This window comes from Streptomyces sp. NPDC002520 (genome assembly GCF_053595235.1).
Window position 1 is genome coordinate 111,961 of the sequence record NZ_JBSFXG010000018.1, and the last position, 57,671, is coordinate 169,631.

Annotated in this window: 48 protein-coding genes and 2 pseudogenes (1 of these 50 running past the window's edge); 37 read left to right on the forward strand and 13 right to left on the reverse strand. The window is 71.1% G+C overall.

The genetic code is table 11. The annotated features are described in order from the left end of the window. Positions 1-431: the 5' portion of an IclR family transcriptional regulator gene (locus ACWD5D_RS24740; protein WP_451374921.1), read on the reverse strand. Its footprint begins 346 nt before the window's first position; only the first 431 of its 777 coding nucleotides appear in the window; it begins with the start codon at positions 429-431; its stop codon lies beyond the left edge, outside the window. A 318-nt stretch (positions 432-749) separates the two neighbouring features. Here ACWD5D_RS24740 and metH point away from each other — a divergent pair, with 318 nt between their 5' ends. The 4 genes from metH to ACWD5D_RS24760 all read left to right on the forward strand — a co-directional run bounded on the left by metH (position 750) and on the right by ACWD5D_RS24760 (position 8,971). Beyond that, entirely contained in the window at positions 750-4,265 is a 3,516-nt protein-coding gene (gene metH, locus ACWD5D_RS24745) for a methionine synthase (protein ID WP_451374922.1), read from the forward strand. Between the two features lie 248 nt (positions 4,266-4,513). Then, the gene (locus tag ACWD5D_RS24750) at positions 4,514-5,215 is read left to right on the forward strand and encodes an HAD family hydrolase (protein ID WP_451374923.1); all 702 of its coding nucleotides are present in this window, start codon (positions 4,514-4,516) and stop codon (positions 5,213-5,215) included. Positions 5,216-5,717: 502 nt separating this feature from the next. After that, positions 5,718-7,322 (forward strand): ABC transporter substrate-binding protein, encoded by a 1,605-nt coding sequence (locus ACWD5D_RS24755; protein ID WP_451374924.1) that lies wholly within the window; start codon positions 5,718-5,720, stop codon positions 7,320-7,322. Between the two features lie 68 nt (positions 7,323-7,390). Further along, complete coding sequence (locus tag ACWD5D_RS24760; RefSeq protein WP_451374925.1) at positions 7,391-8,971, forward strand: ABC transporter substrate-binding protein; 1,581 nt, start codon at positions 7,391-7,393, stop codon at positions 8,969-8,971. A 95-nt stretch (positions 8,972-9,066) separates the two neighbouring features. On the opposite strand, the gene ACWD5D_RS24765 is transcribed toward ACWD5D_RS24760, so the two are convergent. Together ACWD5D_RS24765 and ACWD5D_RS24770 are read right to left on the reverse strand one after the other, a co-directional pair. After that, complete coding sequence (locus tag ACWD5D_RS24765) at positions 9,067-9,738, reverse strand: response regulator (protein WP_205383608.1); 672 nt, start codon at positions 9,736-9,738, stop codon at positions 9,067-9,069. Positions 9,739-9,753: 15 nt separating this feature from the next. Then, positions 9,754-10,740 (reverse strand): RecB family exonuclease, encoded by a 987-nt coding sequence (locus tag ACWD5D_RS24770; RefSeq protein ID WP_451374926.1) that lies wholly within the window; start codon positions 10,738-10,740, stop codon positions 9,754-9,756. Positions 10,741-10,918: 178 nt separating this feature from the next. On the opposite strand from ACWD5D_RS24770, the gene ACWD5D_RS24775 reads away from it, so the two are divergent. From ACWD5D_RS24775 to ACWD5D_RS24785, 3 genes are all read left to right on the forward strand, one after another. Beyond that, positions 10,919-12,829: a site-2 protease family protein gene (locus tag ACWD5D_RS24775; RefSeq protein ID WP_451374927.1), complete on the forward strand. Its 1,911-nt coding sequence runs from the start codon at positions 10,919-10,921 to the stop codon at positions 12,827-12,829. Positions 12,830-12,882: 53 nt separating this feature from the next. After that, on the forward strand, positions 12,883-13,785 hold the full coding sequence (locus ACWD5D_RS24780; protein WP_031162116.1) for a tRNA (adenine-N1)-methyltransferase: 903 nt from the start codon (positions 12,883-12,885) through the stop codon (positions 13,783-13,785). Positions 13,786-14,030: 245 nt separating this feature from the next. Beyond that, positions 14,031-14,612 carry a hypothetical protein gene (locus tag ACWD5D_RS24785; protein WP_451374928.1) on the forward strand — a complete coding sequence of 194 codons (582 nt, stop codon included), beginning with the start codon at positions 14,031-14,033 and terminating at the stop codon, positions 14,610-14,612. A 21-nt stretch (positions 14,613-14,633) separates the two neighbouring features. Here ACWD5D_RS24785 and ACWD5D_RS24790 read toward each other — a convergent pair whose 3' ends face one another. Beyond that, complete coding sequence (locus ACWD5D_RS24790; RefSeq protein WP_451374929.1) at positions 14,634-14,936, reverse strand: ferredoxin; 303 nt, start codon at positions 14,934-14,936, stop codon at positions 14,634-14,636. Between the two features lie 521 nt (positions 14,937-15,457). Here ACWD5D_RS24790 and arc point away from each other — a divergent pair. The 6 genes from arc (at position 15,458) to prcA (ending at position 21,607) form a co-directional block, all read left to right on the forward strand. Next, a complete protein-coding gene (arc, locus tag ACWD5D_RS24795) occupies positions 15,458-17,224 on the forward strand; it encodes a proteasome ATPase (RefSeq protein ID WP_451374930.1) in 1,767 nt (588 codons plus the stop codon). Between the two features lie 232 nt (positions 17,225-17,456). After that, entirely contained in the window at positions 17,457-18,968 is a 1,512-nt protein-coding gene (gene dop / locus ACWD5D_RS24800; protein ID WP_451374931.1) for a depupylase/deamidase Dop, read from the forward strand. Between the two features lie 198 nt (positions 18,969-19,166). Then, positions 19,167-19,385: a ubiquitin-like protein Pup gene (locus tag ACWD5D_RS24805; protein ID WP_020939002.1), complete on the forward strand. Its 219-nt coding sequence runs from the start codon at positions 19,167-19,169 to the stop codon at positions 19,383-19,385. Between the two features lie 32 nt (positions 19,386-19,417). After that, positions 19,418-20,011, forward strand: a complete 594-nt coding sequence (locus tag ACWD5D_RS24810; RefSeq protein ID WP_451374932.1) for an endonuclease VII domain-containing protein — start codon at positions 19,418-19,420, stop codon at positions 20,009-20,011. Continuing rightward, positions 19,963-20,808 (forward strand): proteasome subunit beta, encoded by an 846-nt coding sequence (prcB, locus tag ACWD5D_RS24815; RefSeq protein ID WP_451374933.1) that lies wholly within the window; start codon positions 19,963-19,965, stop codon positions 20,806-20,808. The genes ACWD5D_RS24810 and prcB overlap by 49 nt, the downstream gene beginning before the upstream one ends. A gap of 61 nt (positions 20,809-20,869) precedes the next feature. Then, positions 20,870-21,607, forward strand: coding sequence for a proteasome subunit alpha (gene prcA, locus ACWD5D_RS24820; protein ID WP_451374934.1), 738 nt, complete (start codon positions 20,870-20,872; stop codon positions 21,605-21,607). Positions 21,608-21,662: 55 nt separating this feature from the next. On the opposite strand, the gene ACWD5D_RS24825 is transcribed toward prcA, so the two are convergent. Further along, the gene (locus ACWD5D_RS24825; protein ID WP_451374935.1) at positions 21,663-22,679 is read right to left on the reverse strand and encodes a LacI family DNA-binding transcriptional regulator; all 1,017 of its coding nucleotides are present in this window, start codon (positions 22,677-22,679) and stop codon (positions 21,663-21,665) included. A gap of 119 nt (positions 22,680-22,798) precedes the next feature. Here ACWD5D_RS24825 and ACWD5D_RS24830 point away from each other — a divergent pair, with 119 nt between their 5' ends. The 12 genes and pseudogenes from ACWD5D_RS24830 (at position 22,799) to ACWD5D_RS24885 (ending at position 34,848) form a co-directional block, all read left to right on the forward strand. Continuing rightward, complete coding sequence (locus ACWD5D_RS24830) at positions 22,799-24,058, forward strand: MFS transporter (RefSeq protein ID WP_451374936.1); 1,260 nt, start codon at positions 22,799-22,801, stop codon at positions 24,056-24,058. A 9-nt stretch (positions 24,059-24,067) separates the two neighbouring features. After that, positions 24,068-25,429, forward strand: coding sequence for a Pup--protein ligase (gene pafA / locus ACWD5D_RS24835; protein ID WP_451374937.1), 1,362 nt, complete (start codon positions 24,068-24,070; stop codon positions 25,427-25,429). Between the two features lie 143 nt (positions 25,430-25,572). Further along, on the forward strand, positions 25,573-26,583 hold the full coding sequence (locus ACWD5D_RS24840) for an FKBP-type peptidyl-prolyl cis-trans isomerase (RefSeq protein ID WP_451374938.1): 1,011 nt from the start codon (positions 25,573-25,575) through the stop codon (positions 26,581-26,583). 97 nt (positions 26,584-26,680) lie between these two features. Next, a complete protein-coding gene (locus tag ACWD5D_RS24845) occupies positions 26,681-27,061 on the forward strand; it encodes an FKBP-type peptidyl-prolyl cis-trans isomerase (RefSeq protein WP_451374939.1) in 381 nt (126 codons plus the stop codon). Between the two features lie 161 nt (positions 27,062-27,222). Beyond that, the gene (locus tag ACWD5D_RS24850) at positions 27,223-28,176 is read left to right on the forward strand and encodes a helix-turn-helix transcriptional regulator (RefSeq protein ID WP_451374940.1); all 954 of its coding nucleotides are present in this window, start codon (positions 27,223-27,225) and stop codon (positions 28,174-28,176) included. A gap of 17 nt (positions 28,177-28,193) precedes the next feature. After that, positions 28,194-29,234 (forward strand): helix-turn-helix transcriptional regulator, encoded by a 1,041-nt coding sequence (locus ACWD5D_RS24855; protein ID WP_451374941.1) that lies wholly within the window; start codon positions 28,194-28,196, stop codon positions 29,232-29,234. Between the two features lie 38 nt (positions 29,235-29,272). Next, on the forward strand, positions 29,273-29,533 hold the full coding sequence (locus tag ACWD5D_RS24860; protein WP_451374977.1) for a hypothetical protein: 261 nt from the start codon (positions 29,273-29,275) through the stop codon (positions 29,531-29,533). A 20-nt stretch (positions 29,534-29,553) separates the two neighbouring features. After that, complete coding sequence (locus tag ACWD5D_RS24865; RefSeq protein ID WP_451374942.1) at positions 29,554-29,748, forward strand: hypothetical protein; 195 nt, start codon at positions 29,554-29,556, stop codon at positions 29,746-29,748. Positions 29,749-30,005: 257 nt separating this feature from the next. Next, complete coding sequence (gene tatA, locus ACWD5D_RS24870; RefSeq protein WP_451374943.1) at positions 30,006-30,290, forward strand: Sec-independent protein translocase subunit TatA; 285 nt, start codon at positions 30,006-30,008, stop codon at positions 30,288-30,290. Between the two features lie 90 nt (positions 30,291-30,380). Further along, complete coding sequence (tatC, locus tag ACWD5D_RS24875; protein WP_451374978.1) at positions 30,381-31,286, forward strand: twin-arginine translocase subunit TatC; 906 nt, start codon at positions 30,381-30,383, stop codon at positions 31,284-31,286. A 107-nt stretch (positions 31,287-31,393) separates the two neighbouring features. After that, a pseudogene (locus tag ACWD5D_RS24880) lies at positions 31,394-34,245 on the forward strand (DEAD/DEAH box helicase). Positions 34,246-34,444: 199 nt separating this feature from the next. Beyond that, a pseudogene (locus tag ACWD5D_RS24885) lies at positions 34,445-34,848 on the forward strand (roadblock/LC7 domain-containing protein). Positions 34,849-35,193: 345 nt separating this feature from the next. On the opposite strand, the gene ACWD5D_RS24890 reads toward ACWD5D_RS24885, so the two are convergent. Next, on the reverse strand, positions 35,194-36,147 hold the full coding sequence (locus ACWD5D_RS24890) for an RluA family pseudouridine synthase (protein ID WP_451374944.1): 954 nt from the start codon (positions 36,145-36,147) through the stop codon (positions 35,194-35,196). 68 nt (positions 36,148-36,215) lie between these two features. Between ACWD5D_RS24890 and ACWD5D_RS24895 the strand changes: the two genes are divergently transcribed. Beyond that, positions 36,216-36,797: a GNAT family N-acetyltransferase gene (locus tag ACWD5D_RS24895; protein WP_451374945.1), complete on the forward strand. Its 582-nt coding sequence runs from the start codon at positions 36,216-36,218 to the stop codon at positions 36,795-36,797. Positions 36,798-36,830: 33 nt separating this feature from the next. On the opposite strand, the gene ACWD5D_RS24900 is transcribed toward ACWD5D_RS24895, so the two are convergent. Both ACWD5D_RS24900 and ACWD5D_RS24905 read right to left on the reverse strand, forming a co-directional pair. Continuing rightward, positions 36,831-37,694, reverse strand: coding sequence for a siderophore-interacting protein (locus ACWD5D_RS24900; protein ID WP_451374946.1), 864 nt, complete (start codon positions 37,692-37,694; stop codon positions 36,831-36,833). 165 nt (positions 37,695-37,859) lie between these two features. Beyond that, positions 37,860-38,780, reverse strand: coding sequence for a 5'-3' exonuclease (locus ACWD5D_RS24905; protein ID WP_451374947.1), 921 nt, complete (start codon positions 38,778-38,780; stop codon positions 37,860-37,862). Between the two features lie 210 nt (positions 38,781-38,990). Between ACWD5D_RS24905 and ACWD5D_RS24910 the strand changes: the two genes are divergently transcribed. From ACWD5D_RS24910 to ACWD5D_RS24925, 4 genes are all read left to right on the forward strand, one after another. Then, the gene (locus ACWD5D_RS24910; RefSeq protein WP_451374948.1) at positions 38,991-40,076 is read left to right on the forward strand and encodes a quaternary amine ABC transporter ATP-binding protein; all 1,086 of its coding nucleotides are present in this window, start codon (positions 38,991-38,993) and stop codon (positions 40,074-40,076) included. Beyond that, positions 40,069-41,883 (forward strand): ABC transporter permease/substrate binding protein, encoded by a 1,815-nt coding sequence (locus tag ACWD5D_RS24915; protein WP_451374949.1) that lies wholly within the window; start codon positions 40,069-40,071, stop codon positions 41,881-41,883. The genes ACWD5D_RS24910 and ACWD5D_RS24915 overlap by 8 nt, the downstream gene beginning before the upstream one ends. Positions 41,884-42,254: 371 nt before the next feature. Then, on the forward strand, positions 42,255-42,827 hold the full coding sequence (locus ACWD5D_RS24920) for a helix-turn-helix domain-containing protein (RefSeq protein ID WP_451374950.1): 573 nt from the start codon (positions 42,255-42,257) through the stop codon (positions 42,825-42,827). Between the two features lie 122 nt (positions 42,828-42,949). Continuing rightward, positions 42,950-43,669 carry a helical backbone metal receptor gene (locus ACWD5D_RS24925; RefSeq protein ID WP_451374951.1) on the forward strand — a complete coding sequence of 240 codons (720 nt, stop codon included), beginning with the start codon at positions 42,950-42,952 and terminating at the stop codon, positions 43,667-43,669. On the opposite strand, the gene ACWD5D_RS24930 is transcribed toward ACWD5D_RS24925, so the two are convergent. Then, positions 43,596-44,738, reverse strand: a complete 1,143-nt coding sequence (locus tag ACWD5D_RS24930) for a TDT family transporter (RefSeq protein WP_451374952.1) — start codon at positions 44,736-44,738, stop codon at positions 43,596-43,598. The genes ACWD5D_RS24925 and ACWD5D_RS24930 overlap by 74 nt on opposite strands. A 70-nt stretch (positions 44,739-44,808) precedes the next feature. On the opposite strand from ACWD5D_RS24930, the gene ACWD5D_RS24935 reads away from it, so the two are divergent. Then, a complete protein-coding gene (locus ACWD5D_RS24935; RefSeq protein ID WP_451374953.1) occupies positions 44,809-45,738 on the forward strand; it encodes a LysR family transcriptional regulator in 930 nt (309 codons plus the stop codon). 2 nt (positions 45,739-45,740) lie between these two features. On the opposite strand, the gene ACWD5D_RS24940 is transcribed toward ACWD5D_RS24935, so the two are convergent. Together ACWD5D_RS24940 and ACWD5D_RS24945 are read right to left on the reverse strand one after the other, a co-directional pair. Next, a complete protein-coding gene (locus ACWD5D_RS24940; protein ID WP_451374954.1) occupies positions 45,741-46,427 on the reverse strand; it encodes a gamma-glutamyl-gamma-aminobutyrate hydrolase family protein in 687 nt (228 codons plus the stop codon). 52 nt (positions 46,428-46,479) lie between these two features. After that, positions 46,480-47,244: a FadR/GntR family transcriptional regulator gene (locus ACWD5D_RS24945; protein WP_451374955.1), complete on the reverse strand. Its 765-nt coding sequence runs from the start codon at positions 47,242-47,244 to the stop codon at positions 46,480-46,482. A 94-nt stretch (positions 47,245-47,338) separates the two neighbouring features. Between ACWD5D_RS24945 and ACWD5D_RS24950 the strand changes: the two genes are divergently transcribed. From ACWD5D_RS24950 to ACWD5D_RS24960, 3 genes are all read left to right on the forward strand, one after another. Further along, positions 47,339-48,697, forward strand: a complete 1,359-nt coding sequence (locus ACWD5D_RS24950) for a glutamine synthetase family protein (protein WP_451374956.1) — start codon at positions 47,339-47,341, stop codon at positions 48,695-48,697. Positions 48,698-48,767: 70 nt separating this feature from the next. Continuing rightward, a complete protein-coding gene (locus ACWD5D_RS24955) occupies positions 48,768-50,141 on the forward strand; it encodes an aldehyde dehydrogenase family protein (protein ID WP_451374957.1) in 1,374 nt (457 codons plus the stop codon). Further along, positions 50,138-50,920, forward strand: coding sequence for a 3-oxoacyl-ACP reductase (locus ACWD5D_RS24960; RefSeq protein ID WP_451374958.1), 783 nt, complete (start codon positions 50,138-50,140; stop codon positions 50,918-50,920). Before ACWD5D_RS24955 ends, ACWD5D_RS24960 begins: the two co-directional genes overlap by 4 nt. Before the next feature lie 49 nt (positions 50,921-50,969). Here the strand turns inward: ACWD5D_RS24960 and ACWD5D_RS24965 are convergent, their stop codons facing one another. Then, positions 50,970-52,172, reverse strand: coding sequence for an amino acid deaminase/aldolase (locus ACWD5D_RS24965; protein WP_451374959.1), 1,203 nt, complete (start codon positions 52,170-52,172; stop codon positions 50,970-50,972). 1,379 nt (positions 52,173-53,551) lie between these two features. Between ACWD5D_RS24965 and ACWD5D_RS24970 the strand changes: the two genes are divergently transcribed. Together ACWD5D_RS24970 and mycP are read left to right on the forward strand one after the other, a co-directional pair. Continuing rightward, positions 53,552-54,517: a hypothetical protein gene (locus ACWD5D_RS24970; protein ID WP_451374960.1), complete on the forward strand. Its 966-nt coding sequence runs from the start codon at positions 53,552-53,554 to the stop codon at positions 54,515-54,517. 26 nt (positions 54,518-54,543) lie between these two features. Next, on the forward strand, positions 54,544-55,701 hold the full coding sequence (mycP, locus tag ACWD5D_RS24975; RefSeq protein WP_451374979.1) for a type VII secretion-associated serine protease mycosin: 1,158 nt from the start codon (positions 54,544-54,546) through the stop codon (positions 55,699-55,701). A gap of 61 nt (positions 55,702-55,762) precedes the next feature. Here mycP and ACWD5D_RS24980 read toward each other — a convergent pair whose 3' ends face one another. Further along, positions 55,763-56,671 carry a serine hydrolase gene (locus ACWD5D_RS24980; RefSeq protein WP_451374961.1) on the reverse strand — a complete coding sequence of 303 codons (909 nt, stop codon included), beginning with the start codon at positions 56,669-56,671 and terminating at the stop codon, positions 55,763-55,765. Between the two features lie 242 nt (positions 56,672-56,913). On the opposite strand from ACWD5D_RS24980, the gene ACWD5D_RS24985 reads away from it, so the two are divergent. Then, on the forward strand, positions 56,914-57,651 hold the full coding sequence (locus ACWD5D_RS24985) for an SseB family protein (RefSeq protein WP_451374962.1): 738 nt from the start codon (positions 56,914-56,916) through the stop codon (positions 57,649-57,651). The last annotated feature ends 20 nt before the right edge of the window (positions 57,652-57,671 follow it).

Sequence of the window (57,671 nt, forward strand, 5' to 3'; positions counted from 1 at the left end):
AGCACCTTGCCCAGCGCCGTGGAGTGCAGCGGCTGCATGGCCCCTATCTCCAGCACCTGCCGGCTGTCGTCCGGCCGGAAGACGTGGTGCACGATCAGGACGCCCTGCTGGTGCAGGACGCCCAGGTACACGCTCTCCCCGCTGGACCGGGCCAGGTCGTCCGTCCACACCAGGGCCCGCGCGCGCAACTCGTGCACGTCCAGATAGGTGGTGCCCAGGCGCAGCAGCTCAGCGCCCAGCTGGTAGCGGCCGGAGGCGTCGTCCTGTTCGACGAAGCCCTCCGCCTGCAGGGTGCGCAGGATGCCGTGGGCGGTGCCCTTGGCGAGGCCCAGCGACGACGCGATGTCCGACAGACCGAGCCGCCGCTCGCCGCCCGCGAGCAGCCGCAGCATCGCCGCCGCCCGTTCGAGCGACTGGATGTTCCGTGCCATCGCCGTCCTGCCTCCGTCCCCTTCGATCACCACCGAACGGCACGATCTCATGCCGTTCGGCAATGCCGAACACTACCGGTCCATGCCGACCTCCCGCTAATGGTTGGCCGGCGCCTGTTACAACTGACGTCACCTTGCCGTGCGGCGCCCCGGGCCCGCGCCAGGCGCCCCGGTCGTCCGGTTCCGCCACGCGTGTCCGCCTCGTGGACGCCGGTGCCCATCCAAGCCCACTCACGGTTACTCTGGCGCCGTGCCCCTCGCCGGTCCCGCCGGGGAAGGCGCATAGCCGACAGCCGTCGCAGCCCAGGGAGCCCCTTCATGGCCTCGTTGCCAACGACCCCTTCCGCCGACAGCCGGACCCGTGCGTCCGCGCTCCGAGAGGCGCTCGCCACCCGTGTGGTGGTGGCCGACGGAGCCATGGGCACCATGCTCCAGGAGCAGGAGCCCACCCTCGAGGACTTCCAGAACCTCGAGGGCTGCAACGAGATCCTCAATCTCACCCGCCCCGACATCGTCCGCTCCGTCCACGAGGCGTACTTCGCCGTGGGCGTCGACTGCGTCGAGACCAACACCTTCGGGGCCAACCACTCCGCGCTCGGCGAGTACGACATCCCCGAGCGCGTGCACGAGCTGTCCGAGGCCGGCGCCCGGGTCGCCCGCGAGGTCGCCGACGAGTTCACCGCCAAGGACGGCCGGGCCCGCTGGGTGCTCGGCTCCATCGGCCCCGGCACCAAGCTGCCCACCCTCGGCCACGCCCCTTACACCACCCTGCGCGACGCCTACCAGCGCAACGCCGAGGGACTGGTCACCGGGGGCGCCGACGCCCTGCTGGTGGAGACCACCCAGGACCTGCTGCAGACCAAGGCCGCGGTGCTCGGCGCCCGCCGGGGGCTCGAGGCCCTCGGCCTGGACGTGCCGGTGATCGTGTCGGTCACCGTCGAGACCACCGGCACCATGCTCCTCGGCTCCGAGATCGGCGCGGCACTGACCGCGCTGGAGCCGCTCGGCATCGACATGATCGGCCTGAACTGCGCCACCGGCCCGGCCGAGATGAGCGAGCACCTGCGCTACCTCGCCCGCAACGCCCGCATCCCGCTGTCCTGCATGCCGAACGCGGGCCTGCCGGTCCTCGGCAAGGACGGCGCCCACTACCCGCTGAGCGCGCCGGAGCTGGCCAACGCCCAGGAGACCTTCGTCCGCGAGTACGGCCTCTCCCTCGTCGGCGGCTGCTGCGGCACCACCCCCGAGCACCTGCGCCAGGTCGTCGAGCGCGTCCGCGGCCTGACCCCGCCCGAGCGGCACCCGCGGCCCGAGCCCGGCGCGGCCTCCCTCTACCAGTCCGTCCCGTTCCGCCAGGACACCTCGTACCTGGCCATCGGCGAGCGCACCAACGCCAACGGCTCCAAGAAGTTCCGCGAGGCCATGCTGGCCGGCCGCTGGGACGACTGCGTCGAGATGGCGCGCGAGCAGATCCGCGAGGGCGCGCACATGCTCGACCTGTGCGTGGACTACGTCGGCCGCGACGGCGTCACCGACATGGAGGAGCTGGCCGGCCGCTTCGCGACCGCCTCCACCCTGCCGATCGTGCTGGACTCCACCGAGGTCGACGTCCTCCAGGCCGGCCTGGAGAAGCTCGGCGGCCGCGCGGTCATCAACTCGGTCAACTACGAGGACGGCGACGGCCCCGACTCCCGCTTCGCGAAGGTCACCCGGCTGGCCGGGGAGCACGGCGCCGCGCTGATCGCGCTGACCATCGACGAGGAGGGCCAGGCCCGCACCCCCGAGAAGAAGGTCGAGATCGCCGAGCGGCTCATCGACGACCTCACCGGGAACTGGGGCATCCGCGAGGACGACATCCTCATCGACACCCTGACCTTCACCATCTGCACCGGTCAGGAGGAGTCCCGGAAGGACGGCATCGCCACCATCGAGGCGATCCGCGAGCTGAAGAAGCGGCACCCGGCCGTGCAGACCACGCTGGGCCTGTCGAACATCTCCTTCGGCCTCAACCCGGCCGCCCGCATCCTGCTGAACTCCGTCTTCCTCGACGAGTGCGTCAAGGCGGGCCTGGACTCGGCGATCGTGCACGCCTCCAAGATCCTGCCGATCGCCCGCTTCGACGAGGAGCAGGTCACCACCGCCCTCGACCTCATCTACGACCGCCGCAGCGAGGGCTACGACCCCCTCCAGAAGCTCATGCAGCTCTTCGAGGGCGCCACCGCCAAGTCCCTCAAGGCCGGCAAGGCCGAGGAGCTCGCCGCGCTGCCCTTGGAGGAGCGGCTGGGGCGGCGGATCATCGACGGCGAGCGCAACGGCCTGGAGGCGGACCTCGACCTCGCGCTGACCGAGCGGCCCGCCCTCGACATCGTCAACGAGACCCTCCTGGACGGCATGAAGGTCGTCGGCGAGCTCTTCGGCTCCGGTCAGATGCAGCTGCCCTTCGTGCTCCAGTCCGCCGAGGTCATGAAGGCGGCCGTCGCCCACCTCGAACCGCACATGGAGAAGTCGGACTCCGAGGGCAAGGGCACCATCGTGCTGGCCACCGTGCGCGGTGACGTGCACGACATCGGCAAGAACCTCGTCGACATCATCCTGTCCAACAACGGCTACAACGTGGTCAACCTGGGCATCAAGCAGCCCGTCTCCGCGATCCTGGAGGCCGCCGAGGAACACCGGGCCGACGTCATCGGCATGTCCGGTCTCCTCGTCAAGTCCACGGTGATCATGAAGGAGAACCTGGAGGAGCTGAACCAGCGCGGCCTCGCCGTCCGCTTCCCCGTCATCCTCGGCGGCGCCGCCCTCACCCGCGCCTACGTCGAGCAGGACCTGCACGAGATCTACGAGGGCGAGGTCCGCTACGCCCGCGACGCCTTCGAGGGGCTGCGCCTCATGGACGCCCTCATCGGCGTCAAGCGCGGCGTGCCCGGGGCCCAGCTGCCCGAGCTGAAGCAGCGCCGGGTGCGGGCCACGGCCGCCGTCGAGGTCACCGAGCGCCCGGAGGAGGGCCACGTCCGCTCCGACGTCGCCACCGACAACCCGGTGCCGACCCCGCCGTTCTGGGACACCCGCGTCATCAAGGGCATCCAGCTCAAGGAGTACGCGAGCTGGCTGGACGAGGGCGCGCTGTTCAAGGGCCAGTGGGGCCTCAAGCAGGCCCGCACCGGCGACGGGCCGACGTACGAGGAACTCGCGGAGACCGAGGGCCGCCCCCGCCTGCGCGGCCTGCTCGACCGGCTCCAGACGGAGAACCTCCTGGAAGCCGCCGTGGTCTACGGCTACTTCCCCTGCGTGTCCAAGGACGACGACCTGATCATCCTGGACGAGCAGGGCAACGAGCGCACCCGCTTCACCTTCCCGCGCCAGCGCCGCGGCCGCCGGCTGTGCCTCGCCGACTTCTTCCGCCCGGAGGAGTCGGGGGAGACCGACGTCGTCGGCCTCCAGGTCGTCACCGTCGGCTCACGCATCGGCGAGGAGACCGCCAAGCTCTTCGCGTCGAACTCCTACCGCGACTACCTCGAACTGCACGGTCTTTCCGTGCAGTTGGCGGAGGCGCTGGCCGAGTACTGGCACGCCCGCGTCCGCGCCGAACTCGGCTTCGGCGGGGAGGACCCGGCCGACATCGAGGACATGTTCGCCCTGAAGTACCGCGGCGCCCGCTTCTCGCTCGGCTACGGCGCCTGCCCCGACCTGGAGGACCGGGCCAAGATCGCCGAGCTCCTGCGGCCGGAGCGGATCGGCGTCCACCTGTCCGAGGAGTTCCAGCTGCACCCCGAGCAGTCCACGGACGCGATCGTGATCCATCATCCGGAGGCGAAGTACTTCAACGCGCGTTGAGCCCTCGGGGGGTTTGGCCGGGGGCGCCCCGCCGCCGCATGGTGATGCAGTCCCATGTCCCTTCAGGGCACCTGGGTGCGGGCATGACATATGGCCTCTGGCCTGCGCCGGATGCTTCAAGGGGTACCCCCGTGTCGGAGGGGTAAACGAGGCGTTTCGATCGTGGGAGACGTACACTTGTCGGTCCACTGCAGGCCGGTTCCCTGTCCGGGAACCGGCCTGATCGTCCCCCAAGGAGGTGCGCCCGGATGACCAGCACGGTCCCCGCGCTCGGAACCCGAACGGCCGAAGGCTCCGCCCTGCAGGCGGTGCTCCTCGACATGGACGGCACCCTGGTGGACACCGAGGGCTTCTGGTGGGACGTCGAGGTCGAGGTCTTCGCAACACTCGGCCACACCCTCGACGAGTCCTGGCGGCACGTCGTGGTCGGCGGACCCATGACCCGCAGCGCCGGCTTCCTCATCGAGGCCACCGGCGCCGACATCACCCTCCCCGAACTCTCCGTCCTGCTCAACGAGGGCTTCGAGGAGCGCATCGGCAGCGGCCTGCCGCTGATGCCCGGCGCAGCCGAGCTGCTCGCCGAACTTCACGAGCACGCCGTTCCCACCGCCCTGGTCTCCGCCTCCCACCGCCGCATCATCGACCGTGTGCTCAGCGTCCTCGGCCCGCAGCACTTCTCCCTCTCCGTCGCCGGCGACGAGGTCACGCGCACCAAGCCCTATCCGGACCCCTACCTGCTCGCCGCCGCGGGCCTCGGCGTGGACCCGGCCCGCTGCGCCGTCGTGGAGGACACCGCCACCGGCGTCGCCGCGGGCGAGGCCGCCGGCTGCGTGGTGGTCGCCGTCCCCTCCGTCGCCCCCATCGCCCCGGCCGAACGGCGCACCGTCGTCAATTCTCTGGAGAAGGTCGACCTGGCATTTCTGCGGGCGCTGATGACAGACATGCGCTGACCGATCACCCTCAGCCACTCCCGCACGCAGATCCCGGGCGGAGGGCGTCGGGGCAGAGCTCCGGGAAGCGTTCGAAGGAGCGCGAAGCCCCTGGGGCGCCACGGTCAGATTTCCGGGGAAACGCGGCCCGCGCGGAATTCCGGACCGTTCGAGTGGCTGAATTCCGCTGCCTGCCAACGCAGTTGCATTTGTGACGTTCACCACGCCCACCGGTCTCGACAATGGTCACTCTGTGTGCTGACCGTCCAGTATTCGGGCGGACCGGCCCGCCCTTGTGTCCCGATTGGTGAATCGCTGCACTAATCATGCCGCTGTCGGGTTTTCGGTCTGTCCGCACCCGGTTTCACTGCGTGATGAGGCCTCAACTCACGCGGCTGCGAACGCTCCTGCGGGCGCGGTCTAATCTCGTCGCGAGAACATCGCAGCAACCCCCCGAGATCCCGCCGCACCACCCTCGCATGCCGGGCGCTCGGAAATCGAACAGCTCTGGAGAAAGCCCCGCATGAACCGCAAGACTCTGGTGCTGCCGGCAGTGGCCGGCCTGCTCACCCCGGTTCTCGCCGCGTGCGGCGGAGCCGACAGCGGGAGCAAGAACGGCGACGCCATCGTCGTCGGCACCACGGACCGGTTCGCGGCCACGAGCGACAACCCGGCGCCGCTCGACCCCGCCTCCGCCTACGACGTCGGCGCCTGGAACATCCTGCGCCAGACCCAGCAGACCCTCATGGCCCAGCCCAAGGGCGACGGCAACCCGGTGCCCGAGGCCGCGGAGAACTGCCGCTTCACCGACAGCGGCAGCGAGCGCTACGCCTGCACCCTGCGGGACGGCCTGACCTTCGCCGACGGCGACAAGATCACGGCCGACGACGTCAAGTACTCCATCGAGCGCGTGCTGCACATCAACGCCGACAGTGGTGTCGCCGGCCTGCTCAACACCATCGACACCGTCGAGACCCAGGGCGACCGCGACGTCATCTTCCACCTCAAGTCCGCCGACGCCACCTTCCCGTTCAAGCTGTCCACCCCGGTCGCCGGCATCGTCGACCCCAAGGACTACCCCAAGAACAAGCTGCGCGACGGCTTCGACGTCACCGGCTCCGGCCCCTACACGTTCAAGGCCGACATCAAGGGCGACGCGATCACCAGCGCCACGTTCACCAAGAACCCCTCGTACAAGGGCAGCGTTCCGGTGAACAACGACAAGGTCGTGATGCGCTCCTACGCGACCGCGGACGCCATGGGCGCCGCGATCGACAAGGGTGACATCGACGTCATGACCCGCAACATGTCGCCCCACCAGATCCAGCAGCTCGACGCCGGCTCCGACAAGAACGCCGACCTCGTCGACATGCCAGGCATGGAGATCCGCTACCTGGCCTTCAACACGAACGCGCCCGTGGTCAAGAGCAAGGCGGTCCGCCAGGCGATCGCCCAGATCATCGACCGGGGCGAACTCGTCTCCAAGGTCTACGGCAGCCAGGCCGAGCCGCTGTACTCGCTCGTCCCGGCCACCCTCACCGGCCACTCCAACTCGTTCTTCAACAAGTACGGCACCCCCAGCGTCGCCAAGGCCAGGACGCTGCTCGCCAAGGCCGGCATCGCCACCCCGGTGAAGCTCACCCTGCACTACACCACCGACCACTATGGCTCGGCCACCAAGCAGGAGTTCGAGATCCTGCGGAAGCAGCTCAACGGCAGCGGTCTCTTCCAGGTCACCATCCAGGGCCACCCCTGGGAAACCTTCCGGCCCGCCGAACTCAAGGGCGACTACGACGTCTACGGCATGGGCTGGTTCCCCGACTTCCCGGACGCGGACAACTTCCTCGCCCCGTTCCTCGACAAGGACAACGTCCTCAAGTCGCCGTACACGAACGCCGCGATCCAGCGCTCCCTGATCCCCCAGTCCCGGCGCGCGGCGGACCGGCTCAACGCCGCCAAGAGCCTGACGGAGATCCAGGACACCGTCGCCGAGGACGTACCGGTCCTGCCCCTGTGGCAGGGCAAGCAGTACGTCGCCGCGCGCGACGACATCACGGGCGTCTCGTACGCCCTGAACTCCACCTCGATGCTTCAGCTGTGGGAACTCGGCCGTGGTGTGAGCGGCTGACGTCTCTGTTGGGCCCGGGGCCAGGGACGGTGGCCCCGGGGTGACGAATCGACGACAAGGCACATGCAGTGAACATGCGCAACCAGTGGCCGGCCCTGGCGATCGTGGCGGGACTGGCCTCCGGCCTGTTGACCGGCTGCGGATCCGACAACGGTGGCTCCGGGGGCACCGGCTCCTCGGTGGTGATGGGGATGTCCGACGACGTCCTCGCCACAGACCCGGCGTCCGGCTACGACCCCGGCTCCTGGCTGCTGTTCAACAACGTCTTCCAGTCACTGCTCAGCTTCCCCCGCGGCGGCACACAGCCCGAGCCTGAGGCCGCCAAGCAGTGCACCTTCACCGACGACCGGGCCACCGTCTACAAGTGCGAACTCAAGCCCGGCCTGCAGTTCAGCAACGGTGACGACCTCACCTCCGAGGACGTCAAGTTCTCCTTCGACCGCATGCTGAAGATCAACGACGCCGCCGGACCGGCGATCATGTTCCCGTCGCTCGACAAGGTCGAGACCCCCGACGCCAAGACCGTCGTCTTCCGGCTCAAGGTCCCCGACGCCACCTTCCCCAGCAAGATCGCCTCCGGCGCGGGCTCCATCGTCGACCACCGCCAGTACGAGGCCGGCGCGCTGCGCAGCGACGACAAGGCCGTCGGCTCCGGCCCGTACACGCTGGACTCCTTCGACAAGGACAAGGCCGTCTTCTCGGTCAACTCCCACTACAAGGGCACCGCCAAGGTCAAGAACTCCGGCGTCACCCTCAAGTTCTTCCACGGCGACCGCACCGCCCTGAAGCAGGCCCTCCTCAAGGGCGACGTCGACATCGCCTACCGAGGCCTGACCGCCACCGACATCGCCGGCCTCGACCAGCAGGACGGCAGCAAGGGCGTCGACGTCATCGAGGGCAGCAGCGCCGAGGTCCAGCACCTGGTCTTCAACATGAAGGACCCGGTCGCCGGAAAGCTCGGCGTCCGCAAGGCCATGGCCTACCTGATCGACCGCGACGCCCTCATCCACGACGTCTACCAGGGCACCGCCACCCCGCTCTACTCGATCATCCCGGCCGGTATCGCGGGCCACAACACCGCCTTCTTCGACACCTACGGCGCCCGCCCCTCCAAGGACAAGGCCGCCCAGGCGCTGCAAGCCGCCGGCATCACCGGCAAGGTCAAGCTGACCCTGTGGTCCACGCCGTCCCGCTACGGCCCCGCCACCGACGCCGAACTCAAGGCCATAGCCGGCCAGCTCAACGCCAGCGGCCTGTTCGACGCCGACGTCCAGTCCGTCGCCTTCAACCAGTACGAGAAGGACATCGCCGCCGGCAAGTACGGCGTCTACGTCAAGGGCTGGGTGCCCGACTACCCGGACGCCGACAACTTCACGGCGCCCTTCTTCGGCAAGGGCAACGTCCTCGACAACAACTACGACAACAACCGGATCACCGGCTCCCTCATCCCCGGCACGGCCGCGCAGAGCGACCGCTCCGCCACCGACAAGGACTTCAGCAGGCTCCAGGACATCGTCGCCGACGAACTGCCCGTCCTGCCCGTCTGGCAGGCCAAGCAGTACGCCGTCGTCCGCGACGGCGTCTACGGCCTCGAGTACTGCCTCGACGCCTCCACGGTGTTCCGCTTCTGGGAACTCAGCAAGAGCTGAGCGGGCCCACAGCCGAACACAGGGCGGTGCTTCCCAGGAGGAAGCACCGCCCTGTGCCGTCGCTCGTAGCCCTGGTACGACGCCCTGCGCCCTACTTACTGCGCTCCGGGGCGCACCAGGCCGCTCTCGTAGGCGTACACCGCCGCCTGCACCCGGTCCCGCAGACCCAGCTTGGTCAGCACATGCCCCACATGCGTCTTCACCGTCGTCTCGCTGACGAACAGATCCGCGGCGATCTCGGCGTTGGACAGGCCGCGCGCAACCAGCTTCAGCACCTCGACCTCACGGTCCGTGAGCGTGTGCAGGGTGTCGGGCACCGGCTCCTCGCCCGAGGGCAGGTGAGTGGCGTACTTGTCCAGCAGACGGCGCGTGATACTGGGCGCCAGCATCGCCTCGCCGGCCGCCACCACCCGGATCGCCTGCACCAGCTCGTTCGCGGGCGCGTCCTTCAGCAGAAAGCCACTGGCCCCCGCGCGCAGCGCCTCCACCACGTACTCGTCCAGATCGAACGTGGTCAGCACCAGCACCTTCGCCGGACCGTCCCGCTCGGGCCCGGTGATCTGCCGGGTCGCCTCCACCCCGTCCATCCGGGGCATACGGATGTCCATCAGCACGACATCCGGCTGCAGGGCACGCACCTGATCAAGGGCCTGCAGACCGTCACCGGCCTCGCCGACGACCGCAAGATCCTGTTCGGCCTCCAGGATCATCCGGAAGCCGGTACGCAGCAGCGGCTGGTCGTCGACCAGTAGGACGCGGATGGCCACGGTGACACTCCTTCGCTAGTCCGGCCCCATTCTGCCCTGGGCCCCCGCCCCCGACTCGCCCGCCCTCACCGGCAACGGATACGGCGGGGGAGTACCACCGAACTCCGGGCAGTGCGCCTGGTGATCGCACCAGCCGCACAACTTCGTCGGCCGCGGCCGCCACTCACCCGTCTCCGTCGCCTCCCGGATCGCCTCCCACAGCGCGAGCAGCTTTCGCTCCACCCGCTCCAGGTCGGCGAGAACCGGGTCGTACGTCAGCACGTCCCCGCTGCCGAGATACACCAGCTGAAGCCGCCGCGGGATCACGTTCTTCAGCCGCCACACCACCAGGGCGTAGAACTTCATCTGGAACAGCGCGCCCTCGGCGTACTGGGGCCGCGGCGCCTTGCCCGTCTTGTAGTCGACGATGCGCACCTCACCGGTCGGCGCCACGTCCACCCGGTCGATGATCCCGCGCAGTCGCAACCCCGAATCCAGCTCCGCCTCGACGAACAGCTCCCGCTCGGCCGGCTCCAGCCGCGTCGGATCCTCCAGCGAGAACCACCGCTCCACGAGCAGCTCCGCCTCACCGAGCCAGCGGGCCAGCCGCTCGCCCTCCGCGTCGTCCGCGAACAGCTCGGTGATCTCCGGACGACTCTCCCGCAGCCGGTCCCACTGCCCCGGGATCAGCGCCTTGGCCTGCGGCGCGGTCCGCTCCGCCGCCGGCGCGTCGAACAACCGCTCCAGCACCGCGTGCACCAGCGTGCCCCGCGTCGCCGCCTCGCTCGGCTTCTCCGGCAGCCGGTCGATCACCCGGAACCGGTACAGCAGCGGACACTGCATGAAGTCACTGGCCCGCGACGGAGACAGCGACGACGGCGCGACGACGACACGCTCGGCACCCGGCCTGCCCGAACCCTCGCCGACGACACCCGCCGCCCTCTCACCAGGCCCCGACACCGGGTCCGTGCCCTCGCCCGCACCGCCCGGCAGGCCGCCCGTGTCCTCGCTGCTGCTGTCCATGTCCACAGACCATACGGCCCACCACTGACAGTCACCCAGCCACAGCCCGGGTCAGCCCGGCGCCTCCGGGCAAACACAAGGGGTGCCGGGGCGGAACGCGTCACCACGGCCGCATACCATCGACCCGAGACCCTTCCGTCCCTACAGGCGCGGAAGACGCTTCGAACGAGGGGACACCGTGGACGTGAGCGGCGGGAGCGGGCAGCCGCGGTCCGGCAACGACGAGCCGACCGACCAGCCCGCGGGCGCAACCACCCCGACGACCGACCCCGCCGACCACCCCGACGCGGCCCCGTCCCCCGACCCCACCGCCCAGCCCCCGGCGGACCGCAAGCCGGCCACGGCCGAGCATCCGGAGCCGGCGGCCGACGGGGAGAGCGGCGCGGGCGATCCGGAGCCGAAGGCCCCGGAGGAGAACGGCCCGGCGAGCCCGGAACCGAAGGCCGACGCGGCGAGCGGCGCGGGCGATCCACAGCCGAAGGCTCAGGGGGAGAGCGGGGCGAGCGACGTGCCGAGCCCGGAGCCGACCGCGGCCGGCGACACCGACGTGACTGCGAGCCCGGAGCCCACGTCCACAGCGGACGCCTCGGCCGCGAAGCCGCAGCCGGTGAACGGCCAGGACGAGACGGCCGCACGCCCCGAGCCGACGAAGACCGCACGCCCCGAGCCGACGACCGGTGCCGACACCCGGACCGTGAGCCCGGAGCCGGTGCCCGGTCCGGACGCGCGGACCGAGAGCCCGGAGTCGACGCCCCGCCCGGACGCGCAGACCGCGAGCCCCGAGACCGACGCCGCCAGCGAGGGTCGCGTCGTCGACGAGGCACCCGCGGCCGGCCAGAACGAGAAGCGGGGCGCCCGCGCCGTCGCCGAAGGCACCGAGCACCGCACGCTGGCGCACTCCGGGATCGCCAGACAAGAGCCGCCGCAGCCACGGCCCAAGGAGCCCGGCGGGGGCATCCTCATGGGCAGGCCCTTCGGAGTACCGGTGTACGTGGCGCCGAGCTGGTTCCTCGTCGCCGCCCTGATCACCTGGGTCTTCGGCGGCCAGCTCGACCGCGTCCTGCCCGAGCTGGGCGCCGCCCGCTACCTGGTCTCCCTGTTCTTCGCGGTCGCCTTCTACGCCTCCGTCCTGGTCCACGAGCTGGCCCACACGGTCGCCGCGATCCGCTTCAAGCTTCCCGTCCGCCGCATCCAGCTCCAGTTCTTCGGCGGCGTCTCCGAGATCGAGAAAGAGGCCGAGACCCCGGGCCGGGAGTTCGTCCTGGCCTTCGTCGGCCCACTCCTCTCCCTCGTCCTCGCCGGAGTGTTCTACCTGGCCCTGAAACCGGTCGAGCCCGACAGCGTCCCCGGCGTCCTGCTGGCCGGACTGATGATCTCCAACCTCATCGTCGCCATCTTCAACCTCCTGCCCGGCCTGCCCCTCGACGGCGGCCGCATGCTCCGCGCCGTGGTCTGGAAGATCACCGGCAAACCCATGAGCGGCACCGTCGCCGCCGCCTGGGTCGGCCGTGCCCTCGCCCTCTCCGTCCTCGTCGGCCTCCCCCTGCTCAACCAGTCCGACGCCTTCGGCGGCGGCGGAGACCTCCGCGGCATGGACACCGTCACCGACGCCCTGCTCGCGGCCATCCTCGCCGCCATCATCTGGACCGGCGCCGGCAACAGCCTGCGCATGGCCCGGCTGCGCGAACACCTCCCCGAACTGCGCGCCCGCGCCCTGACCCGGCGCGCCGTACCCGTCGAGACCGACACCCCGCTCTCCGAGGCCCTGCGCCGCGCCAACGCCGCCGGCGCCCGCGCCCTGGTCGTCGTCGACGCCCACGGCAACCCCCTCTCCCTCGTCCGCGAGGCCGCCATCGTCGGCGTACCCGAACACCGCCGCCCCTGGGTCCCCGTCAGCGGCCTCGCCCAGGACCTCACCGACGGCATGCGCGTCTCCGCCGAACTCGCCGGCGAGGAACTCCTCGACACCCTGCGTGCCACCCCCGCCACCGAGTACCTCGTCGTCGAGGAGAGCGGCGAGATCTACGGCGTCCTGTCCGCCGCCGACGTCGAGCGCGCCTTCGTCAGGGCCATGGCCAGACCCTCCTAGACAGCGGAGCGCACATGGTCGGCGGCCCCCACAAACCCCGGTAGGCTGGTCACATGTCCGAACCGACCGGTGCCGCCCGCAGGCGCGGGCCCTTCAAGGTCGGGGACCAGGTTCAGCTGACCGACCCCAAGGGCCGCCACTACACGTTCACGCTCGAAGCCGGGAAGAACTTCCACACCCACAAGGGCTCCTTCCCGCACGACGAACTGATCGGCGCTCCCGAGGGCAGCGTTGTCCGCACCACCGGCAACGTCGCCTACCTCGCGCTGCGCCCCCTGCTCCCCGACTACGTCCTGTCCATGCCCCGCGGGGCAGCCGTCGTCTACCCGAAGGACGCGGGGCAGATCCTCGCCTTCGCCGACATCTTCCCCGGCGCCCGCGTCGTGGAGGCCGGCGTCGGCTCCGGCTCGCTCAGCAGCTTCCTGCTGCGCGCCATCGGCGACCAGGGCATGCTGCACTCCTACGAGCGCCGCGAGGACTTCGCCGAGATCGCCCAGCAGAACGTGGAGCGCTACTTCGGCGGCCCCCACCCCGCCTGGCAGCTCACCGTCGGCGACCTCCAGGACAACCTCTCCGACACCGACGTCGACCGCGTCATCCTCGACATGCTCGCGCCCTGGGAGTGCCTGGAAGCCGTCTCCAAGGCCCTCGTCCCCGGCGGCATCCTGTGCTGCTACGTGGCCACCACCACCCAGCTCGCCCGGACCGTCGAGTCCATCCGGGAGATCGGCTGCTTCAACGAGCCGACCGCCTGGGAGACCATGATCCGCAACTGGCACATCGAGGGCCTCGCCGTCCGCCCGGACCACCGGATGATCGGCCACACCGGCTTCCTGCTCACCGCCCGCCGCCTCGCCGACGGCGTCGAGCCCCCCATGCGCCGCCGCCGCCCCGCCAAGGGCGCCTACGGCGAGGACTACGCCGGACCCAACGCCGACGGCGGCACCGGCCGCTGACCGGCCCCCACACCCGGCACAACGCAAGGGCGCCGTGCCCGAGTTCCCCACCCGCATCGGGAACTCGGCCACGGCGCCCACGCGTTGACCCGGCACCGGGGCACGTACGACCCCCGCGCGCGCGGATTCGCGGATTCGTCGCCCGCGCGAACCCCGGACCGACCCCGCCGTTCCCCCGCACTGTGACGTGTGGCACCATGCAGGCCACCCCCTCACCGGCACAGCCCTCACAGGAGACACTCCTCGTGCAGCAATCCGCCGTCCCGGAGCTCGCCCACACGAACACCCGGCCCATCCACTGGGTCGGCACCGCCACCGCAGTCGCCGGCGTGATCGCCCTGTCCTCGCTGGTCCAGCCCGGATCCGCCACCGCCGCCCAGGCCCTCACCGGCACCGAGGCCAAGACCGCCCCCACCACCGTCGCCCCGCCCAGCACGACCGGCGTGGCCTTCCCGCTCCAGTGCGGTCCGGTGAAGGCGGTGGTGGCCAAGAAGGCCACAGGTGACCTCGACGGGGACGGCAGACCCGAGACCGTCGCCGTGGTGCACTGCGACTCCGCGATGGGCACCCCACCGGACGCCGTCTACGTCCTCACCCGCGCCGCCGACGGCCCCGGGGCCCGCGTGGTCGCCACGCTCGTCGACCCCGAGGACCGGCTCACCGTGACCGACTTCGCCCTGCGCGAGCGGGCGGTCACCGCCACCCTGCTCGGCTACTCCTCCGTCGACGTGCCCAGTTGCTGCCCCGACGTGAAGACGCAGGCCAAGTGGCAGTGGAACGGCAGCGCGTTCGTCCGCTCCACCCCGGCCGAGGCCCACAGCGTGTGACGCACCGGGCCCGGCCCGGACTCAGTCCGCGTCGGGCCCGTACACCTCGACCCTGTCCGAAACCCGGCGCACGTGGATGCAGTCCCCGGGACACTCCTTCGCGGAGTCCACGACATCCGTGAGCAGGGTCAGCGGCACCGGCGTCGTCGCCCCCGCCTCCTGGAGCAGCTCGTCGTCGGCGCCCTTCACATAGGCCAGTCCGTCGATGTCCAGCTCGAACACCTCAGGGGCGTACTGGGCGCAGATCCCGTCGCCGGTACACAGGTCCTGGTCGATCCAGACCTCCAGCGCCTCGCCGCCCGGGGCCTCCTGCTGCACGGTCACCTCTCCTGCCGTCGGTTCGCCGGACGGTGACCGGGGCACGAAGGCCAGTCGGGTCCGCTCCAGCGGTCGTTGAACACCCCAGACCCTACCTCCGCCAGCTTTCCCGCCCTGTGCGACGGGGTGCGGGGTTTCCTCCCGCACCCCCTCGGGTACACGCGCACGACCGGGGACGACGGCCCCGCACCACCCGAGCAATCACTTCAGGCCGCCCCGCACGTGACATCGACCGCCCCAATCGTCGCTCTGCGTGATGACCGCGCGAGCGCCCCCACCCATGCCCGCGTACTGGCCGACCGGCCCGGAACGGACAACTCCAGCCAGTCACGAAGGGTTTTGACCACCTCGAGCCAGGAACAAGTCGCTTCCGAATCACGTTGAGTGGGTATCCCCTCCGTGCGAGAGGGAGCGCACCGGGTGACCGACGACACACCTTGACAGTCTTTGTGATCTAGGGGTTTCAATCGACACCCACCCAGGTAGGGTCTGGAAGCGTCCAGCTCCCCTTGGAGGAGGTGAGGACCGTGGCAGCCCACGACGACGACATGAACCGCGGCATCCGCCCGGGACGAGGGTCCGACGACCCGGCCGGGCAGATCGCCTACCTTGAGCAGGAGATCGCCGTCCTGCGCCGCAAGCTCGCCGACTCTCCGCGACACACGAGGATTCTCGAAGAGCGGATCGTCGAGCTGCAGACCAACCTGGCCGGCGTCTCCGCCCAGAACGAGCGACTGGCCAACACGCTCCGCGAGGCCCGCGACCAGATCGTGGCCCTCAAGGAAGAAGTCGACCGGCTCGCCCAGCCGCCGGCCGGCTTCGGAGTCTTCCTTCAGGCCAACGAGGACGGCACCGCCGACATCTTCACCGGCGGCCGCAAGCTCCGCGTCAACGTCAGCCCGAGCGTCGAACTCGAAGACCTCCGGCGCGGCCAGGAAGTCATGCTCAACGAGGCGCTCAACGTGGTCGAAGCCATGGAGTACGAGAGCGTCGGCGACATCGTCACCCTCAAGGAGATCCTCGAGGACGGCGAACGCGCCCTCGTGCTGGGGCACACCGACGAGGAACGGGTGGTACGGCTCGCCGAGCCGCTGCTGGACGTCACCATCCGCCCCGGCGACGCCCTCCTCCTCGAACCCCGCTCCGGCTACGTCTACGAGGTCGTGCCCAAGAGCGAGGTCGAGGAACTCGTCCTCGAAGAGGTCCCCGACATCGGCTACGAGCAGATCGGCGGCCTCGGCAACCAGATCGAGGCGATCCGCGACGCGGTCGAGCTGCCCTACCTCTACCCGGACCTGTTCAAGGAGCACGAGCTGCGCCCGCCCAAGGGCGTCCTTCTCTACGGCCCTCCCGGCTGCGGCAAGACGCTGATCGCCAAGGCCGTCGCGAACTCGCTCGCCAAGAAGGTCGCCGAGGTCACCGGCCAGGCAGCCGGCAAGAGCTTCTTCCTCAACATCAAGGGCCCGGAACTCCTCAACAAGTACGTCGGCGAGACCGAGCGACAGATCCGCCTCGTCTTCCAGCGCGCGCGTGAGAAGGCCAGCGAGGGCACCCCCGTCATCGTCTTCTTCGACGAGATGGAATCCCTCTTCCGCACCCGCGGCTCCGGCGTCAGCTCGGACGTGGAGAACACCATCGTCCCCCAGCTGCTCGCTGAGATCGACGGTGTCGAGGGCCTGCAGAACGTGGTCGTCATCGGCGCCTCCAACCGCGAGGACATGATCGACCCCGCCATCCTCCGCCCCGGCCGGCTCGACGTGAAGATCAAGATCGAACGTCCGGACGCCGAGGCCGCGAAGGACATCTTCGGCAAGTACCTCACCGAGCGGCTCCCGCTGCACGCCGACGACCTCGGCGAGCACGGCGGCAGCAAGGAGACGACCGTCCAGAGCATGATCCAGACGGCGGTCGAGCACATGTACGCCGAATCCGAGGAAAACCGCTTCCTGGAAGTCACCTACGCCAACGGCGACAAGGAAGTCCTCTACTTCAAGGACTTCAACTCCGGCGCCATGATCGAGAACATCGTGGGCCGCGCCAAGAAAATGGCCATCAAGGACTTCCTCGAAAAGAGCCAGAAGGGCCTCCGCGTCTCCCACCTCCTCCAGGCCTGCGTGGACGAGTTCAAGGAGAACGAGGACCTGCCCAACACCACCAACCCCGACGACTGGGCCCGAATCTCCGGCAAGAAGGGCGAACGGATCGTCTACATCCGCACCCTCATCACCGGAAAGCAGGGCGCGGACACCGGACGCTCCATCGACACAGTGGCCAATACTGGTCAGTACCTGTAACGACAGGGCGGCTGCGGGTGCCCTCGACGGGCACCCGCAGCCTCCTGCTTTTCAGGCCACGACCGAAGCAGGCAATGACGCAAATGATCTCCCCACCAGTGCAAAGGCGTTCTAGGCTCTTTCCTACCGCCGAGTCGCGCAGTGCGGGGACGGGCACCGCACACGCACCGGAGCGCCAGCGGTACGTGAGCGGCGCCCTCGACCGAGGGTGCCGCCGGGCAAGGAGGGCCGCATGACCGTACGGCGAGTAATGGGCATCGAGACGGAGTACGGGATCTCCGTCCCCGGCCACCCCAACGCCAATGCCATGCTCACCTCGTCCCAGATCGTCAACGCCTACGCGGCGGCGATGCACCGGGCCCGCCGAGCCCGCTGGGACTTCGAGGAAGAGAACCCGCTGCGAGACGCCCGGGGCTTCGACCTCGCCCGCGAGGCCGCCGACTCCAGCCAGCTCACCGACGAGGACATCGGCCTCGCCAACGTGATCCTCACCAACGGCGCCCGCCTCTACGTCGACCACGCCCACCCCGAATACAGCGCCCCCGAGGTCACCAATCCCCGCGACGCCGTCCTGTGGGACAAGGCCGGCGAACGCATCATGGCCGAGGCCGCCGAACGAGCCGCCCAGCTCCCCGGCGCCCAGCCCATCCACCTCTACAAGAACAACACCGACAACAAGGGCGCCAGCTACGGCACGCACGAGAACTACCTGATGAAGCGGGAAACCGCCTTCTCCGACATCGTGCGCCACCTCACCCCCTTCTTCGTCTCCCGCCAGGTCTTCGCCGGGGCCGGCCGCGTCGGCATCGGCCAGGACGGCCACGAACACGGCTTCCAGCTCAGCCAGCGCGCCGACTACTTCGAGGTCGAGGTCGGCCTGGAGACCACCCTCAAGCGCCCGATCATCAACACCCGCGACGAACCCCACGCCGACGCCGAGAAGTACCGCCGCCTGCACGTGATCATCGGCGACGCGAACCTCTCCGAGATCTCCACCTACCTCAAGCTCGGCACGACCGCCCTGATCCTGTCGATGATCGAGGACGGCTTCATCGCCGTCGACCTCGCCGTCGACCAGCCCGTCCGCACCCTCCACCAGGTCTCCCACGACCCCTCCCTCAAGCACCTCGTCACCCTCCGCAGCGGCCGCACACTCACCGCCGTCCAACTGCAGATGGAGTACTTCGAGCTCTCCCGCAAGTACGTCGAGGAACGCTTCGGGGCCGACGCCGACGACCAGACCAAGGACGTCCTCTCCCGCTGGGAGGACACCCTCAACCGCCTCGAGAACGACCCCATGAGCCTCGCCGGCGAACTCGACTGGGTCGCCAAGCGCGAACTCATGGAGGGCTACCGTCGCCGCGACGGCCTCGACTGGGACGCCGCCCGGCTCCACCTCGTCGACCTCCAGTACGCCGACGTACGCGCCGAGAAGGGCCTCTACAACCGCCTGGCCGCCCGTGGGCGCATGAAGCGACTCCTGGACGAGTCCGAGGTCGACAGGGCCCGTACCAAGCCCCCGGAGGACACCCGCGCCTACTTCCGCGGCCGCTGCCTCGAGCAGTACGCCGACGACGTGGCCGCCGCCTCCTGGGACTCGGTCATCTTCGACCTCCCGGGACACGACTCGCTCCAGCGGGTGCCAACCCTCGAACCACTACGCGGAACGCGAAATCACGTCAAGGAGCTGCTGGACCGCTGCCGCACGGCAGAAGACCTGGTCAGGGTCCTGTCAGGCGGCTGAGCACTACCAGCGCGCACACGCATCACCCCGGGCGGACAGGGTGGAAATCCCGCCGCCCGGGAATCATCGAGATGGCCCCCGTACGTTGTCGAAACTGCGGGGCCGATGTCGGACCCGGCTTGTAGGGTCTGATCATCACCGATCGGCAGGAATGCCGACCCGTCGACCATGTCGGGCGAACTGAGCGGGGTGAGGGTTATGGCAACCAAGGACACCGGCGGCGGCCAGCAGAAGGCCACACGCTCCACCGAGGAGGTCGAGGAGCAGGCGCAGGACGCGCAGGCCTCCGAGGACCTCAAGGAGCGGCACGAGAAGCTGAGCGACGACGTGGACTCCGTCCTGGACGAGATCGACGACGTCCTGGAGGAGAATGCAGAGGACTTCGTTCGAAGTTTCGTTCAGAAAGGCGGCGAGTAGCCTTCGAATCGAAGGCTGTGGGGGAGTCGGAGTTGGGAAGCGACGAAGGCGTGAGGCGCTGCTCACGGTGCAAGCAGCACAAGCCGCGGGCAGCGTTCGCGCGCAACAAGGCGATGCGTGATGGGCTGCAGGTCTATTGCCGGGAGTGCGTGGCCGCTTACCACCAGGCCCGGCAACTGGCCAAGGGCAAGAACGTCCGACCCAGGGTGGAGACGCCTGAGGGGCAAAAGTTCTGTCGGAGCTGCGGGGAGATCAAGCCGCACAGCGAGTGGCACCGCAACGCGACAGCCTCCGACGGCCTGTCGACGAGTTGCAAGTCTTGTCGTGCCGTCAAGGGCCGCGAAGGCCACCTGAAGCGCAACTACGGCCTCACCGAAGCCGAGCGTGATGCCATGGTGGCCTCCCAGCGGGGGCTCTGCGTGATCTGTCTGGACGCTCCGGCCGTACATGTGGATCACTGCCACAAGACGGGTAGGGTCCGTGGCGTACTGTGCTTCAACTGCAATTCGGCCATCGGCAAATTGAGGGACGATCCCGACGTCGGCCGTCGTGCTGTTGCCTACCTGGAAGGAAACTCGTGGAAGCCAATACTCGTGGCACCGGGCGTCTACCAGCTGCCTTCCTGACGCCTGGGTCCTCTTCGTTCATGGACTTCCTGTCGGACCACCAGCCCGAGCTGCTGCCCGGCAAGCGGCAGCTGCCGCCCACCCAGGGTGTGATCGAGGCGCCGCACGGGACGACGATCGTGGCGGTGACGTTCCCCGGTGGCGTGGTGCTCGCCGGTGACCGCCGGGCCACGATGGGCAATGTCATCGCGCAGCGGGACATCGAGAAGGTGTTCCCGGCGGACGAGTACTCGGCCGTCGGTATCGCCGGCACCGCCGGTCTCGCCGTGGAGATGGTGAAGCTCTTCCAGCTGGAGCTGGAGCACTTCGAGAAGGTCGAGGGTGCGCAGCTGTCGCTGGAGGGCAAGGCGAACCGGTTGTCGACGATGATCCGTTCCAACCTGGGTATGGCGATGCAGGGTCTGGCCGTGGTGCCGCTGTTCGCGGGGTACGACGTGGACCGGGAGAAGGGGCGCATCTTCTCCTATGACGTCACGGGTGGTCGTTCCGAGGAGCACAACTTCGCGTCGACGGGTTCCGGCTCGCTGTTCGCGCGGGGTGCGATGAAGAAGCTGTTCCGTGACGACCTGTCCGAGGAGCAGGCCACGACGTTGGTGGTCCAGGCTCTCTACGACGCGGCTGACGACGACTCGGCGACCGGTGGTCCCGATGTCGCCCGCCGGATCTACCCGATCATCACCGTGATCACCGAGGACGGCTTCCGCAGGCTCACCGAGGAGGAGTCCTCGGAGCTCTCCCGTGCGGTGCTCCAGCGGCGCCTGGAGGAGCCGGACGGCCCCAAGGCCGCCCTGCTCTGAGCGCGGGCCCGGTTCTTTTCAAGGTGATCCAGTGACCATGACAGAAAGGGACGGATAACCGGTGTCGACGCCGTTCTATGTCTCACCTCAGCAGGCCATGGCCGACCGGGCGGAGTACGCCCGCAAGGGCATCGCCCGTGGCCGCAGCCTGGTTGTGCTGCAGTACGCCGACGGCATTGTGTTCGTCGGTGAGAACCCGTCCCGTGCGCTGCACAAGTTCAGCGAGATCTATGACCGGATCGGTTTCGCGGCCGCCGGTAAGTACAACGAGTACGAGAACCTGCGCATCGGTGGTGTGCGCTATGCGGACCTGCGTGGTTACACCTATGACCGTGATGATGTGACGGCCCGTGGTCTGGCGAACGTGTATGCGCAGACGCTGGGCACGATCTTCTCCTCGGCGGCCGAGAAGCCGTACGAGGTGGAGCTGGTGGTCGCGGAGGTCGGTGAGACTCCGGAGGGTGACCAGATCTACCGGCTGCCGCATGACGGCTCGATCGTGGATGAGCACGGTTCGGTCGCGGTGGGTGGCAATGCGGAGCAGATCAGCAGCTTCCTGGATCAGCAGCACCGTGAGGGCATGAGTCTGGCCGAGGCGCTGAAGCTGGCGGTGCAGGCGCTGTCCCGTGACACCAACGGCAGTGAGCGGGAGATTCCCGCGGAGCGTCTGGAGGTCGCGGTGCTGGATCGTACGCGTCCCCAGAAGCGCAAGTTCAAGCGGATCGTGGGTCGTCAGCTGTCCCGTCTGCTGGAGGCGGACGGTGCGGCGACGGAGGCGGAGAGCTCGGACGAGGAGTGATCCAGGCCGCTTCGTGGTGCCCCGGTCGGTTCTCCGGCCGGGGCGTCTGTCGTTCTCAGGGGCGGCGTGCCGGTGCCGTGGAGCCTCGGACGACGAGTTCGACGGGGATGTCCCCGCCTTCGGGTTCCCGGCCGTCCAGGACGGCGAGGAGGGCCTGCATTCCGCGTTCTCCGAACAGTTCGGCGTCCAGTCGTACGGTCGTGAGCTCGGGGTCGATGGCGGTGGCGAGGGCGAGGTCGTCGAGGCCGGTGACGGAGACGTCGTCGGGGACTTTGAGCCCGAGGCGGCGCAGGGCCTTGTAGGCGCCGGCGGCGAGTTTGTCGTCGTCGCAGACGATGGCGGTGGGGCGGGGGCCGGGGGCGGCGAGGGCGGTTTCGGTGGCGGTGCGGGCGCCTTCGATGGAGATGGGGGCGGTCGCGGTTCGGATCTGTGTGCCCGGCACGGCGGCGAGCCGCGTCGCGAGCTCCCGTGCGCGCACGTCGAAGGTCCAGGAGGGGATGTCGGCGGCGAGGTGCAGGATGTGGCGGTGGCCGAGGCCGAGGAGGTGGTCGGTGACCTGGCGGACGCCGTCGGCGATGTCGAGGTTGACGGTGGCGGCGCCGAGGCTGCCTTTGGGGTCGCTGTCGAGCATGACGAGGGGGAGTTGGTCGCCGCGGATGGCGGTGAGGGCGTCGGCGGCCATGGAGGAGGCGATGACGCCGTCGAGGGCGGCTTGTGCGGAGGCGAAGGGGTCGCGGGCAGGGCCGATGCCTTCGGGGGAGGGGTAGAGGACGACGCCGAAGCCGTGTTGGGCGGCGACGCGGGCGGCTCCGGTGTAGACGCCGGCGAAGAACTCGGTGGTCAGGGCCGGTACGACGAGCAGGACGGTGCGGGTGTGGCCGAGGCGGAGGTTGCGGGCGGCGAGGTTGGGCCGGTAGCCGAGGTCGCGTGCGGCTTCCCGGACGCGTTCGGCGGTGGTCTCGGAGACCCGGCCGCGCCATTTGTCGCCGAGGACGAGTGAGACGGCGGCTTGGGAGACTCCGGCTGCCTGGGCGACGTCACGGCTGGTCGGTCGCGTGTTGCTGCGTGCCACCGTGTGCCTGCTCCTTCGTCTGGACGTGTGAACAGCGCACATGGTACGTATGAGAGACGACGTTATACGTAACACTTCAGGGTCTCGGGCGTTCCGGGGCGGCTGGTGAAGGGCAGGACATGGCCACGGGTTACCTGGAGATCCTCAGAGCGAGACACGCGCTGCGGCTGCTCACCGGAACCCTGGCGGGCCGGCTGCCCAACGCGACGGCCGCGATCGCCCTGGTGCTGTTCGTCCGGGCGCAGGGCGGCACGTACAGCCTGGCGGGCGCTCTGGCGGCGGTGTACGGCGTCGCGAACGCGGTCGGTCAGCCGGTTCTGGGCCGGCTGGTGGATCTGTACGGGCAGCCGCGTGTGCAGTTGCCCGCGGCGGTGCTGTCGGCGCTCGCCATGTCGGCGTTCGCGTTCTCGGGTATAGATCCGCTGCCTCTGGCGTACGCGACCGTCGCCGCGGCGGGTCTGTTCACGCCGCCTCTGGAGGGCGGGCTGCGTGCGTTGTGGCCGTCCGTGCTGCGCCGTGAGGAGCAGGTGCACACGGCGTACGCGATGGACGCGATCGCGCAGGAGGTGATGTTCACGGTGGGCCCGCTGCTGGTGACTCTGTGCGCGTCGCTGTGGTCGGAGCGGGCGGCTGTGCTGGCGCTGAACGTGGTGGGGGTGCTGGGTGCCCTGTCGGTGGTGGTCTCGCCGCCCTCGCGCGCGTGGCGTTCGGCGCCGCGGGAGGCGCACTGGCTGGGTGCGCTGCGTTCGCCGGGGCTGCTGGCGTTGCTGGGTGCCTTTCTGTTCGTCGGGATCGCGTTGGGCTCGATCACCGTGGCCTCGGTGCCGTACGCCGACGACCACGGTGGTGACGCGGTGTACGGCTGGTTGATGGCCGGTCTGGGCCTCGGGGCGCTGTTCGGGGGCGCGGTGTACGGGTCGCGGCAGTGGGGTGGTGTGCCCGAGCGGCGACTGCGGGTGCTGGTGGCGCTTCTGGCGGTGTGTTATCTGCCGCTGATGCTGATGCCGGGCGCGGTGGCCATGGTGGCGCTGTCGGTGGTGTCGGGGGTGTTCCTGGCGCCGTGCATCGCGTGTGCGTTCATCATCGTGGACCGGCATGCGCCGAGCGGTACGGTCACCGAGGCTTTTTCCTGGCTTGTGACGACGTTCACGGTGGGTGCCTCGGTCGGAACGGGCCTGGCGGGGCCGGTGGTGGAGGCCGGTGGGGCGCTGTGGGGGTTCGCGTTGCCGGGTGTGGCGGGGGCCGTGTCGTTGCTGGTGCTGCTGGCGACGGGGCGGGTCCTCGCAGCTCCCGCGCGGGGCGGGGTTGTTGCGGCTTCATCGGAAAATGATCCAAATCGTGCTGCCGAACCCCGTTTCAGCTCAGGGGATCGGGCGTAATGTTCACTCATGGACCGCCGCATTTTCGGGCTGGAGAACGAGTACGGCGTCACGTGCACGTTCAGGGGACAGCGCCGCCTGTCTCCTGACGAGGTGGCGCGGTACCTCTTCCGCCGTGTCGTGTCATGGGGCCGAAGCAGCAATGTTTTTCTGCGCAACGGTGCCCGGCTCTATCTCGACGTGGGCTCACATCCGGAATACGCGACACCCGAATGTGACAATGTGACCGAACTGGTCACCCACGACAAGGCCGGCGAGCGCATTCTCGAAGGACTTCTGGTAGACGCGGAACGACGCCTGCACGAGGAGGGAATCGCGGGCGACGTCTACCTCTTCAAGAACAACACCGACTCGGCGGGCAACTCCTATGGTTGCCACGAGAACTATCTGGTGGCCCGGCACGGGGAGTTCTCCCGGCTCGCGGACATCCTCATTCCGTTCCTGGTGACCAGGCAGTTGCTGTGCGGCGCCGGCAAGGTGCTGCAGACGCCGCGTGGTGCGGTGTACTGCGTGAGCCAGCGTGCGGAGCACATCTGGGAGGGCGTCTCCTCGGCGACGACCCGTTCCCGTCCCATCATCAACACCCGCGACGAACCGCACGCGGACGCCGAGCGCTACCGCCGCCTGCATGTCATCGTGGGCGACTCGAACATGTCCGAGACGACGATGCTGCTCAAGGTCGGGGCGACCGACCTGGTGCTGCGCATGATCGAGGCGGGCACGGTGATGCGTGACCTGACCCTGGAGAACCCGATCCGGGCGATCCGTGAGGTCAGCCACGACATCACGGGCCGGCGCAAGGTGCGTCTGGCCAGTGGCCGGGAGGCCTCGGCGCTGGAGGTGCAGCGCGAGTACTTCGACAAGGCCGTGGACTTCTGCGACCGCCGTGGCATCCGCACGGGTACGGTCGCGCAGGTCCTGGAGCTGTGGGGCCGCACGCTGGACGCGATCGAGACCGAGGAGCTCGACCGGATCGGCACCGAGATCGACTGGGTCATGAAGTACAAGCTCATCGAGCGGTACCGGGCCAAGAACAACATGACCATGTCGCATCCGCGGGTCGCTCAGATAGACCTCGCCTACCACGACATCCACCGTCGTCGTGGTCTGTACTACCTGCTGGAGCGCAAGGGCCAAGCCACCCGGATCTGCAACGACTTGAAGATCTTCGAGGCCAAGTCGGTTCCTCCGCAGACCACTCGGGCCCGGCTGCGCGGTGACTTCATCCGGCGGGCGCAGGAGCAGCGCCGGGACTTCACCGTGGACTGGGTGCACCTCAAGCTCAACGACCAGGCGCAGCGCACCGTATTGTGCAAGGACCCGTTCCGTTCGGTGGACGACCGGGTGGAGAAACTCATCGCCGGAATGTGACAGAACCGGGAGTGTCAGGCGTTCGGGCGGCTCTGTGCCGGAACGCCACACGGGCGCCGTACGTTTCCCGTACGGCGCCCTTCCCGCGTCGTAGAGTTGCGCGCACGCCATTCAGCAAGATCGACCGATTACGAGGCATCTCCGTGCGCCGACGTTCACTTCTCCTGGCCGCTGTACCCGCAGGTCTGGTCACGCTCGCCGCTTGCGGTGACGGCAAGTCCGGCTCCGACAAGGCGGGGGCGTCGCCGTCGCCGTCGCAGTCGGTGTCCGCGGCGCCTCCGCCGAAGATCGTGGAGGGGCCGCTGCCGGCGATCACGGCGGGCACGAAGTTCGGCGAGAAGCCGACGGTGGCCAAGGGGTCGGGCGATCCGTCGCCGGATCTGGCGGTCAAGACGGTGATCGCGGGCAGCGGCCGGACGATCGCGGAGAACGACTTCATCCAGGCCAACTACCTGGGCCAGATCTGGAGCACCGGGAAGGTGTTCGACAACTCCTACGACCGTCACCGGCCCCTCGTGATGCAGCTCGCGCAGGGCAGCATCATCGACGGCTGGCGGTATGGGCTGACGGGCAGGAAGTCGGGCAGCCGTGTGCAGATCGCGGTACCGCCGACCTGGGGTTACGGCAAGACCGGTAATCCGCAGGGCGGTATCAAGGGCACGGACACGCTGGTGTTCGTGATCGATGTGATCGACTCGTTCAACTCCAAGAGTTCGGCGAAGGGGACGGAGGTCCCGCAGACCGACGCGGCGCTGCCGAAGGTCGGTACGAACACCGACGGCAAGGTGCCCTCGGTCACCGTCCCGAAGACCGACCCGCCGAAGCAGCTGGTGTCGAACTACGTCCTCGAGGGCGACGGTGAAGAGGTCAAGGCGGAGCAGACGATCCTGTGCCAGTTCCAGGGGCTGGTCTGGGACGGCGGCAAGACGTTCCAGCGGACGTACGGTTCGGGGCGGCTGAGCCAGTTCGCGGTGGAGCAGATGCAGCAGGTCGTCAAGGGTCTGGCGCAGGGGGTGACCGGCAAGAAGGTGGGCAGCCGGGTCCTCATCGTCGTACCGCCGGATCTGGGCTACGGCAACACGCCGCCGGCCGGCGGTGTCATCAAGAAGGGTTCGACGCTGGTGTTCACGGTGGACATCCTGGCGGCGATGTGACGCCCCGTTTCGGCGGGGTGACCCAGGGCAGGCGGGGGACCTGCGGGGATGAAAGAATGTCCGTGATTCGTGTCGTACACAAGCAGGAGCTTTTGACGTGAACATCGACAAGCCCGAGATCGACTTCCCGGGCGGCGAGCCCCCGGCGGACCTCGAGATCAAGGACATCTGGGAGGGCGACGGCGAGGTCGCCGCGGCCGGCGACCTGGTCAAGGTCCACTACGTCGGTGTCGCCTTCTCCACGGGCGAGGAGTTCGACGCCTCCTGGAACCGGGGCAACCCGCTGGACTTCCAGCTCGGTGTCGGCCAGGTCATCCAGGGCTGGGACAAGGGCGTGCAGGGCATGAAGGTCGGCGGTCGCCGCCAGCTGGTCATCCCGGCGCACCTCGCCTACGGCGACCGTGGCGCCGGCGGCCGTATCGCTCCGGGTGAGACGCTGATCTTCGTCTGCGACCTGGTGGGCGTCGCCAAGCGCTGACCGGACATGGTCGCAAAGGGGCCCGTGCTGTTCGCACGGGCCCCTTTGCCGTGGTCTTCGCCGTCCGGGACCGGTCACCTTCTCCGCTCCGGCTTTTGCCGCGACACCCCGGAGCGGTACGGTCGTCGGTCGGAAGTACTTCAGGAAGGCGAAGGGCGTCGATGGCCATTGCCAAGGCCGAGCGGCTGATGAACCTCGCGCTGTGTCTGCTCGGCACACGGCGGCCGCTCAGCAAGCGCGAGCTGCGCGGGTCGATCGAGGCCTACCTCGAAGCGGGCAGCGACGACTCCTTCAACCGGATGTTCGAACGGGACAAGGACGACCTGCGCGAGCTGGGCCTGGTCATCGAGACCGTCGAGAACGTCGAGGGCGAGGTCGGCTACCTCGCCCGCCGCGACAGCAACAGGCTCCCGCCGATCACCCTGGACGCCGAGGAGGCCGCCGCCCTGGGCCTGGCCGCCAAGGTGTGGCAGCAGGCCCGCCTGGCCGGCGCCGCCAGCGGCGCCCTGCAGAAGCTGCGCGCGGCCGGCCTGCCCGAGGACGTCGACCCGTACGAGGCGCACGGCGCGCTGGAGCCGCGCATCCCGGTGCACGAGGCCGCCTTCGAGCCGCTGATGCTGGCCTGCCGCGACCGGCGCACCGTCGTCTTCGACTACCGCAAGGCCTCCGCCGCCCACCCCGAGCCCCGGCATGTCGAGCCGTGGGCGCTGGAGTGCTGGCGCGGCCACTGGTACCTGGCCGGCTGGGACCGCGACCGGGGCGCCGAGCGCGTCTTCCGGCTGTCCCGGATCACCGGCAAGGTCCGCTCGCGCGGGACCGGCTTCACCGCTCCCGTGCCCGATGTCGTCACGGTGCGCGAGACCGTCGCCGGCTGGGCGGGCGAGATCGCCGACCGGTCGGCGCTGATCCGGCTGCGTTCCGGCGCCGGTTACCCCCTTCGGGCGAAGGCCACCAGGGTCCGGGAACTCGGCGACGGCTGGGACGAGTTGGAGATTCCGTACGGGCACGGCCTGGACGCCTGGCTGGTGGAGTTCGGCCCGGACGTCGTGGTGCTGGAGCCGGCCGAGCTGCGCGCGGACGTGGTGGACCGGCTGCGTGCCGTGGCCAAGGGCTGAGGGGGAGCGGAAGAACCATGGCAGGAAAACCGGTCAGGCCCGCGAGCGCCATCGACCAGACCCGGCGGATGCTCTCCCTGGTGACGTATCTGCGGGAGCGCCCCGGCGCCCGGATCGCGGACGTCGCGCGCGCCTTCGGCATCACCGAGGACGAGCTGGTCTCCGACCTGGATCTGCTGCCCATGTGCGGCACCAGCTTCCGCGGCGGCGACCTGCTGGACATCGACACCGACGGCGAGCGGATCTGGTGGCACAACCCGGCCGCGCTCGGCGAGGAGGCGGCCGAGCCGCTGCGGCTTGCGGCCGACGAGGCCACCGCCCTGCTGGTCGCCGCCCGCGCCGTCTCCACCCTGCGCGGGCTGCGGGAGAGCGACCGGCAGGCCCTGCTGCGGGCGACCGCCAAGGTGGAGGGGTCGGCCGGTGAGGCGGCCGGTGCCAGCGCCCGCCTCTCGGTGACGTTCGAGTCCGAGGGCGGCGTCTTCGCCGACGTCGACCGGGCGATCTCCGAGCGCCGCCGGCTGTGGATCCGCTACTACTCACCGGCGCGTGACGAGGTCACCGAGCGGGAGATCGACCCGATCCGCCTGGTCAGCGTCGGGCACACCTATGTGGAGGCGTGGTGCCGGCGCTCCGAGGCGCGGCGCACCTTCCGGCTCGACCGGGTCGCCGAGATCCGGATCCTGGACGAGCCGTCCGCGCCGCCCGAGGTTGAACTGCGGGACCTGTCCGAGGCCCTGGTGCAGCCCGCGGCGGAGGACCCGGAGGTTGTGATCGAGGTCGCCCCGGGCGGCCGCTGGGTCGCCGAGTACTACCCGCACGACAGTGCCGAGGAGCTGCCCGACGGCGGGTTGCGGATCACTTTGCGCACCCCTGATCCGGCGTCGCTGCGGCGCCTCGCGCTGCGGCTGGGCGGCGACGGCCGGATCGTCTCGCCGCCCGAGCTGGCCGACAGCGCGCGGCACGCGGCCCGCGAGGCTCTCGCGGCCTACGACAGCGCGCCCGCGGCGGCGCACGCGGTTCACGACGGGTCGTACGAGAGGCAGGAGCGAGGGCTTTGAGCGAGTCTTCCGTGCCGGGTGCGGGTGACACGGGCCAGATGTCGGTGGCGGCCGCCTTCGCGGGGATGAGGAGAGTGGTCCCCGTGGTGTTCAAGGCGGGTTGCCCGGACTGCCGGGGCCGTTTCGAACTCGCCGCGAGCGCTCTGCGCCTGGCGATCGGCGCGAGCAGCCGGACGACGTTCTACTCCTTCACCTGCCCCGACTGCGGTGCCTCGGTGCGCAAGCCCGCCGGCGAGCGGATCGTCGAGCTGCTCACCGGCGGCGGTGTCAGCACCCTGCGGCTGCACTCCACCGTCTAGGACGGTCTAGGCTCGGCGTCATGTTCTGGCCGATGATCGCGGTAGCTGTGGGTTTCCTGGGTCTCGCCGTCCTGGGGGTGCTCGCCGTCCGGGTGTTCCTGGAGGCCCGGCGCCTGGGCGTGCAGGTCGCGGAATCCGGGCGCCGTATCAACAGGGCGGCCGAGGAACTGGAGCGCGCGGCGGTGAGCGCGGCCCGCACCGTCGACACTCTGTGACACGCCTGGTAACAGCCCCAACTGCCGTGATGCAAGCGTTTTGCGTCACTTCGCCCTGTCATGCCGACCACCGGGGCAGGTACGCTGCATTTCGCGGTGCGAAAAGCGAGGCGCGTACCGCTGACCGGGAGTACGCACGGGGCTTGCCCGCCGTTTACCCCTGAGCGTTACGATCGCTGTCAGCACGATCACTCGGACGGATGTCCGACAGGTCGGACAGTACCCACCCAGTCGCCTCGGTGAGAAGGTAAACACTCATGATCGGAAGGCTCGGTCCTACCGAGATCATTCTCATCCTCGTCGTCGTCTTCCTCCTCTTCGGCGCGAAGAAGCTTCCGGACATGGCCCGCTCGCTGGGCAAGTCCGCACGCATCCTCAAGAGCGAGGCCAAGGCGATGAAGGAGGAGGGCAACACCGCCGCCCCGGCCGGCCCGCCGAACACCAACGAGGAGCCTCCCGCCCAGCGCACCATCCAGGCCGCCCCCGGTGACGTGAGCAGCTCGCGCCCGGTCAACGAGCCGACGGACACCACCAAGCGCTGACACGCGGCCGGATCTCCGGTCTGCCGCACGAGATGAGGACGTGGGTTGCTCAAGTCTGCCCGCAAGAAAGAGAAGGACCCCGAGGGGCGGATGCCCCTGGTGGAGCACCTTCGGGAGCTGCGCAACCGGCTCGCGAAGGGCATGCTGGCGATCACGGTGGTCTCCGTGGTGGTCGCCTTCTACAGCCAGGACCTGATGTCCTTCCTCATGCATCCGGTCCCGCGCTGCACCAAGGGGCTCGGTGAGTCCACGGGCGGCCACTGCGCCGTCATCGCCTACACCGACCTGTTGTCGCCCTTCACGACCACGGTGAAGGTCTGCTTCATGGCGGGCGTGATCATCTCCAGCCCCGTCTGGCTGTACCAGCTGTGGGCGTTCATCGCGCCCGGTCTGCACAAGCACGAGCGCAAGTACACGTACGCGTTCGTGGCCGCGGCCGCGCCGCTCTTTTTGGCCGGTGCCTGGCTGGCCTACACGATCCTGCCGATCAGCATGCGCGTGCTGCTCGGGATCACGCCCGAGGGCTCGGCGAACATCCTGCCGATGGACAAGATCCTGGACTTCATCGTCCGGATGATCCTCATCTTCGGCGGCGCCTTCGAACTGCCCCTGCTGCTGATCATGCTGAACTTCGTCGGCATCGTGTCCGGACGCCGCATGCTCGGCTGGTGGCGCGGCGTCGTCATGGGCGTCTTCGTCTTCGGTGCCGTGGCGACCCCCACCACCGACCCCTTCGGCATGATCGCGCTCGCGGGCCCCATCGTGGTGCTGTACTTCATCGCCGTCGGCCTCTCCATCCTCAACGATCGCCGCCGCGGACGTGCCAACCCCGACGCGGAGCTGGACGACGACGAGGCCTCGTCCCTCGACCTGACCCCGCAGCCCATCGACGACGTACAACCCGTCCCGGCCGCCGCGGCCCTGCCCGAACAGGCCGGCGGAGGCGTCGACGGCGCGCCGTCGGGCAAGTACAACGGCTACGACGACATCACCTGAGCGGCCGGACACCGGCCCACAGGTCACGGCATGAGCGAGGGGCCGGACGGGATCTCCCGTCCGGCCCCTCGCGCGCGTGCACATGCCCGCAGCAGGCCGAACGGATAATGATCGTCCTGTTGTCAGTGCGGCCCGGTACGCTCGAAAGACGATGACAGAGGACCTCTCACCGGCCGAGCGGTACGCGGCAGCCCGTCTGCGGGCAGCCGAGCAGGCCACCGCGCTCTCGTCCTTCCGCGAGATGTACGACTTCGGACTCGACGCCTTCCAGGTCGAGTCCTGTCAGGCACTCGAGGACGGCAAGGGCGTACTGGTCGCCGCCCCCACCGGCTCCGGCAAGACGATCGTGGGCGAGTTCGCCGTCCACCTCGCCCTGCGACAGGGCAAGAAGTGCTTCTACACGACACCCATCAAGGCGCTGTCGAACCAGAAGTACGCCGACCTGTGCCGTCGCTACGGCAGCGACAAGGTCGGCCTCCTCACCGGCGACAACAGCGTCAACTCCGACGCCCCGGTGGTCGTGATGACCACCGAGGTGCTGCGGAACATGCTCTACGCCGGCTCGCAGACGCTCCTCGGCCTCGGTTACGTGGTCATGGACGAGGTGCACTACCTCTCCGACCGCTTCCGCGGCGCCGTCTGGGAGGAAGTGATCATCCACCTGCCCGAGTCGGTGACGCTGGTGTCACTGTCGGCGACCGTGTCCAACGCCGAGGAGTTCGGTGACTGGCTGGACACCGTCCGCGGGGACACCGAGGTGATCGTCTCCGAGCACCGGCCTGTGCCGCTGTTCCAGCACGTGCTCGCCGGACGCCGGATGTACGACCTGTTCGAGGAGGGCGAGGGCCACAAGAAGGCCGTCAACCCCGACCTCGTCCGCCTCGCCCGGATGGAGGCCACCCGGCCCTCGTACCAGGACCGCCGGCGCGGCCGCGCGATGCGCGAGGCCGACCGCGAGCGCGAGCGCAGACAGCGCTCGCGCGTGTGGACGCCCGGACGGCCCGAGGTCATCGAACGCCTCGACTCCGAGGGCCTGCTGCCCGCGATCACCTTCATCTTCAGCCGCGCCGCCTGCGAGGCCGCCGTCCAGCAGTGCCTGTACGCGGGCCTCAGGCTCAACGACGAGGAGGAGCGGGAAAAGGTCCGCGCCCTCGTCGAGGAGCGCACCGCCGCCATCCCCTCGGAGGACCTGCACGTCCTCGGCTACTACGAGTGGCTGGAGGGCCTGGAGCGGGGCATCGCCGCCCACCACGCCGGCATGCTGCCGACCTTCAAGGAGGTCGTCGAGGAGCTGTTCGTCCGCGGCCTGGTCAAGGCCGTGTTCGCCACCGAGACCCTCGCGCTCGGCATCAACATGCCCGCCCGCTCCGTGGTGCTGGAGAAGCTCGTCAAGTGGAACGGCGAGCAGCACGCCGACATCACGCCCGGCGAGTACACGCAGCTCACCGGCCGTGCGGGACGGCGCGGCATCGATGTCGAGGGACACGCGGTCGTGCTGTGGCAGCGGGCCACCAGCCCCGAGCACCTCGCCGGACTCGCGGGCACCCGTACCTATCCGCTGCGTTCCAGCTTCAAGCCGTCGTACAACATGGCGGTCAACCTGGTCGAGCAGTTCGGCCGGCACCGCTCGCGCGAGCTGCTGGAGACCTCCTTCGCGCAGTTCCAGGCCGACAAGTCGGTCGTCGGCATCTCCCGGCAGGTGCAGCGCAACGAGGAGGGTCTGGAGGGCTACAAGGCCTCCATGACCTGCCACCTCGGCGACTTCGAGGAGTACGCGCGGCTGCGCCGCGAACTGAAGGACCGCGAGACCGAACTGGCCCGGCAGGGCGCCAACGAGCGGCGCGCCGAGGCCGCCGTCGCCCTGGAGAAGCTCAAGCCCGGCGACGTCATCCACGTGCCGACGGGCAAGTACGCGGGCCTCGCCCTCGTGCTGGACCCGGGCCTGCCCGCCGGCCGCTCCAACGGACACCGCGGCCTGGAGCACCACGACGGCCCGCGCCCCCTGGTGCTCACCGCCGAGCGGCAGGTCAAGCGGCTGGCGTCCATGGACTTCCCGGTGCCGGTCGAGGCCCTGGACCGGATGCGGATCCCGAAGTCCTTCAACCCGCGCTCCCCGCAGTCCCGCCGCGACCTGGCCTCCGCGCTGCGCACCAAGGCCGGGCACATCCCGCCGGAGCGGGCCCGCAAGAAGCGTTCGCAGGCCGCCGACGACCGTGAGATCGCCCGGCTGCGGACCGCGATCCGCGCGCACCCCTGCCACGGGTGCGACGACCGTGAGGACCACGCGCGCTGGGCCGAGCGCTACCACCGGCTGATGCGCGACACCTCGCAGCTGGAGCGGCGCATCGAGGGCCGCACGAACACCATCGCGCGGACCTTCGACCGCATCGTCGCCCTGCTGACCGAGCTGGACTACCTGCGCGGCGACGAGGTCACCGAGCACGGCAAGCGGCTCGCCCGGCTCTACGGCGAACTCGACCTGCTCGCCAGCGAATGCCTGCGCGAGGGCGTCTGGGAAGGGCTCGGCCCCGCCGAACTCGCCGCCTGCGTCTCGGCGTTGGTGTACGAGGCCCGGGTCGGCGACGACGCCATGGCGCCCAAGCTGCCCTCCGGCAAGGCGAAGGCCGCGCTCAGCGAGATGGTGCGGATCTGGGGCCGGCTGGACGCGCTGGAGGAGGACTTCCGGATCAACCAGACCGAAGGCGTCGGCCAGCGCCAGCCGGATCTCGGGTTCGCGTGGGCCGCGTACATGTGGGCCTCCGGGAAGGGCCTCGACGAGGTGCTGCGCGAGGCGGAGATGCCGGCGGGCGACTTCGTGCGCTGGTGCAAGCAGGTCATCGACGTGCTGGGGCAGATCTCGGCGGCTTCTCCCGCGGCGGGCTCGACCGTGGCGAAGGCCGCGCGGAAGGCTGTCGACCAGTTGCTGCGGGGGGTTGTCGCCTACTCGTCGGTGGGGTGACGGTTTCGCCTGCGGGTGCGGGTGGTCTGTGGCTTGTCGCTCCCTCACTCTCGGCTTCTCCCCACTCTCGGCTTCTCCCCCACTCTCGGCTTCGCTCGAGCGGGGGGTCCCCCAGCGCGGGGGACCCCAGCGCGGCGCAGCCGCACATCGGACACCGCCCCGAGGCCGCCACCGGCGCCGACGACGAGGGGGACCTCAAGTGATCCAGCAGCGAGGCAACATCGACTGGATGCTCAAGCAGCTCAACGACGGTGTGCCGGGCATCCAGATGATCGTGGTCCTCTCCGCCGACGGACTGCGCATCGCCCGCTACGGCGGTGACCCCGACGCGGCGGACCGGGTGGCCGCTGCCTGCGCGGGCGTGCAGAGCCTGGCCGGCGCCATCATCCAGGAGATCCACGGCACCGGCGACACGAAGCTCGTCGTCATCGAGATCGAGGGCGGCTACTTCTACCTGATGAACGCCGGAGCCAACGCCTTTCTCGCCGTGCTCGCCGACGTCACCTGCGAACCCGGCCGGATGACGGCATGATGCGCGACCTCGTCGTCCGCATCGGCGCGCATCTCACCAGTCCACCCCGGCGCAACGGGCAGACCGTATGACTTCTCCGCGACGCAAACGGCGCGGGCCCGACGACCTGCCGTCCCCTCCTCCTCCTCCGGCACCCCCGCCGCAGCGGGCCAGTCGGCAGGTCGGCACCCTCGGCACGGACCCGGCACCGGTCCCCGAGCCACCCTGCCGGGCACCCACGGTCGGCGCACCCCGGCTCGCGCCCGAGTGGCCCCGCCCCGGCCCGCCCCCATGGCCTCGGAACCGGCCCGCCGCCTGAACGTGTGGCGGCGGATGCTGCGCTGGTGGCGAGGGGAGTGAGGAAGTGAGGCGACGCCGGCCCGGCAAGCGGGCGAAGGGTGTGGCGAGCGGCGCCGACCGCGAATAGCGCGCGCGGACTACTGCCCTCCACCGGCCCACTTCGCCGGGTCCGTCCACGCCTGGAGGGTGCGGTCGCTGCGGAACCGGTGCTCCGCGCCCGTGACCGGATCGGTGAACTCCAGCCTTCGTGCGAGCAGTTGCAGCGGACGCCGGAAGTCGCCGGCCGGCACGGGGGCGGTCACTTCCGGGTACAGCGGGTCGCCGAGGACGGGGATGCCGAGCGCGTTCAGATGGACCCGCAGCTGATGGGTCTGACCCGTCTGCGGGAGCAGCCGGTACCGGGCCAGGCCGGCCCGCCGCTCGGCCGACTCCACGACGGTCACCGCGTTCGGCTCGCCCTCGACCTCCCGGGCGGCCTGCACCCCGCGCTCCTTCACGATCCTGCTGCGCACGGTCCGGGGCAGGGCCAGCGTCGGGTCGTACGGGGCGACGGCCTCGTACTCCTTGCGCACCAGGCGGTCCCCGAACAGCGTCTGGTACGCGCCCCGCTCCTCGGGCCGCACCGTGAACAGCACCAGTCCTGCGGTGAGCCGGTCCAGGCGGTGCGCGGCGGACAGCGTCGGAAGGTCCAGGTCGCGGCGCAGCCGCGCCAGCGCGGTCTCGGTGACATGGGAGCCGCGCGGAGTGGTCGCCAGGAAGTGCGGCTTGTCGGCGACGACGATGTGCGCGTCCCGGTACACCACCTCGAGGGGGAACGGCACCGGCACCTCCGGGGCCCGCTCCCGGTGGAACCACACGAACATCCCCGGCTCGTACGGCGCGTCCGGCGCCACCGCCCGGCCGTCGGCCCCCACGATCAGCCCCGAGCCGAACATCGCCTCGATCACCCCGGGCCCGGCGCCGGTCAGCCGCTCCACGAGATGCTCGCGCACCGTGGCCCACGCCCCGTCGAACGGCAGCCGCACCCGCACGGGATCGACACCGTCGCGCTGGGGGAGCGGGGCGGGCGGGGGAGGTGTACGGCGTCTCATCGGGACACAAGGGTACGGCGGCGGAAAACCGCTGAGGTGTGGGCCGCCGCCTTGGCAGGATGCGGATCATGCCGTATCTCACCGAACCGGTGCTGGCCGCCGGCACCCTCGCCCGTAACCCGCAGCCTGTGCTGCCGACCGGTGACGGTCTGGTCCTGCGCCCCTGGCGGGCCGAGGACGCGCCCGCCGTCCACGCCGCCTTCCAGGACCCGGTGCTGCACCAGTGGCACCTGCGCGGCTGCGAGTCCGAGGAGGAGGCCGCGCAATGGATCGACGAGTGGCGCGGCGCCTGGGCGGGCGAGGACAACGCCCAGTGGGCCGTGGCCGACGCGGACACGGACGAGCTGCTGGGCCGGGTCGCGCTGCGGCAGATCGTGCTCGGCGACGGCGTGGCCGAGGTGGCGTACTGGACCGTGCCGCAGGCCCGGGGCCGGGGCGTCGCCGCGCGTGCCACGACCACCGTGACCCGCTGGGCCTTCGAGGAGGTCGGCCTGATGCGACTGGAACTCCTGCACTCGATCGCCAACCCGGCCTCCTGCCGCGTCGCCTCGAAGACCGGCTTCGCCCTGGAGGGCACCAAGCGCAGCGGCTTCCTGCACCGGGACGGCTGGCACGACATGCATCTGCACGCGCGCCTTCGCACGGACTGATCCCGCGAGGTCGGTGATGTCGCGCGGTGCCGCTCAGGCGGCCGCCGCGCCGTCGTTCTCCTGGCCGCCGCTCTCCTGCTCGGCCTCGATACGGGCGTTCCAGTCCCGCTTGGAGGCCTGCCAGCCGTCCTCGTTGTGCCCGAGCCGCCAGTACCCGGAGATGGACAGGTCCTCGCGCGGGATGCTCAGGTCGACCCGCAGCATCCGGCGCAGCTCCTTCACGAAGCTCGCCTCGCCGTGCACGAACGCGTGCAGTCGGCCCTCCGGGAACTCCAGCGCCCGTACGGCCTCCAGCAGGGCCTCGCCCACCGGCCGGTCCCCGCGGTGCAGCCAGACGACCTGCACATCGGAGTCGATCTTCTGCTGCTCCTCGGGGCCGGACACCTCCACGAAGGCGTGCGCGCGGGCACCGGAGGGCAGCGTCTCCAGGGCACGGGCGATCGCGGGCAGCGCGCTCTCGTCCCCGACGAGCAGATGCCAGTCGGCGGTCGCATCGGGAGCGTAGGCGCCGCCGGGTCCCATGAAGCGCACGGTCTCGCCCGGCCGCACCCGGGTGGCCCAGGGCCCGGCCAGACCCTCGTCACCGTGGATCACGAAGTCCAGGGTCAGCTCGAGGTGCTCCGGATCCCAGCCGCGCACGGTGTACGTCCGGGTCACCGGCCACTGCTCGCGCGGGAACTCGGCGCGGATCCGCTCCAGGTCGAACGGCTCCGGGTAGGTGACGCCCGCGGGCCCGAACAGCAGCTTCACGTAGTGGTCGGTGCAGGTGTCGGCGGTGAATCCGGCCAGGCCGTCACCACCGAGCACCACGCGCTGCATGTGCGGGGTCAGCCGCTCGGTGCGCACCACCTGTGCGGCGCGCGGCTTGCGCGGCTTTCGTCCCGGGCGCTCTGCCATGGCGGCCTCCTGCTGCACTACTGACGCATTGGTTAGGTTTGCCTAAGTTAGCATCCCGATCCGGTCAACACCTCGGCCCCTGGTGGAGGATGAGATCCCTTTGCCGGAATATTCCCGTGGAATCGGCGTCGAAGCGTCCGGCGCCGGGTCCCGGGGGCCCCGGCATCACTCCTCGAGCGTGATCAGCAGCCGCTGCAGGGAGCCGCCCAGCCCCCAGCGGGCCGCCAGCGCGTCCAGCCCGGCCGGGTCGCGCGGCGCGCGCGGCAGCGCGGTGTCCACGTGCGGCAGCGGGACGTCGCCGGCCACCCGGACCACCTTCGGCGCCACCGCGAGATAGGGCCCCGCCTCGGTCAGCCGCTTGCGCTGCGTCGGGGTCAGCTTCGCCTTCGGATCCTCGGCCGCCGCCATGATCCCGGCCAGGTCGCCGAACTCGGCCAGCAGCTTGGCGGCCGTCTTCTCGCCGACACCGGGCACGCCCGGCAGGCCGTCGCTCGGGTCGCCGCGCAGCAGCGCCAGATCCGCGTACCCGCGCCCGTCGACCCCGTACTTCTCGCGCAGCACCGCCTCGTCGGTCAGCTGCAGCGTGCCCACCCCCTTGAGCGGGTACAGCACCCGGATCCCACGCTCGTCGTCGACCAGCTGGTACAGGTCGCGGTCGCCGGTGACGATGTCCACCGGACCGTCCGCGCGCGCGGTGAACGTGCCGATCACGTCGTCGGCCTCGTACCCCTCGACCCCGACCCGGGCGATGCCGACCGCGTCCAGCACCTCCTCGATGACCGGCACCTGCGGGGCAAGGGTGTCCGGCACCTCCTCCGCGTCCGGTCCCGTCTCGTGCTCCTCGGCGACGCGGTGCGCCTTGTAGGAGGGGATGAGGTCCACCCGCCACTGGGGCCGCCAGTCGGCGTCCATGCAGGCCACCAGCCGGTCCGGGCGGTGGTCCTTGACCAGCCGGTCGATGAAGTCCAGCAGCCCCCGCACGGCGTTCACCGGCGTGCCGTCGGGCGCCCGAACGGAGTCCGGCACGCCGAAGTAGGCGCGGAAGTAGAGCGAGGCGGTGTCGAGAAGCATGAGTCGTCCGGTCACGCTCGCATCATGCCGCACGGCACCGACAGCGGGCCCTCGCCCCGAAAGACGCCGGAACGCGTTGCGGTATGCGCACCGCCGTGAGGCGGGCCACTTGTGCGTTTGTCCTCCGGGAGCCCGGGCAGGCGCCGCCTCGGAGCGATGCCGGTTGCCTGTTCAACTGATGGTGGCCGGTCGCTCCCTTTCTGTTGTCGAAGACGAGAGGTACGCGTGTCATCCAGGCTTGAGGCCGAGCACCTGTTCAAGGTGTTCGGCAGACGACCGGACCAAGCGGTGGAGCGGCTGAGACAGGGCGCCGACCGGGAGGAGCTGCGCTCCGACGGCACCACCGCGGCCGTGATCGACGCCTCCTTCACCGTCGAACCCGGCCAGATCTTCGTGGTCATGGGCCTGTCCGGCTCGGGCAAGTCCACCCTGCTGCGCATGCTCAACGGCCTGCTGGAGCCGACGGCCGGCCGGGTCCGCTTCGACGGCCAGGACCTGACCGCGCTGAGCGACCGCGAGCTGCGCGAGGTCCGCTCCAGGAAGATCAGCATGGTCTTCCAGCACTTCGCGCTCTTCCCGCACCGCAGCGTCCGCGACAACGCCGCCTACGGCCTGTCCGTGCAGGGCGTGCCCCGCGCCGAGCGCGAACGCCGCGCCGACGAGGCGCTCGCTCTGTGCGGACTGGCCGGCTGGGAGAAGTCCTGGCCCGACGAGCTGTCCGGCGGCATGCAGCAGCGCGTGGGCCTCGCCCGCGCCCTCGCCACCGACGCCGACCTGCTGCTCATGGACGAGTCCTTCAGCGCCCTGGACCCGCTGATCCGCCGCGACATGCAGGATCAGCTGCTGGAACTCCAGAAGAAGCTGAAGAAGACCATCGTCTTCATCACCCACGACCTCAACGAGGCCATGCGCCTGGGCGACCGCATCGCCGTCATGCGCGACGGCCGCATCGTGCAGAACGGCACCGCAGAGGACATCCTGCTGCGCCCGGAGAACGACTACGTCGCCTCCTTCATCCAGGACGTCGACCGCTCCCGCGTGCTGACCGCCGCCGCCGTCATGGACACCGAGGTGGACGGCGACGAGGCCGACTGCCGCTGCGCGACGGCCGGCCCCGACATGCCGTTCACCGAGCTGTGCGCCCTCAGCGCCCGGCTGAGCCACCCGGTCGCCGTAGTCGACGCCGACGGCGGGCTCGTGGGCGTCGTGCCCCGGCAGCGCCTGGTCGGCTTCCTCGGCGACGAGGAGAGCGAGCCGACCGCCTGCGACCACCCGAGGAACGACGGGGAGAAGGTGATCGCCCGTGCCTAGGCTGCACATAGGCGACTGGGTCGACTCGGCTGTCAACTGGCTGGTCGCCCACATGTCCTGGCTGTTCGACGCGGTCCGCGCGGTCGTGGAGGGCATGTACAACGGCATCGACGCCGTCCTCACCGCTCCAGCCCCGCTGCTGATGGCCGGTATCTTCGCCGTCGTCGCCTGGTGGCTGCGCGGCCTGGTCGCGGGCGTCCTCGCCTTCGCCGGGTTCGCCCTCGTCGACTCGCTCGACCTGTGGGACCGGGCCATGTCCACGCTGGCGCTCGTCCTCGTCGCCACCGTCATCGCCCTGGTGATCTCCATCCCGCTGGGCATCTGGGCCGCCCGCTCCAAGGCCGTCAGCGCCGCCGTACGGCCCGCTCTGGACCTGCTCCAGACCATGCCGTCGATGGTCCTGCTGATCCCCGCCATCCTCTTCTTCGGCCTGGGCACGGCGGCGGGTGTCATCGCGACCCTGATCTTCGCGCTGGCCCCCGGCGTCCGCATGACCGAGCTGGGCATCCGCCAGGTCGACGCCGAACTGGTCGAGGCCGCCGAGGCGTTCGGCACCACCCCGCGCGACACCCTGCTACGCGTCCAGCTGCCGCTGGCCCTGCCGACCATCATGGCCGGCGTCAACCAGGTGATCATGCTCGGTCTGTCCATGGTCGTCATCGCCGGCATGGTCGGCACCGGCGGCCTCGGCGGCGCGGTCAACGAGGCCATCGGCCAGCTCGACATCGGCTTCGGCTTCGAGGCGGGCGTCGGCATCGTCGTCCTCGCCATCTACCTCGACCGGATGACCAGCGCGCTCGGCACCCAGCTGTCCCCGCTGGGCCGCAGGGCCGCCGCCAGGGCCCGCACCAGGGCGTGGTCGTACCGGCCGCGCCCGGCGGTCGCCGTCGTCGGCGTGGTCGTCCTCGCGCTCGTCGCGGGCGGCATGAACGTCTTCGGGTCCTCCTCCGGCTCCTCCGAGGCCTCCGGCACGAACGTCGGCAAGGGCAAGGAGATCAAGCTCGGCTACATCGCCTGGGACGAGGGCATCGCCTCCACCTTCCTCTGGAAGGAACTGCTGGAGCGGCGCGGCTTCAAGGTGACCACCTCCACCTACGCCGCCGGCCCCCTCTACACAGGCCTCGCCACCGGACAGCTCGACTTCGAGACCGACTCCTGGCTGCCCACCACGCACGCCGAGTACTGGAAGAAGTACGGCAAGCAGCTGGACGACCTCGGCAGCTGGTACGGCCCCACCTCTCTGGAGCTGACCGTCCCTTCGTACGTGAAGGACGTGAACTCACTGGAGGACCTCAAGAACCACGCCTCCGAGTTCGGCGGCAAGATCGTCGGCATCGAGCCCAGCGCGGGCATGATGAGCATGCTCAAGACCAAGGTCCTCAAGGAGTACGGCCTCGAGGGCGGCTACGACGTCGTCGACGGCTCCACGCCCGCGATGCTGGCCGAGCTGAAGCGCGCCTACGCCAAGAAGCAGCCGGTCGTCGTCACCCTCTGGTCGCCGCACTGGGCGTACAGCGACTACGACCTGAAGAAGCTGAAGGACCCCAAGGGTGCCTGGGGCAAGGGCGACGGCGTGCACACCCTCTCCCGCAAGGGCTTCGCCGCCGACAACCCCCAGGTCGGCACGTGGCTGAAGAACTTCTCGATGACCGAGAAGCAGCTCACCGGCCTGGAGGCGCAGATCCAGAAGGCCGGCAAGGGCAAGGAGCAGGACGCCGTCCGCACCTGGCTGAAGCAGAACCCGGGCCTGGTCGACAAGTGGGCGCCGGTCGCCGGCAAGGACGCCAAGAGCCAGGCGGCCGGGTGACCTGACCCGTCCGGACCGCCACCCGAGGGGTGGGCACCGCCGTACGTCTCGCTGACGTCCGGCCGCTGCCCACCCCTCGCGGTGTCCGGGCCACGGACCGGATCCGGCCGACCACGGAGCGCCACGCACCGGCCCGCCGGGAACACCGGCGCCCGTTCGCGCCTTGAAGCGGGGGGCATGCCGTCCGCTCGGCGGGCCGGCGCACCGGCACGAACCGTGGGGGTGGGGGCCTGCCGGCATGACAGGGATGTGACAGGCGCGTGAAACGGTTTGCCGAACATGCGTAGGGTGCAGAGAACTCATCAGGAGGGGTGCGCCCGAACAGGGACACCCGGAGGACGGCACGACGCGTGAAGGAGGGAGCCGGAGCGATGGGCGACCACAAGGAGCAGCAGCCCGTGCGGGTGGGCGCGGCCGTCCGGCGGCGCCGTCGCGTGCTGGAACTCACGCTCGCCGCAGTGGCCGAGCGCACCGGCCTGTCGGTGCCCTTCCTCAGCCAGGTCGAGAACGACCGCGCCCGCCCCAGCCGCAGCTCCCTGGAGAAGCTGGCCGACGCCCTGCGCACGACGGCCGTGGAACTGCTCGCCGCCGCCGACCCCGCGTGCAGCGTGGACGTCGTACGGGGCGAGCCCCGCGTCGACGGCGACTTCGACCCGCGCACCCGCTCCCTGGTCCGCGGCCACCACCAGCTGCACGCCTCCGAGTTCACCGGCGACCACGACCCCGGCCGCGAGTTCCAGCACCGCAACGACGAGCTGATGTATGTCGTCGACGGCGCCGTCGAGATCGAGGCCGAGGGCCGCGCCTACCGGCTCGGCCGCGGCGACACCCTCTACCTGACCGGTGGTGTCCGGCACCGCTGGCGGGCCACGGTCCCGGAGACCCGGGTGATCGTGGTGGCGGTCGCCGAGCACATCGAGGCCGTCCAGGACCGGTCCCGCTAGGTGCCCCGCCCGATGGGCCGCCGATCGTGCGCGGGGGCGTCGTGGCCGCTCACGCCCACGCTTTGCCGCATGCCGGCACAGCCCCGAGCCCGTCGGGGCACCGCCCTCGCCGGGAGCACGTAGTGCGGGTCGTCTCCCTCGTTCCCTCCCTCACCGAGGCGGTGGCCGTGAGCCTGCCCGGGGGACTCGTCGGCGCCACGGACTGGTGCGGCCACCCCGCCGACCTGGAAGTCACCCGTATCGGCGGCACCAAGAATCCCCGGGTGGACCGGATCATCGCCCTCGCCCCTGACCTGGTGATCGCCAACGAGGAGGAGAACCGCGCCCCCGACCTGGACGCCCTGCGCGCGGCGGGCCTGGAGGTGCTGGTCACCGAGGTGCGGACGGTGCCGCAGGCCTTCTCGGAACTGGACCGGGTGCTGACCGCGTGCGGCGTGCCGGCCCGGCCCCGCTGGCTGGAGGAGGCGGAGGCGGCCTGGGCCGCGCTGCCGGAGCCCGCGGGCCGTACGACGGCGGTCGTACCGATCTGGCGCCGCCCCTGGATGGTCCTGGGCCGGGACACCTTCGCCGGCGACGTCCTCGCCCGCCTCGGCGTGCACCACCTGTACGCCGCTCACCCCGACCGCTACCCCCGCGTGCCCCTGGAGGAGCTGCGGGCGGCGGACCCCGACCTCGTCGTCCTGCCCGACGAGCCCTACCGCTTCACCGCCGCCGACGGCCCCGAGGCCTTCCCCGGCCTGGCCTGCGCCCTGGTCAGCGGACGGCACCTCACCTGGTACGGGCCGTCGCTGGCCGAGGCGCCGCGGGTGCTGGGGCGGGCCCTCGGAGCAGCTCACCGCTGAGCAGACCCCGTACGGTCCCGGCCGAGGCCGCGAGCCACCCGGCGAGCAGCGAGGCGTACAGGCCGACGGCCAGGGCGTCGTACACGTCGAGGCCGGTGTGCCGGGCGAGGGCGCCGGCGCCGGTGACGCAGGTGCCCAGTGGGAAGGTGAACCCCCACCAGGTCATGGCGAAGCCCATGCCCTGCCGCCGGGCCCGCACCACGTGCGCGACGGCGAACGCCAGCCACAGCAGCGCGAAACCCATCACCGGCACCCCGTAGAGCACGGCGAACACCTCGAGGCCGCGGGCGTAGGGCGCCGGCACGACCCCGGGAGCCTCGTCCGCGATCAGACCGAGCGCGGTGGTCGACTGCCCGAGCGGGCCGAGGACCAGGAACAGCGTCGGGGTGAGCGCGAGCGGCAGCGGGCCGCAGGTGATCAGCCGGGCGAAGACCAGCGGCAGCATCAGCAGCGTGGCCAGCAGGCTCACCCCGAACAGGGCGAGGCACGCCAGCAGCAGGGTCTCCCGGGGCTGTCCGGGCGGCAGATGCGGCACCAGCAGCGGACCGACCGCGGCCGACACCATCGGCGCGACGAGCGGCAGCAGCCAGACCGGAGTGGCCTCGGCGGGCTGGACGCGGTGCCGCACCGCCATCAGGTACGGCACCGCGACGGCGGCGAGGAGCCCGATCACGGTGCCGGCGGTGAACAGCACCGTGGCGAGGGCGACCGCGGGGCCGGTGCCGATCCAGTCCCGACCGAGGGTCACGGCACCGCCGCCGACCGCGAGGAGGGCCATCGCCAGGCAGCCGTAGAACGGGGCCATGGCGGGATCGAGGAGGTGGGCGCGGGCCTGGTCGCGGTGGTGGGTCCAGTGCAGGGCACGGGCGGTCAGCAGCGTGACCAGCACAAGGGCGGCCAGCGCCCAGACGACCGTGCAGGGCCCGCGCAGCCCGTCGAGGTGCACGGGGAGCGTGGCGCCGGCCGTGCCGACGACGGAGGTCCCCATGACGGCGGCGTACCAGTTGGGGCCGAGGTGTCGCACGCGCGCGGCGCGGACGGCGGGAAGCGAATGCACTGCGGTGACCATGTCGCCACCCTCGCGCCGCCGATCGTCGCTGACCAGGGAGTTCGCGTCTATGGGGGCATAAGGTGGTCTTATGAGCGAGGGATTTGCGACCGACGACGGACGGCCCGGCGGCTCGCTGGCGCACCGGGTGCCGGACCTCGGCGCCCTGGAGCTGCTGCTGGCCGTGGCACGGCTGGGCAGCCTCGGGGCGGCCGCGCGGGAGGTCGGCATCACGCAGCCGGCCGCCAGCAGCCGCATCCGCTCCATGGAGCGGCAGCTGGGCGTCGCCCTGGTCGACCGCTCGCCGCGCGGCTCCCGGCTCACGGACGCGGGCGCCCTGGTGACCGACTGGGCCCGCCGGGTCGTGGAGGCGGCGGAGGCGTTCGACGCGGGTGCGCAGGCGCTGCGGGACCGCCGGGACTCGCGGTTGCGGGTCGCGGCGAGCATGACGATCGCCGAGTACCTGCTGCCCGGCTGGCTCCTCGCGCTGCGCGCCGGGCGGCCCGACACGGCCGTGTCGCTCCTCGCCGGCAACTCGGCGAAGGTCGCGGAACTCCTGCTGGCCGACGAGGCCGACCTCGGCTTCGTCGAGGGCGTGAGGGTCCCCGCGGGCCTGGACTCGGCCGTCATCGGCCACGACCGTCTGATCGTGGTCACGGCCCCCGCCCATCCCTGGGCCCGCCGCCGGCGCCCCGTGACCGCCGAGGAACTCGCGGCCACCCCCCTGATCCTGCGGGAACGCGGCTCCGGCACCCGCCAGGTCCTGGACACCGCCCTCGGCGGCCTCGCCCGCCCCCTCATCGAACTCTCCTCGACGACCGCGGTGAAAGCCTCCGCGGTGAGCGGCGCCGGCCCCTCCGTCCTCAGCGAACTCGCCGTGGGCGAGGAGCTCGCGATGCGCCGCCTGGTGAGCATCCCGGTGGAGGGCGTTTCCCTGCACCGCGACCTGCGCGCGGTGTGGCCGACGGGGCACCGGCCCACGGGGCCGGCCCGGGAACTGCTGTCGCTGACGAGGGGGTGATCTCAGGACGCGGCCCGCACCAGCGCCCGCATCACCCGCAGGTCCTCGCCCATCTCCGGATGCCACTGCACACCCAGCACCCACGCCTTCGCCGACGGCAGCTCGATCGCTTCCACGGTCCCGTCCTCCGCGTGCGCCGACACCACCAGTCCCTCGCCGAGCCGGTCCACCGCCTGGTGGTGATAGGTCGGCACCGACGTGTGCTCCGGGACGATCCCGCCGTACAGCGTGCCGGGCACCGGCTTCACCGCGTGGTCCCCGAACGCGCCGACCACCTCGGCGTGCCCGTCCACGTGCTGCACCAGCGTCCCGCCGAGCGCCACGTTCAGCAGCTGCATCCCCCGGCAGATCCCCAGTAGCGGCTTGCCCGCCGCCAACGCCGCCCGGATCAGGGCGAGTTCCCACGCGTCGCGCTGGGGTGCGGGCGGCCCCGTGCGCGGTGAGCGCTCCGCGCCGTACCGGGACGGGTCGACGTCGGGGCCGCCCGCGATCACCACCCCGTCCAGTCGCTCCACGACCGCGGCGGCCCGCTCGGGCGCGTCCGGCGGGAGCAGGGACGCGAGTCCCTCGGCCCGCTGCACCAGGCGCGGATAGCCGGCCGGGACCAGCGCCGCGGCCAGCTCCCACACGCCCCAGCGCACACCGGCCTCCAGATACGTACTCACACCGATCAGCGGTCGTGCGGTCACGCTGTCCTCCGGGGGGATGAAAGGTTGTGCCGCGTACCTTTGCAGAAGCGGCTCACGCCAGGAAGCCCCGCAGCAGCGCCGCCGTCCCCGCGCAGTGCTCGCGCATCATCTCCCGCGCGCCGTCCGCGTCCCCGTCCAGTACGGCCTCCACCAGCGCGGTGTGCTGGCGCTGCGAGTGCTCCAGGTTGCGCACCAGCAGCGGGATGCAGTCCAGCAGGTCGTTCACGGTCGCCCGTACCGCGGCGTACCGCGCGGTCAGGGACGGGGAGCCGCACAGCTCGGCGAGGGTCAGGTGGAGCAGCGTGTCCAGCCGCCGGTACTCGGTGAGCGGAGCCTCGTGGGTGCGGTCGAGCGCCTCCCGCAGCCGGACGGCCTGCTCGTCGGTCAGCCCGTGCGCCGCGCACAGTCCGGCCGCGCCCACCTCCAGGACCTCGCGGAAGCGCAGCACGTCCTCGATGTCGACCGACGCGATCCGCCGGCGCAGCTCGTCCTCGCCGCCCGCGTCCGCGCGCGGCAGGACGAACGTTCCGCCGTAGCGCCCGCGCCGCGCCTCAACCAGGCCCTGGTCCTGGAGCACCTTCAGCACCTCGCGCAGCGTCACCCGGCTGATCCCGAGCCGCTCCGCCAGCTCCCGCTCGGCGGGCAGCCGTTCCCCGCCCGGCACCAGCCCCAGGCGCACGACCTGGAGGATCTGCTCCAGCGCCTCCTCGAAGCCGTTGCCGGCCCGCACCGGCCACAACACCGCGGTGAGCCGGTCGTCCTCCCGCTGCTCACGCAGCCCCCTCGGATCCACGCCCCGCTCCGCGTCCCGCGACACCGGCCCTGCCCCCTTCCCAAGCAATGGTTCTCGGCAATACCTTATGGCTCCCGGCAAGGCCGCACCATGCGAAGAAGCCGAAGGAGGCCCTCCCGTGGCAGACCGCACAGCCCCGCTGAGCGTCGAGGAACTGCACGCCCTCGTCGCCGGCGGTGAGATCGACACTGTCGTCCTGGCCTTCCCCGACATGCAAGGGCGGCTGCAGGGCAAGCGGTTCGCCGCCCGGTTCTTCCTCGACGAGGTCCTCAGGCACGGCGCCGAGGGCTGCAACTACCTGCTCGCCGTCGACACCGAGATGAACACCGTCGACGGCTACGCGATGTCCTCCTGGGACCGCGGCTACGGCGACTTCGCCATGCGCCCCGACCTTGCCACGCTGCGCCGCGTCCCCTGGCACCCCGGCACCGCCCTGCTCGTCGCCGACCTCGCCTGGGAGGACGGCTCCCCGGTCGTCGCCGCCCCGCGCCAGATCCTGCGCCGCCAGCTCGAGCGGCTCGCCGAACTCGGCTACACCGCCCAGGCCGGCACCGAGCTGGAGTTCATCGTCTTCAAGGACAGCTACGAGCAGGCCTGGGACGCGAACTACCGCGGTCTGACCCCGGCCAACCAGTACAACATCGACTACTCCATCCTCGGCACCGGCCGCATCGAGCCCCTGCTGCGCCGCCTGCGCAACGACATGGCCGGCGCCGGCCTCACCGTCGAGTCCGCCAAGGGCGAGTGCAACCCCGGCCAGCACGAGATCGCCTTCCGCTACGACGAAGCCCTCGTCACCTGCGACCAGCACGCCCTCTACAAGACCGGCGCCAAGGAGATCGCCGCCCAGGAAGGCGTCTCGATCACCTTCATGGCCAAGTACAACGAGCGCGAGGGCAACTCCTGCCACATCCACCTCTCGCTCGCCGACGCCGAGGGAACCAACGCGATGGCCGACGGCGAGGGAATGTCCGAGGTGATGCGGCACTTCCTCGCCGGACAGCTCGCCGCCCTGCGCGACTTCTCCCTGCTCTACGCCCCCAACATCAACTCCTACAAGCGGTTCCAGCCCGGCTCCTTCGCCCCCACCGCCGTCGCCTGGGGCCACGACAACCGCACCTGCGCCCTCCGCGTCGTCGGGCACGGCCGCTCCCTGCGCTTCGAGAACCGCCTCCCCGGCGGCGACGTCAACCCGTACCTCGCCGTCGCCGGACTCGTCGCGGCCGGCCTGTACGGCATCGAGCAGCGCCTCGAACTGCCCGAGCCGTACCAGGGCAACGCCTACACCGCCGACTTCGAGCACGTCCCGACCACCCTGCGCGAGGCCGCCGAGCTCTGGGAGAACAGCCCCATCGCCAAGGCAGCCTTCGGCGACGAGGTCGTGGCCCACTACCGCAACATGGCACGCGTCGAACTGGACGCCTTCGACGCCGCGGTCACCGACTGGGAGCTGCGTCGCTCCTTCGAACGACTGTGAGTCCCGCCGCTGCCGACGCACGCCCGTGAGACGCACGCCTGTGAGACGCACGCCCGTGAAAGGTCAACCCGTGTCCGACCCGCAAGAGTTGAAGGTCCTCGATCCAGCCACGGAAGAGGTCGTCGCCACCGTCCCCGCCGCCACCGCCGAGGACGTGGACGCGGCCGTCGTACGGGCCGTGCGCGCCCAGGCCGCCTGGGCCGCCCTCGCGCCCGCCGACCGGGCACGCCTGCTGCGCCGCTTCGCCGACGTCGTCGACGCGCACGTCGAGGAACTGGCCCAACTGGAGGTCCGCGAGGCCGGCCACACCGTCGGCAACGCCCGCTGGGAGGCCGGCAACGTCCGCGACCTGCTGCTCTACGCGGCCGGTGGCGCCGAACGCCTCCTCGGCCGGCAGATCCCCGCACCCGGTGGCTGGAACGTCACCTTTCACGAACCCCTCGGCGTCATCGGCGTGATCGCCCCCTGGAACTTCCCCATGCCGATCGCCGCCTGGGGCGCCTTCCCCGCGCTCGCGGCCGGCAACGCGGTCGTCCTCAAGCCCGCCGAGACCACCCCGCTCACCGCGCTGCGCCTGGCCGAACTCGCCCTGGACGCGGGCCTGCCCGAGCACGTCCTCCAGGTGCTGCCCGGCCACGGCCACATCGCCGGACGCGCTCTGGTGGACCACCCTGACGTGACCAAGATCGTGTTCACGGGCTCCACCCGCACCGGCCGCGAGGTCATGGAGCGCTGCGCCCGCCTCGTCAAGCCGGTCACCCTCGAACTCGGCGGCAAGAGCCCCAACGTCGTCTTCGCCGACGCCGACCTCAAGGCCGCCCTCGACCCCTTCTCCTTCCTGGACAACTCCGGCCAGGACTGCTGCGCCCGCACCCGCATCCTGGTCCACGAGTCGGTGTACGACGAGGCCCGTGCCTTCCTCGCCGACGCGCTGGCCGCCGTCGTCGTGGGCGACCCGGCCGACGAGAAGACCCGGATGGGCCCGCTGATCTCCCGTCAGCAGCTCGACCGCGTACGGTCGTACGTCCCCGAGGACGCCCAGGCCCTGCGCGGCAGCGCCCCCGACGGACCCGGCTTCTGGTTCCCGCCGACCGTCCTGACGGGGGAGCGGCCGGACAGCGCGGCCGCCCGCGAGGAGATCTTCGGCCCCGTCGCCGTCCTCCTCCCCTTCACCGACGAGGCCGACGCCGTCCGGCTCGCCAACGACACCCCCTACGGCCTCTCCGGCTCCATCTGGACCCGGGACGTCGGCCGCGCGCTGCGCGTCTCGCAGGCCGTGCGCGCGGGCAACCTGTCCGTCAACTCCCACTCCAGCGTCCGTTATTGGACCCCGTTCGGCGGCTTCAAGCAGTCCGGCCTCGGCCGCGAACTCGGCCCCGACGCCCTGACCGCCTTCACCGAGACCAAGAACGTCTTCATCAGCACGGAGGGCCCCGCACAGTGACCGACTCCCTCGTCTGCCGCCGCCTGGTCGGCCGTACCGCCGTCGTCACCGGAGCCGGCAGCGGCATCGGTCTCGCCACCGCCCGCCGACTCGCCTCCGAGGGCGCGAACGTGGTCTGCGCCGATGTCGACGAAACCCGCGGCAAGGCCGCCGCCGACGAGGTCGGCGGACTCTTCGTCAAGGTCGACGTCACCGACCCCGAACAGGTCGAGGCGCTGTTCCAGGCCGCCTACGACACCTACGGCAGCGTCGACATCGCCTTCAACAACGCGGGCATCTCCCCGCCCGACGACGACTCCATCCTGGAGACCGGTCTTGAGGCCTGGAAGCGCGTCCAGGAGGTCAACCTCACCTCCGTCTACCTGTGCTGCAAGGCCGCCCTCCCCTACATGCGCCGCCAGGGCAAGGGGTCCATCATCAACACGGCGTCCTTCGTGGCTCGCATGGGCGCGGCCACCTCCCAGATCTCCTACACCGCCTCCAAGGGCGGCGTCCTCGCCATGTCCCGGGAACTGGGCGTGCAGTTCGCCCGCGAGGGCATCCGGGTCAACGCCCTGTGCCCGGGGCCCGTGAACACCCCGCTCCTCCAGGAGCTGTTCGCCAAGGACCCGGAGCGGGCGGCCCGCCGCCTCGTCCACATCCCGCTCGGCCGGTTCGCCGAGGCGGAGGAGATCGCCGCCGCCGTCGCCTTCCTCGCCAGCGACGACTCCTCCTTCGTCAACGCCACCGACTTCCTCGTGGACGGCGGGATCTCGGGCGCCTACGTCACGCCCCTGTAGGCGCCGGTCGGAACGCTCCATGAGGCGCCGGTCGCGCCGGTCGCACCGGTCAGAGGAACGTCCGCCCCTCGCCCCGGTAGGTGGGCACGGTCCCCGTGACCGTGTCCCCCTCGATCAGCCGCAGGGCGTCGAACCGCTCGCACAGCTCGCCCGCCTTCGCGTGCCGGAACCACACCCGGTCCCCGATGAGGAGATCGTCGGCGGGCGAGCCGAGCAGCGGGGTCTGCACCTCGCCGGGACCCTCCTGGGGGTCGTACGACAGGCCCTCCGGCAGGTAGGGCACCGGCAGCCGGTCGGGGCCGGCGGCACCGGAGGCCGGATAGCCGCCGCCCAGCACGGTCACGACACCGACGCCCGGCCGCCGTACGACGGGCAGGGCGAACAGGGCCGCCGGACGTCCGCTGAAGGACGTGTAGTTGTCGAAGAGCCGAGGCACGTACAGCCCCGAACCGGCCGCGATCTCGGTCACCGCGTCCTCGGCGGCCGTGTGCTGCACACTGCCCGTGCCGCCGCCGTTCACGAACTCCAGGTCCGGCACCACGGCACGGACGGCACGCACCACCGCGCCGCGCCGCGCCGCCAGTTCACGGCGGGCGGCGGCCTGCATCAGCCGGATCGCCCGCGACCGCAGCGGCCGTCCGGCCACCGCGTCCCCGACCCCGGCGACGTGCCCCTCGTACGCCATGATCCCCACCAGCCGGAAACCGGGCCGGCGGGCCACGGACCGGGCCAGCTCGGCCAGTTGGGCGGGGGAGTGCAGCGGGGAGCGCAGGGCCCCCACCCGCACCCGGCCGCCCAGCAGCTTCAGCGAGGTGTCCAACTCCAGGCAGACCCGCACCACTTCACGCCCGCCGTCGCGAGCCGCGTCGATCAGGTCGAGCTGGCCGATGTCGTCGATCATCACCGTGACGGCACCGGCGAGCTTCGGATCGCCGGCCAGCTCCGCGAACCCCGCGCGGTCGGCCGACGGATACGCCAGCAGGATGTCGTCGAACCCGGAACGCGCCAGCCACAGCGACTCGGCCAGGGTGAACGACATGATCCCCTGGAAGCCGTCCCTGGCGAGGACGCGTTCCAGCAGGGCCCGGCAGCGGACCGACTTGCTGGCCACCCGGACCGGCTTCCCGGCGGCGCGGCGGACCAGGTCGGCCGCGTTGGCGTCGAAGGCCTCCAGGTCCACGATCGCGAGGGGGGCGTCGAGATGGGCGGTGGCCCGGTCGTAACGGGACCGGTCGGCGGCGCGCGCAGTCATGACGGAAGCCTGCCAGACGCGATTACCGCAGGGTAGGGGGACGTTCCGGGCAGATGCCCCGGCGGTGCGGACTGGTTCTGTTTCTCTCCGCGACAACCCGTAGAGTGACGCGCACGTACGCGGAAGGAATCCGGCCGCATCGCGTGAACCGGGATGCCGGTCCAGCCGTACGGGTATGCGTGCCCGGACCGAACTTTCGCACCGGGCGCGGCCGACGAGACGACGGCCCGCGTACGAGGAGACGGCCCGGGCACGAGAAAACGGGGGGTGCATTGAGCACGGAAGCGCGCCGCGCCCCGATCCCCCCGCGCCCCACGACCCCTCCCCGCCCCTCTTCCCAGCCACCGGGCCACACCCAGGACACCCCCGCCACCCCTGCCGAATCGACGGGCCCCACGGCTACGGCATCCGGTCCGGCACCCGGCCCCGGCTCTGTCCACAGGACCACCGCGGGACCGGCCGCCCGCCACGACCTCGGACCGGACCACATCGCCCCGGCACCGACGGGCGACGACCTCGACGAGGATCCCTCGGTCTTCGCACCGCGCACGCCACGCGCCACGAACGGCCAGGCCGGGGGAGCGGCACAGCCCCGCACCGAGCCCCCGGAGGAACCCACCGCCCCGGCCCGCCCCGGCTTCACCGCACCGTCCGGCTCCGCGGTGCCGCGCCCTTCTGCCGAGCCGTCCGTCTCTGCCGTCGCGCGTCCCTCCGTCACGCGGTCCGCTTCAGCCGCCGCCGTGCCTGGTGCCGCCGACCCCGTGGCACCGCCCCCGCCCCCCGCCTCGGCGCGCTTCCCCGACGCCCCACCGAGTGCGAGCCGCGCCCCTCGCCGCGACGACGCCGGTACCGCCGTACCCCCACGCCCGGCCCAGCGCCCGAACGCCCGGCCCAGCGGCCTGGGGCGCCCGGCAGCCCCGACGCACACCCCGTCGGAGACGACAGCCTCCCCGCGCCCGATCCCGCCGGTGTCCGAGACGCAGACGGGCGCGGGCGCGGCGCCGTCCCGCCGCCCCGGGGATCCTGCCGGCTCCACGGCGGCGACGACGGGCCAGTCACGGCTCGTGCCGCCGGGGTCTGACGCGCGGCCGGGTGTTCCGGCCGCACCGTCTCGCCGTCCCGGGGTTCCTGCCGGGTCCACGGCGGCGACGACGGGCCAGTCACGGCTCGTGCCGCCGGGCTCTGACGCGCGGCCGGGTGTTCCAGCCGCACCGGCCCGCCGCCCCCGAGTTCCTGCCGAGTCGACGTCGGAGACGACGGCCCGGCTGCGGCCGATTCCGTCGGCGGACGGAGAGCAGCCGGGCACGGCCGCGGGGCTCGACGGTCGTGCGCCGGGGCCCTTGCCGGCGCCTTCCTCCACCGCTTTTGCACGTTCGGCCGTGGGCTCCGCGGCGCTGCCGCCGCCCAGGCCCGCCGCGGCCGGGGCCCGCGCCGGATGGTGTGCGAGCGATCCCGCCCGTCCCGCCCGCCCCGCGACGGCCGTGCCGGACCCCGCCCTGTCCTGGGCCGCCGCCGCGGCGGCTCGGCCCGTGGTGTCGTTCGGGGAGCCGGAGGGGTACGACGAACGGGGACGGGCGTGGCCGCTGGGCGCCCGGATGCGCAGCACCACCACCGCTGCCGCCGCCTGCCTCGTGCTCGGCCTCGGTCTCATCGGCGGTGCCGTGACCGGGAGTTGGCTCACCGGCGACGGCGGGGACGGCACGCCCGGAACCGGGTTCAACGCGGCCGGCCAGCTGTGGCACAGCGTCCCCGTGGACCAGTTGTTCCCGCCCACCGTCCAGGGCACGGGCGCCGGACCCGGCGGAGCCGACCGCACCTGGACCCGGATCGCCGTAGCCCCCGACAATGGCTGCGCCGACGCCTTCGACCCGCTGCTGCACAAGGTCCTCGCGCCCGTCGGCTGCCAGCGCCTCCTGCGGGCCACCTACACCGACGCGACCCAGAGCTACGTCACCACCGTCGGGCTGCTGTTCACCAAGGCCGACGCCGCCGGCATGTCCGCGCTCGCCGCCCGCTTCCGGGACGAGCACCTGGACCGCCGCGCCGACCTCATGCCCCGCCCGTACGCCGCCCCGGGCACCGCCGCGGCCGGCTTCGGCGACAAGCAGCGCGCCAGCTGGACCGTCGCCGTCCTCACCGACGCCCCCGTCGTCGCCTTCTCCGTCTCCGGCTGGTCGGACGGCCGTACCGTCGACGAGCCCCAGCCCGCAGCGGACGCCATCGACTCCGGTGCCACCTCCGCACCCGCCCAGGCCGGCCTCGGCAACGAGGCCCAGGGCCTGGCGGACCGTATCGAACGCCGGCTGCGCGCCACCGTCAGCCCGGCCACGGGGAGATCCTCTTGAGCCGACCGACGAGCGCCCGCCGCCGTATGCGCGTCACCGGGCCGGCGACGAGCCTCCTGCTCGCCGGCTCCCTCGCCCTGCTGCCCGCCACCGCCGCCCACGCCGACGGCATCCGGGCCCAGCAGTGGGCTCTGACCGCGCTCAACCTGAACGAGGCATGGCACACCACCAAGGGGCAGGGCGTCACCGTCGCCGTCCTGGACACCGGCGTCGAGGGCGACCACCCGGACCTGGCCGGCAACGTCCTGCCCGCCAAGGACATGATCGGCTTCGGCGCCGGGCCCGGCGACCGCACCTGGGCCCGGCACGGCACCGCCATGGCCGGCATCATCGCCGGACACGGCCACGGCCCCGGCCGGACCGCCGGGGTCATGGGCGTCGCCCCGGAGGCGAAGATCCTGCCCGTGCGGGTCATCCTCGAGGACGGCGACCCCGCCCGCGCCAAGGCCCGCACCAACCGGGGCAACGCCCTCGCCGAGGGCATCCGCTGGGCCGCCGACCACGGCGCCGACGTCATCAACCTCTCCCTCGGCGACGACTCGAACTCCGCGCACCCCGAGCCGAGCGAGGACGAGGCCGTGCAGTACGCCCTCAAGAAGGGCGTGGTCGTCGTCGCCTCCGCGGGCAACGGCGGCGACAAGGGCGACCACGTCTCCTACCCGGCCGCCTACCCGGGCGTCATCGCCGCCACCGCCGTCGACCGCTTCGGCACCCGCGCCGCCTTCTCCACCCGCCGCTGGTACGCCGCGGTCAGCGCGCCCGGCGTGAACGTCGTCATCGCCGACCCCGACCACAAGTACTACGAGGGCTGGGGCACCTCGGCCGCCTCCGCCTTCGTCTCCGGTGCCGCGGCCCTGATCAAGGCGGCCCACCCCGACCTGGCCCCGACCCAGATCAAGAAGCTCATCGAGTCCACGGCCCGCGACGCCCCGGACGGTGGCCGCGACGACTCCCGGGGCTTCGGCATGATCGACCCGGCCGCGGCCATGAGAGCGGCGGCGAAGCTGAAGCCCGAGACGCTCCACCCGGCCTCGTACGACAAGAAGTACTTCGGCCCCGGCCCGGACACCCCCAAGGCCACGGACAGCGCGGCCGACTGGGCGGGCCCCCTGGCCGGCAGCATCGGCGGAGTGCTCCTGGTGGCGTCGGTGATCCTGTGGAGAAACCGCAGGGCGACTTCCTGAGGGGCGCGGGCAACTGCGCGGCGAGCCACGACGAGCCGGCACGCGCGCCCGCACACGCCCTCTACGGCACCGAGGCGACCGAGGACACCGCCGCCTTCGCGACGGCCTCCACCAGCGCTCGGCCCTCTCCCTGACTCACCGTCCCCTTGGACAGCACAGCCACGAGATACGCGGTCCCGTCCACCGTCACGCGCCCGATGCTGTTCACCACCCACAGTCCGGTCGTGCTCCGCGCCAGCCACCCGTTCTTCAACGCCCAGGAGCCCCCGGCGGCCGCGGCCGAGATCCCCCACTGCTGATCGGCCTCCACCTGCTTCATCAACCCCTGGACGTACGTCCGGGAAGCCGCGCTCAGCACCGAGTCCTGCCCGAACACCTGCCGCAGCAGCAGTTGGTCCCCGGCCGTGGTCTGTGTCAGCCCCCACAACTCACCGTCACCCCCCGACGTGGCCGTGAGCCCGAACCGCGCGTTCGCCGCGTCCAGCCCCCGCGCGCGCCCGATCGTCCGCCACAGCGCCGAGGCGGAGGCGTTGTCGCTGTTCCCGACCATCTTCGTGGCGTACGCCTTCTCCGCCTCCGTCAGCCGCCGCCCCGCGTCCTGCGCCTGCAGCAGCAGCGCGGCCAGGATGTCGACCTTGACGATGCTCGCCGTGTCGAAGACCGCGTCCCCGAACGCCGCGCCGGCACCGGAGTCCAGATCGAGCACGGCCACCGACACCTCCGCCCCCGCGGGCACCCGCACGGCCTTCATCGCCGCGCTCAGCAGCGTCTTTCGGTCCACCGCCGAAGGCGAAGGCTCCGTCGCGGGTTCCACCGATGCCTCCTCGGTCGCCCGGCCCGAGGGGGTGGCCGACGGCGACGCCGCCGACGATACGGCGTGCGCACCGGCGTGCGCGTGGGCCTTCACATAGACCGTGCCGCCCGCCGTGGCCCCGGCCAGGGCGACGGCGACGAGCACGGTGCGCAGCATCGGGCGGCGTCGGGGACGGGCACGAGGACGGGCACGGGGACGGCGTACGCGGCCGTGACGGCCGGCTCCTGGGGACTCCATGCCCGGGATGCTGGAGGCGGGGGCTGTGCGCCCTGTTGGACGCGGATGAGATCCGCCTCAGGGAGTCCTGAGATTGCCGTGAGGGCGACGACGCCCGGGGCGAGCGGACGAGACCGGCCCCGCACGAAGGAGGCGGCTACCCCGCTATAGGGTCGGTGACCGTGGCGAACAAGAACATTCCCGACCCCGGCTTCTCCGACGACGACGGCTCCGCGGACCCCCGGCTGGGCGCCGCGCTCGCCGCCTGGGCCGAGGACCGCGGCGCCCTGGGCCCCGTCCTGGAGGCGCTGAAGGGCGCACGCCTGCTCGTCCCCGTCGTCGCCGTGCTCGGCGAGGTCGAGGAGGACGAGAACGGGGTGCGCCGCGAGAAGACCAGCGACATGGCCGTCCCCACGCTCAAGGCCGCCGGCCGCACCGCCCTGCCCGCGTTCACCTCCACCGACTCCCTGGCCCGCTGGGACCCGGCGGCCCGGCCCGTCGCCGTACCGCTGCACCAGGCGTTGCAGGCCGCCGCGCACGAGAAGGCGGACGCCGTGGTGCTGGACCTGGCCGGGCCGGTGCCCCTCGAGCTGACCGGCCCCGCGCTGCTCGCGCTCGCCGAGGGCCGCACCAGCACCGACCCGCTGACCGACCCGGCCGTCGTCGACGCCGTCCGCCGTGCGGTGGCCGCCGAGCCGGCCGTGCTCCGTGCCCACCTGGGCCCCGGCCAGGCCGACGGCACCCTCGCTCTCGTCCTCGACCCGGCCACCGAGCCCGCCGAGGCCGCCCGCGCGGTCGCCGAGCGCCTGGCCGCCGACGAAACACTCAGGGCCCGCCTGGTGCGCGGCCTCGACCTGGCACTGCTGCCGGCCGGGACCACCCCTCCGGGCGAGCCCTTGTTCGTGCGCGGGGAGATGTAGGCGCCCCGAAGGGGCGCGGG

Coding starts and splice junctions, on each gene's coding strand:
- metH (WP_451374922.1), top strand. CDS start 750: ATGGCCTCGTTGCCAACGACCCCTTCCGCCGACAGCCGGACCCGTGCG.
- ACWD5D_RS24750 (WP_451374923.1), top strand. CDS start 4,514: ATGACCAGCACGGTCCCCGCGCTCGGAACCCGAACGGCCGAAGGCTCC.
- ACWD5D_RS24755 (WP_451374924.1), top strand. CDS start 5,718: ATGAACCGCAAGACTCTGGTGCTGCCGGCAGTGGCCGGCCTGCTCACC.
- ACWD5D_RS24770 (WP_451374926.1), bottom strand. CDS start 10,740: ATGGACAGCAGCAGCGAGGACACGGGCGGCCTGCCGGGCGGTGCGGGC.
- ACWD5D_RS24780 (WP_031162116.1), top strand. CDS start 12,883: ATGTCCGAACCGACCGGTGCCGCCCGCAGGCGCGGGCCCTTCAAGGTC.
- dop (WP_451374931.1), top strand. CDS start 17,457: ATGACCGTACGGCGAGTAATGGGCATCGAGACGGAGTACGGGATCTCC.
- ACWD5D_RS24805 (WP_020939002.1), top strand. CDS start 19,167: ATGGCAACCAAGGACACCGGCGGCGGCCAGCAGAAGGCCACACGCTCC.
- ACWD5D_RS24830 (WP_451374936.1), top strand. CDS start 22,799: ATGGCCACGGGTTACCTGGAGATCCTCAGAGCGAGACACGCGCTGCGG.
- pafA (WP_451374937.1), top strand. CDS start 24,068: ATGGACCGCCGCATTTTCGGGCTGGAGAACGAGTACGGCGTCACGTGC.
- ACWD5D_RS24850 (WP_451374940.1), top strand. CDS start 27,223: ATGGCCATTGCCAAGGCCGAGCGGCTGATGAACCTCGCGCTGTGTCTG.
- ACWD5D_RS24855 (WP_451374941.1), top strand. CDS start 28,194: ATGGCAGGAAAACCGGTCAGGCCCGCGAGCGCCATCGACCAGACCCGG.
- ACWD5D_RS24860 (WP_451374977.1), top strand. CDS start 29,273: ATGTCGGTGGCGGCCGCCTTCGCGGGGATGAGGAGAGTGGTCCCCGTG.
- ACWD5D_RS24865 (WP_451374942.1), top strand. CDS start 29,554: ATGTTCTGGCCGATGATCGCGGTAGCTGTGGGTTTCCTGGGTCTCGCC.
- tatA (WP_451374943.1), top strand. CDS start 30,006: ATGATCGGAAGGCTCGGTCCTACCGAGATCATTCTCATCCTCGTCGTC.
- tatC (WP_451374978.1), top strand. CDS start 30,381: ATGCCCCTGGTGGAGCACCTTCGGGAGCTGCGCAACCGGCTCGCGAAG.
- ACWD5D_RS24890 (WP_451374944.1), bottom strand. CDS start 36,147: ATGAGACGCCGTACACCTCCCCCGCCCGCCCCGCTCCCCCAGCGCGAC.
- ACWD5D_RS24895 (WP_451374945.1), top strand. CDS start 36,216: ATGCCGTATCTCACCGAACCGGTGCTGGCCGCCGGCACCCTCGCCCGT.
- ACWD5D_RS24900 (WP_451374946.1), bottom strand. CDS start 37,694: ATGGCAGAGCGCCCGGGACGAAAGCCGCGCAAGCCGCGCGCCGCACAG.
- ACWD5D_RS24920 (WP_451374950.1), top strand. CDS start 42,255: ATGGGCGACCACAAGGAGCAGCAGCCCGTGCGGGTGGGCGCGGCCGTC.
- ACWD5D_RS24930 (WP_451374952.1), bottom strand. CDS start 44,738: ATGGTCACCGCAGTGCATTCGCTTCCCGCCGTCCGCGCCGCGCGCGTG.
- ACWD5D_RS24935 (WP_451374953.1), top strand. CDS start 44,809: ATGAGCGAGGGATTTGCGACCGACGACGGACGGCCCGGCGGCTCGCTG.
- ACWD5D_RS24965 (WP_451374959.1), bottom strand. CDS start 52,172: ATGACTGCGCGCGCCGCCGACCGGTCCCGTTACGACCGGGCCACCGCC.
- mycP (WP_451374979.1), top strand. CDS start 54,544: ATGCGCGTCACCGGGCCGGCGACGAGCCTCCTGCTCGCCGGCTCCCTC.
- ACWD5D_RS24980 (WP_451374961.1), bottom strand. CDS start 56,671: ATGCTGCGCACCGTGCTCGTCGCCGTCGCCCTGGCCGGGGCCACGGCG.